Source organism: Pseudomonas sp. MPR-R2A5 (assembly GCF_058793055.1).
Genome location: NZ_JBXAFK010000042.1, coordinates 1 through 56,305, shown reverse-complemented (window position 1 = coordinate 56,305; position 56,305 = coordinate 1). Strand labels below are relative to the sequence as shown.

The 56,305-nt window shown below is 60.8% G+C and carries 48 protein-coding genes and 3 pseudogenes (1 of these 51 cut by a window edge); 27 read left to right on the top strand and 24 right to left on the bottom strand.

Annotated elements, in window-relative coordinates; all coding sequences use genetic code 11:
• The 5 genes in view from AC1Q6I_RS25640 to AC1Q6I_RS25620 are tightly spaced (at most 29 nt apart) and all read right to left on the bottom strand, a layout consistent with a single transcriptional unit that may run on beyond the window.
• Window positions 1-1,415, bottom strand: partial view of a GumC family protein gene (locus AC1Q6I_RS25640; protein WP_102624314.1) — the 5' portion only. Its footprint begins 577 nt before the window's first position; 1,415 of the gene's 1,992 nt are visible here — the first part of the coding sequence; it begins with the start codon at window positions 1,413-1,415; the stop codon falls past the left edge of the window.
• A 14-nt stretch (window positions 1,416-1,429) separates the two neighbouring features.
• Window positions 1,430-2,206 carry a polysaccharide biosynthesis/export family protein gene (locus AC1Q6I_RS25635; RefSeq protein ID WP_102624315.1) on the bottom strand — a complete coding sequence of 259 codons (777 nt, stop codon included), beginning with the start codon at window positions 2,204-2,206 and terminating at the stop codon, window positions 1,430-1,432.
• Between the two features lie 29 nt (window positions 2,207-2,235).
• A complete protein-coding gene (locus AC1Q6I_RS25630) occupies window positions 2,236-3,147 on the bottom strand; it encodes a glycosyltransferase family 2 protein (RefSeq protein WP_102624316.1) in 912 nt (303 codons plus the stop codon).
• Between the two features lies 1 nt (window position 3,148).
• Entirely contained in the window at window positions 3,149-4,609 is a 1,461-nt protein-coding gene (locus AC1Q6I_RS25625; RefSeq protein WP_102624317.1) for a mannose-1-phosphate guanylyltransferase/mannose-6-phosphate isomerase, read from the bottom strand.
• A complete protein-coding gene (locus AC1Q6I_RS25620; RefSeq protein ID WP_102624318.1) occupies window positions 4,609-6,048 on the bottom strand; it encodes an undecaprenyl-phosphate glucose phosphotransferase in 1,440 nt (479 codons plus the stop codon). Before AC1Q6I_RS25620 ends, AC1Q6I_RS25625 begins: the two co-directional genes overlap by 1 nt.
• 663 nt (window positions 6,049-6,711) lie before the next feature.
• Between AC1Q6I_RS25620 and AC1Q6I_RS25615 the strand changes: the two genes are divergently transcribed.
• The gene (locus AC1Q6I_RS25615) at window positions 6,712-7,341 is read left to right on the top strand and encodes a LysE family translocator (protein WP_102624319.1); all 630 of its coding nucleotides are present in this window, start codon (window positions 6,712-6,714) and stop codon (window positions 7,339-7,341) included.
• A 93-nt stretch (window positions 7,342-7,434) separates the two neighbouring features.
• Here AC1Q6I_RS25615 and inhA read toward each other — a convergent pair whose 3' ends face one another.
• Window positions 7,435-8,115 carry an isonitrile hydratase gene (gene inhA, locus AC1Q6I_RS25610; protein ID WP_069075632.1) on the bottom strand — a complete coding sequence of 227 codons (681 nt, stop codon included), beginning with the start codon at window positions 8,113-8,115 and terminating at the stop codon, window positions 7,435-7,437.
• A gap of 90 nt (window positions 8,116-8,205) precedes the next feature.
• Here inhA and AC1Q6I_RS25605 point away from each other — a divergent pair, with 90 nt between their 5' ends.
• Window positions 8,206-9,174: a GlxA family transcriptional regulator gene (locus AC1Q6I_RS25605; RefSeq protein WP_041160887.1), complete on the top strand. Its 969-nt coding sequence runs from the start codon at window positions 8,206-8,208 to the stop codon at window positions 9,172-9,174.
• On the opposite strand, the pseudogene AC1Q6I_RS25600 reads toward AC1Q6I_RS25605, so the two are convergent.
• The 3 genes and pseudogenes from AC1Q6I_RS25600 to AC1Q6I_RS25590 all read right to left on the bottom strand — a co-directional run.
• A pseudogene (locus AC1Q6I_RS25600) lies at window positions 9,171-9,302 on the bottom strand (alpha/beta hydrolase); the annotation flags it as partial. The gene AC1Q6I_RS25605 and the pseudogene AC1Q6I_RS25600 overlap by 4 nt on opposite strands.
• 380 nt (window positions 9,303-9,682) lie before the next feature.
• Window positions 9,683-11,509, bottom strand: coding sequence for a glycoside hydrolase family 15 protein (locus tag AC1Q6I_RS25595; protein WP_102624320.1), 1,827 nt, complete (start codon window positions 11,507-11,509; stop codon window positions 9,683-9,685).
• On the bottom strand, window positions 11,502-12,302 hold the full coding sequence (locus AC1Q6I_RS25590; protein WP_024074439.1) for a glucose 1-dehydrogenase: 801 nt from the start codon (window positions 12,300-12,302) through the stop codon (window positions 11,502-11,504). Before AC1Q6I_RS25590 ends, AC1Q6I_RS25595 begins: the two co-directional genes overlap by 8 nt.
• Before the next feature lie 157 nt (window positions 12,303-12,459).
• On the opposite strand from AC1Q6I_RS25590, the gene AC1Q6I_RS25585 reads away from it, so the two are divergent.
• From AC1Q6I_RS25585 to AC1Q6I_RS25565, 5 genes are all read left to right on the top strand, one after another.
• The gene (locus tag AC1Q6I_RS25585; RefSeq protein WP_024074440.1) at window positions 12,460-13,209 is read left to right on the top strand and encodes an AraC family transcriptional regulator; all 750 of its coding nucleotides are present in this window, start codon (window positions 12,460-12,462) and stop codon (window positions 13,207-13,209) included.
• Window positions 13,210-13,316: 107 nt separating this feature from the next.
• On the top strand, window positions 13,317-14,768 hold the full coding sequence (locus AC1Q6I_RS25580; RefSeq protein ID WP_102624321.1) for an efflux transporter outer membrane subunit: 1,452 nt from the start codon (window positions 13,317-13,319) through the stop codon (window positions 14,766-14,768).
• Window positions 14,765-15,892 (top strand): HlyD family secretion protein, encoded by a 1,128-nt coding sequence (locus AC1Q6I_RS25575; protein WP_102624322.1) that lies wholly within the window; start codon window positions 14,765-14,767, stop codon window positions 15,890-15,892. Before AC1Q6I_RS25580 ends, AC1Q6I_RS25575 begins: the two co-directional genes overlap by 4 nt.
• Complete coding sequence (locus AC1Q6I_RS25570) at window positions 15,882-17,402, top strand: MDR family MFS transporter (RefSeq protein ID WP_024074443.1); 1,521 nt, start codon at window positions 15,882-15,884, stop codon at window positions 17,400-17,402. Before AC1Q6I_RS25575 ends, AC1Q6I_RS25570 begins: the two co-directional genes overlap by 11 nt.
• A gap of 154 nt (window positions 17,403-17,556) precedes the next feature.
• Window positions 17,557-18,591, top strand: a complete 1,035-nt coding sequence (locus AC1Q6I_RS25565; protein ID WP_102624335.1) for an alpha/beta hydrolase family protein — start codon at window positions 17,557-17,559, stop codon at window positions 18,589-18,591.
• A gap of 63 nt (window positions 18,592-18,654) precedes the next feature.
• Here AC1Q6I_RS25565 and AC1Q6I_RS25560 read toward each other — a convergent pair whose 3' ends face one another.
• Window positions 18,655-19,188 (bottom strand): NADPH-dependent FMN reductase, encoded by a 534-nt coding sequence (locus AC1Q6I_RS25560; protein ID WP_024074445.1) that lies wholly within the window; start codon window positions 19,186-19,188, stop codon window positions 18,655-18,657.
• A 250-nt stretch (window positions 19,189-19,438) separates the two neighbouring features.
• Window positions 19,439-20,401, bottom strand: a complete 963-nt coding sequence (locus AC1Q6I_RS25555; RefSeq protein WP_102624323.1) for a GlxA family transcriptional regulator — start codon at window positions 20,399-20,401, stop codon at window positions 19,439-19,441.
• 95 nt (window positions 20,402-20,496) lie between these two features.
• Between AC1Q6I_RS25555 and AC1Q6I_RS25550 the strand changes: the two genes are divergently transcribed.
• The 4 genes from AC1Q6I_RS25550 to AC1Q6I_RS25535 all read left to right on the top strand — a co-directional run bounded on the left by AC1Q6I_RS25550 (window position 20,497) and on the right by AC1Q6I_RS25535 (window position 24,013).
• A complete protein-coding gene (locus AC1Q6I_RS25550) occupies window positions 20,497-20,934 on the top strand; it encodes a tautomerase family protein (protein WP_102624324.1) in 438 nt (145 codons plus the stop codon).
• A gap of 405 nt (window positions 20,935-21,339) precedes the next feature.
• Complete coding sequence (locus AC1Q6I_RS25545) at window positions 21,340-22,497, top strand: hypothetical protein (RefSeq protein WP_146015761.1); 1,158 nt, start codon at window positions 21,340-21,342, stop codon at window positions 22,495-22,497.
• Between the two features lie 603 nt (window positions 22,498-23,100).
• Window positions 23,101-23,463, top strand: a complete 363-nt coding sequence (locus AC1Q6I_RS25540) for a hypothetical protein (RefSeq protein WP_024074450.1) — start codon at window positions 23,101-23,103, stop codon at window positions 23,461-23,463.
• Between the two features lies 1 nt (window position 23,464).
• The gene (locus AC1Q6I_RS25535; protein ID WP_024074451.1) at window positions 23,465-24,013 is read left to right on the top strand and encodes a hypothetical protein; all 549 of its coding nucleotides are present in this window, start codon (window positions 23,465-23,467) and stop codon (window positions 24,011-24,013) included.
• A 32-nt stretch (window positions 24,014-24,045) separates the two neighbouring features.
• Here the strand turns inward: AC1Q6I_RS25535 and AC1Q6I_RS25530 are convergent, their stop codons facing one another.
• Entirely contained in the window at window positions 24,046-25,197 is a 1,152-nt protein-coding gene (locus AC1Q6I_RS25530) for an MFS transporter (protein ID WP_024074452.1), read from the bottom strand.
• A 360-nt stretch (window positions 25,198-25,557) separates the two neighbouring features.
• Here AC1Q6I_RS25530 and AC1Q6I_RS25525 point away from each other — a divergent pair, with 360 nt between their 5' ends.
• The 5 genes from AC1Q6I_RS25525 to AC1Q6I_RS25505 all read left to right on the top strand — a co-directional run bounded on the left by AC1Q6I_RS25525 (window position 25,558) and on the right by AC1Q6I_RS25505 (window position 32,642).
• A complete protein-coding gene (locus tag AC1Q6I_RS25525) occupies window positions 25,558-26,550 on the top strand; it encodes a diaminopimelate epimerase (RefSeq protein ID WP_102624325.1) in 993 nt (330 codons plus the stop codon).
• A gap of 294 nt (window positions 26,551-26,844) precedes the next feature.
• Complete coding sequence (tssI, locus tag AC1Q6I_RS25520) at window positions 26,845-28,863, top strand: type VI secretion system tip protein TssI/VgrG (protein ID WP_102624326.1); 2,019 nt, start codon at window positions 26,845-26,847, stop codon at window positions 28,861-28,863.
• The gene (locus AC1Q6I_RS25515) at window positions 28,863-29,699 is read left to right on the top strand and encodes a DUF4123 domain-containing protein (RefSeq protein ID WP_102624327.1); all 837 of its coding nucleotides are present in this window, start codon (window positions 28,863-28,865) and stop codon (window positions 29,697-29,699) included. Before tssI ends, AC1Q6I_RS25515 begins: the two co-directional genes overlap by 1 nt.
• Window positions 29,692-30,471, top strand: a complete 780-nt coding sequence (locus AC1Q6I_RS25510; RefSeq protein WP_102624328.1) for a hypothetical protein — start codon at window positions 29,692-29,694, stop codon at window positions 30,469-30,471. The genes AC1Q6I_RS25515 and AC1Q6I_RS25510 overlap by 8 nt, the downstream gene beginning before the upstream one ends.
• Window positions 30,472-30,485: 14 nt before the next feature.
• Window positions 30,486-32,642, top strand: coding sequence for a lipase family protein (locus AC1Q6I_RS25505; RefSeq protein ID WP_102624329.1), 2,157 nt, complete (start codon window positions 30,486-30,488; stop codon window positions 32,640-32,642).
• Between the two features lie 8 nt (window positions 32,643-32,650).
• Here the strand turns inward: AC1Q6I_RS25505 and codA are convergent, their stop codons facing one another.
• The 6 genes from codA to AC1Q6I_RS25475 all read right to left on the bottom strand — a co-directional run bounded on the left by codA (window position 32,651) and on the right by AC1Q6I_RS25475 (window position 38,964).
• The gene (gene codA / locus AC1Q6I_RS25500) at window positions 32,651-33,886 is read right to left on the bottom strand and encodes a cytosine deaminase (RefSeq protein ID WP_024074458.1); all 1,236 of its coding nucleotides are present in this window, start codon (window positions 33,884-33,886) and stop codon (window positions 32,651-32,653) included.
• A 26-nt stretch (window positions 33,887-33,912) separates the two neighbouring features.
• Window positions 33,913-35,118 carry a PucR family transcriptional regulator gene (locus AC1Q6I_RS25495; protein ID WP_024074459.1) on the bottom strand — a complete coding sequence of 402 codons (1,206 nt, stop codon included), beginning with the start codon at window positions 35,116-35,118 and terminating at the stop codon, window positions 33,913-33,915.
• Complete coding sequence (gene codB / locus AC1Q6I_RS25490) at window positions 35,115-36,383, bottom strand: cytosine permease (protein WP_024074460.1); 1,269 nt, start codon at window positions 36,381-36,383, stop codon at window positions 35,115-35,117. Before codB ends, AC1Q6I_RS25495 begins: the two co-directional genes overlap by 4 nt.
• A 192-nt stretch (window positions 36,384-36,575) precedes the next feature.
• On the bottom strand, window positions 36,576-37,199 hold the full coding sequence (locus tag AC1Q6I_RS25485) for an NUDIX hydrolase (protein ID WP_024074461.1): 624 nt from the start codon (window positions 37,197-37,199) through the stop codon (window positions 36,576-36,578).
• 206 nt (window positions 37,200-37,405) lie between these two features.
• Complete coding sequence (queD, locus tag AC1Q6I_RS25480; RefSeq protein ID WP_048729689.1) at window positions 37,406-37,762, bottom strand: 6-carboxytetrahydropterin synthase QueD; 357 nt, start codon at window positions 37,760-37,762, stop codon at window positions 37,406-37,408.
• A 122-nt stretch (window positions 37,763-37,884) separates the two neighbouring features.
• Entirely contained in the window at window positions 37,885-38,964 is a 1,080-nt protein-coding gene (locus tag AC1Q6I_RS25475; RefSeq protein ID WP_102624336.1) for a patatin-like phospholipase domain-containing protein, read from the bottom strand.
• Between the two features lie 210 nt (window positions 38,965-39,174).
• Here AC1Q6I_RS25475 and AC1Q6I_RS25470 point away from each other — a divergent pair, with 210 nt between their 5' ends.
• From AC1Q6I_RS25470 to AC1Q6I_RS25455, 4 genes are read left to right on the top strand one after another with little or no spacing between them, the layout of a single operon-like run.
• Window positions 39,175-39,477 (top strand): PepSY domain-containing protein, encoded by a 303-nt coding sequence (locus AC1Q6I_RS25470; RefSeq protein WP_024074464.1) that lies wholly within the window; start codon window positions 39,175-39,177, stop codon window positions 39,475-39,477.
• The gene (locus AC1Q6I_RS25465) at window positions 39,477-39,788 is read left to right on the top strand and encodes a PepSY domain-containing protein (RefSeq protein WP_024074465.1); all 312 of its coding nucleotides are present in this window, start codon (window positions 39,477-39,479) and stop codon (window positions 39,786-39,788) included. The genes AC1Q6I_RS25470 and AC1Q6I_RS25465 overlap by 1 nt, the downstream gene beginning before the upstream one ends.
• Entirely contained in the window at window positions 39,788-40,456 is a 669-nt protein-coding gene (locus AC1Q6I_RS25460; RefSeq protein ID WP_069075642.1) for a response regulator transcription factor, read from the top strand. The genes AC1Q6I_RS25465 and AC1Q6I_RS25460 overlap by 1 nt, the downstream gene beginning before the upstream one ends.
• Complete coding sequence (locus AC1Q6I_RS25455; protein ID WP_024074467.1) at window positions 40,453-41,772, top strand: sensor histidine kinase; 1,320 nt, start codon at window positions 40,453-40,455, stop codon at window positions 41,770-41,772. Before AC1Q6I_RS25460 ends, AC1Q6I_RS25455 begins: the two co-directional genes overlap by 4 nt.
• Window positions 41,773-42,097: 325 nt before the next feature.
• Here AC1Q6I_RS25455 and AC1Q6I_RS25450 read toward each other — a convergent pair.
• Window positions 42,098-42,607: pseudogene (locus AC1Q6I_RS25450) on the bottom strand (methyl-accepting chemotaxis protein); the annotation flags it as partial.
• Window positions 42,608-42,955: 348 nt separating this feature from the next.
• Window positions 42,956-44,026 (bottom strand): annotated as a pseudogene (locus tag AC1Q6I_RS25445) (cache domain-containing protein); the annotation flags it as partial.
• A 459-nt stretch (window positions 44,027-44,485) separates the two neighbouring features.
• Here AC1Q6I_RS25445 and AC1Q6I_RS25440 point away from each other — a divergent pair.
• Window positions 44,486-45,805 (top strand): Na+/H+ antiporter family protein, encoded by a 1,320-nt coding sequence (locus AC1Q6I_RS25440; protein WP_162163605.1) that lies wholly within the window; start codon window positions 44,486-44,488, stop codon window positions 45,803-45,805.
• Window positions 45,806-45,967: 162 nt separating this feature from the next.
• Window positions 45,968-47,647, top strand: coding sequence for a methyl-accepting chemotaxis protein CtpM (ctpM, locus tag AC1Q6I_RS25435; protein WP_024074470.1), 1,680 nt, complete (start codon window positions 45,968-45,970; stop codon window positions 47,645-47,647).
• Between the two features lie 4 nt (window positions 47,648-47,651).
• Here ctpM and trhP read toward each other — a convergent pair whose 3' ends face one another.
• Window positions 47,652-48,974 carry a prephenate-dependent tRNA uridine(34) hydroxylase TrhP gene (gene trhP / locus AC1Q6I_RS25430; protein WP_069075644.1) on the bottom strand — a complete coding sequence of 441 codons (1,323 nt, stop codon included), beginning with the start codon at window positions 48,972-48,974 and terminating at the stop codon, window positions 47,652-47,654.
• A 410-nt stretch (window positions 48,975-49,384) separates the two neighbouring features.
• On the opposite strand from trhP, the gene AC1Q6I_RS25425 reads away from it, so the two are divergent.
• From AC1Q6I_RS25425 to AC1Q6I_RS25410, 4 genes are all read left to right on the top strand, one after another.
• On the top strand, window positions 49,385-50,233 hold the full coding sequence (locus AC1Q6I_RS25425; RefSeq protein WP_146015762.1) for a hypothetical protein: 849 nt from the start codon (window positions 49,385-49,387) through the stop codon (window positions 50,231-50,233).
• A gap of 83 nt (window positions 50,234-50,316) precedes the next feature.
• Window positions 50,317-50,691, top strand: a complete 375-nt coding sequence (locus AC1Q6I_RS25420; protein WP_069075646.1) for a DUF6152 family protein — start codon at window positions 50,317-50,319, stop codon at window positions 50,689-50,691.
• Between the two features lie 546 nt (window positions 50,692-51,237).
• The gene (locus tag AC1Q6I_RS25415) at window positions 51,238-52,575 is read left to right on the top strand and encodes an alginate export family protein (RefSeq protein ID WP_102624331.1); all 1,338 of its coding nucleotides are present in this window, start codon (window positions 51,238-51,240) and stop codon (window positions 52,573-52,575) included.
• Window positions 52,576-53,032: 457 nt separating this feature from the next.
• Window positions 53,033-54,100 (top strand): AI-2E family transporter, encoded by a 1,068-nt coding sequence (locus AC1Q6I_RS25410; protein ID WP_024074472.1) that lies wholly within the window; start codon window positions 53,033-53,035, stop codon window positions 54,098-54,100.
• 3 nt (window positions 54,101-54,103) lie between these two features.
• On the opposite strand, the gene AC1Q6I_RS25405 is transcribed toward AC1Q6I_RS25410, so the two are convergent.
• From AC1Q6I_RS25405 to AC1Q6I_RS25395, 3 genes are all read right to left on the bottom strand, one after another.
• Entirely contained in the window at window positions 54,104-54,286 is a 183-nt protein-coding gene (locus AC1Q6I_RS25405) for a hypothetical protein (protein WP_102624332.1), read from the bottom strand.
• A gap of 91 nt (window positions 54,287-54,377) precedes the next feature.
• Window positions 54,378-54,572 (bottom strand): hypothetical protein, encoded by a 195-nt coding sequence (locus tag AC1Q6I_RS25400; protein ID WP_024074474.1) that lies wholly within the window; start codon window positions 54,570-54,572, stop codon window positions 54,378-54,380.
• A 233-nt stretch (window positions 54,573-54,805) separates the two neighbouring features.
• The gene (locus AC1Q6I_RS25395) at window positions 54,806-55,180 is read right to left on the bottom strand and encodes a hypothetical protein (RefSeq protein ID WP_041160888.1); all 375 of its coding nucleotides are present in this window, start codon (window positions 55,178-55,180) and stop codon (window positions 54,806-54,808) included.
• Window positions 55,181-55,336: 156 nt separating this feature from the next.
• Here AC1Q6I_RS25395 and AC1Q6I_RS25390 point away from each other — a divergent pair, with 156 nt between their 5' ends.
• The gene (locus AC1Q6I_RS25390; protein ID WP_102624333.1) at window positions 55,337-56,155 is read left to right on the top strand and encodes a shikimate 5-dehydrogenase; all 819 of its coding nucleotides are present in this window, start codon (window positions 55,337-55,339) and stop codon (window positions 56,153-56,155) included.
• The last annotated feature ends 150 nt before the right edge of the window (window positions 56,156-56,305 follow it).

Genomic DNA, 56,305 nt, shown 5'->3' with positions numbered 1-56,305 from the left:
ACGACAATGGCGAACGGGATCGCCAACACCAACATCATCAGGGTTTTCGGGAAGATGCGGCCGGGGTTCAAGGTGGCTTCCTCGATCACCGCGATGTTGCTGATCTGGCTGTTGTCCAACTCACGGTCGATGCGCGATTTTTCCAGGTTATCCACGTACAGCGCATAGTTGCGTTCGGTGGCACTCAGCTCGCGGGCCAGGCGGGCCAGTTCCGGTTCGATCTCCAGGGCTTGCTTGCGCTGGCCTTCAAGGTTTGCCAGGTGTTTCTGTTGCTGCACCAGCTGGGTACGCAACGCCAGGTTGTTACTCGACTCATCCAGCAGCACCCGCTGCAGGTGGATTTCCAGGGTGTTGGGCGCACGGTTTTCCGAGCTTTGCACCGTGTTGCTTTCGCCTGCGACCTGGGCCTGCATCGCGCGTATCGAGGCATCCAGGGCTTTGACCGGCGGCGCGTTATCCGTGTAGGTGCGCATCATGTCGGCCCGTTCCAGCAGTTTCTGGTTCAGCAGGCGACGCAAATCCTGCTGCTGCGGGTTCAGTGCGATCTGGCGCACCGTGGTCACTTCCTTGGGCTGGGTCTTGAGCTGAGCGCGGGTGCTGGCGATGGCGCTGTCGGAGGAAGCGATCAGGCGCGTGGTATTGAACACTTCGCCGCGCAGCACGTTGATGCGTTCGGACAAGTCTTCCAGGCGGTCGGTGATGCTCGCCGCGCCGATCTGGTTCAAATGCGTAAGGATCTGTTGCTTGTAGCGCTTGATCTCGGCGGCGCTGGTGGACACCTGGCCCTCATAGAAGGTGTACAGGCTCTTGCGCCCCAGGGCCTGGGTACGCTCGTTGATGTAGGTCTCGACCCAAGCCTTGACCACCGCCTGGGCGATGTGCGGGTCGCCCCAGGTAAAGGTGATGTCCATTACCGTGGAGCCGGCGGCGTGGCTCACCTCAAAGCTCTTTTCCAGGCCGGCGGCCAGGCGTTCCACCGCGGTGGTTTTTTCAATCACACCCACGGTTTCCAGTACCACGCGCAGGCCATCGAACACCGCGCCCACGCCCTCCTTGATGTAATGCTTGGTGCGCTTCCAGAAGCCCTCCGACGGTGGCGCGTTGTTGATCACTTCCAGGTAGTGCTCGGCCACCGCGCGCACGATCGGGCGCCCGGTCAGCAGGCGTTCCTCGTCGACAATCGGGTCGCGCTGGGTGCTGGGCATCACCAACGCCTGGCGGTTGCTGATCTCGATCGGCAGTGTCGAATCACGTCCTGGCTTGACCAGCAGGCGCGCGGTGGATTCGTACTTGGCCGGCAGTAAAAAAGCGCCCAGCAGGATGATCACCAGCGCGGCAATCGCGGCCAGTTTGAACTCACGCCGGAAGATGAAGAACAGGCGCAGCAGGTCACGAAAAGAACGGATCTCGATCATGGGATGTCGCTCCTTCAGTTACTGCCGCTGCTGGTTCGGGTGTAGTTGTAGCCAACCCCAATGGACTTGGTGAACGGGATCAGTTGGTTCATGTAGGTATCCACTCCCTGGATGCGTTCGCCGACGTTGGATTTGGGCACGAACACCACGTCGCCGCGTTGCAGGGCTACGGGTTTGCGCCCGCTGGTGCCGGTCTTGAGGAACTGGCTGAAGTCCAGGAAGTAGGCGTGGTAGGCGCCTTGGGCGTCTTCGCGCAGCAGCGCGACCATGCTCGCGTTGCCGGCCTGGCTGACACCGCCCGCACCGACAATCGCCTGTTCCAGGGTATTGGCCGTGGCGATCTGTACCGCCGTGGGGTTGTTCACCGCGCCGCCGACGATTACCGAGTTGCCCGGCGCCTGGTTGATATTCACTGTCACGCGTGGCTCGCGGTACACCGGCGCCAGGCGTTCAGTCAGTTCCTCTGCCACCTCGGCGGGCGTACGCCGCGCCACCTGGATCGGCCCCAGGAACGGGTAGTTGATCTTGCCGTCGTTCTGCACCGTGTACAGCGTCAGCTCGTAGATCGTGCTGACGTTGAACGCCGACAGGGTCGGCATCTCACCGGCATCACGCACGATGCGCAACTGGTCGCCGACGCGAATGCGTTCCACCGCCGGAGGCAACTGGGCGAGCTGTTCGAGAGCGCGCTTGCCGTCTTCGACGGTCTGGTCGTCCGGTGGCACGATACGCGCGGGAGTGTTGCAGGCGGTCAGGGCCATCAAGGCCAGGACGAGCACGGTGTGTTTCATCAAGGGGGACCTCCTGTAGGTCATGATGCTCACCTCCAATAGCCGGGGAACATGCTGATGCGCCGCTTGAGGGCGACGGGGAGGCGGCGCTCCAGTTGGCCCAGCCGATAGCCGAGCAACTTGAACGCGCTGCGCACCAGGACTTCGGGGACGCGGTGCAAGGCACCGGCCTTGCGCAAGGCCGCCAGCTCGGCCAGTACATAGCGTTTACCTTCACCGCCGGCATCGCCGAAGGCCTCGCGGATCCACGGCTCGCGACCGTAGAACACGCCAATGTCGAAGTAGCGGTGAAACTCATCCATCAGCCGGTAGTCGTGGGAGTGGTACACCCGCGCCGTGGCGGCGTAGCGCACTTTGTAACCGTCGAGCAGCAGGCGTGCTGCCACAAACGCGTCTTCGCTGCCGATCACATCCACAGGGAAGCCGCCGACCGCCTCCAGGGCGCTGCGCCGGTACACGGAAAACGAGTCGGAGCTGAAGCAGGTCTTGATCCCCAGTTCCGGCGCATCGGCCAGGCTCTTGCTGCGGCTCTGGGGCGGGTAGTTGAAGTGCCGCGACTGCGCGCCCAGCACACCGGCGTCGGGGTGTGGTAATTGGCGGCCGTAGGCCACGCCGTTGAGCGGGTCTTCCTGCAACTCGTGCAGCAGATTAGCGAAGGTCTGCGGGTCGGCGGGAATTGCGTCCTGGGTCATCACGATCAATGCGTCGCCGTCCACCTGTTCACTGGCCCAGCGTCGCGTGCCGCCATGGTTGAACGTGCTGGCGTCGATCACCTCGACCCGCGCGCCAAACGCCTGAAAGCGCGCCGCGGTGTCATCGCTGGAGGCACTGTCCACCACCAGCATCTCGTCCGGTTGCAGGGTTTGCATCGTCAGGGCGGGCAACAGGCGCGCCAAATGACTGGAGGCGTTGCGGGTCGGGATGATCAACGCGGTGCGCATATCATTTGTTCACGTCGAGGGGCGCGCGCCCGTAGATGTCATCGAAGCGCACGATATCGTCCTCCCCCAGGTACTCGCCGCTCTGCACCTCGATCATCACCAGGTCGATGATGCCCGGGTTGCTCAAACGGTGTTTGTGCCCGGCCGGGATGTAGGTCGACTCGTTGGCGTTGATCAAGAACTCGCGCTCGCCATTGGTGATCTGTGCCGCGCCGCTGACCACCACCCAGTGCTCGCTGCGGTGGTGGTGCATCTGCAACGACAACGATGCCAGGGGCTTGACCACGATGCGCTTGATCTTGAAGCGGGGGCTTTCCTCCAGAACGGTATAGGTGCCCCACGGCCGCGTCACGGTACGGTGCAAGCTGTACGCCGGGTGGTTCTGGCGCTTGAGTTCGGCGACGATGTAGCGCACATCCTGGCTGCGATGGGCGTCGGCGATCAGCAGCGCGTCGGGGGTGTCGACGATGATCAGGTCGCGCACGCCCACCGCGCCCAATACACGCTTGGGCGAGTCGATGTAGCAGTTGTGCACGTCGTGCAGGATCGCTTCGCCATTGACCTGGTTGCCCTGGGCGTCATTGGGGGTGAGTTGGCGCAGGGCTTCCCAGGAGCCGATGTCGCTCCAGCCGATGTCGCAAGGCACCACGGCCACGTGCTGGGATTTCTCCATCAGTGCCACGTCGATGGAAATGTCCGGTGCGCTGCCGAAGGCATCGGCGTCCAGCTCTCGTTGGCGCGAGGTTTTATTCTGTAGGCTTTGGCTATGCGCCAGCGCAGCGCTGGCCGCTTCCAGGACGTCGGGAGCATAGGTCGTCAGTTCGTTGACCAGGGTGCTGGCCTTGAAGCAGAACATCCCGGCGTTCCACAGGTGCTTGCCACCGTCGAGGTAGGCCTGGGCCGTGGCCAGGTCGGGTTTCTCGACAAAGCGTTTGACGCGATACCCGGCGCTCAAGGCCTCGCCTTGCTCGATGTAGCCAAAGCCCGTCTCGGGGCGATCGGGCTGGATACCGAAGGTCACCAGGTAGCCGGCTTCAGCCAGCTCGCGGGCCTGGCTCACGGTGGCGGCGAACGCGGTTTCATTGAGGATCAAGTGGTCGGCCGGCATGACCAGCAACGGCGCGTCGTCGCCGAAATGCTCCTGTACATGCAGTGCCGCCACGGCAATCGCGGCGGCCGTGTTGCGACCGAACGGCTCCAGCAACAGGTCCAGGGGCAGGTGCGCCTTGTTCACCAGCCGGTAGTCATCGAGGGTGCGAAACAGCAGGTCGCGGTTGGTGACCGTGAGTACGCTCTGCACGCCGGGCAGGCGGCTGGCGCGCTGGAAGGTTTTCTGCAACAGGCTCTGGCCATCGCGCATGCGCATGAAGGGTTTGGGCATGTTCTGCCGCGACACCGGCCACAGCCGCGTGCCCGAACCACCGGAAATGATGCAGGGAATTAATCCGTCGAGGGGATTCATCAATAGACTTCCTTGGTGGAAAGGACGGCCGGGACCGTCATGAAGACGATGTACAAGTCAAACCACACCGACCACTTGGAGATGTACTCCAGGTCGTACTCGACACGTTTCTGGATCTTGAACAGCGTGTCGGTCTCACCGCGGTAGCCGTTGATCTGCGCCCAGCCGGTGATTCCAGGCTTGACCCGGTGCCGCGAGCTGTATTCGCTCACCGCCACTTCGAAGGGAATACCGGCGGCCTTGGTGGCCGTGGCGTGGGGGCGCGGGCCAACGATCGACATGTTGCCCAGCAGTACGTTGAACAACTGCGGCAGCTCGTCGATGCTGGTCTTGCGGATAATGCGTCCGACCCGGGTGATACGTGGGTCGTGACGCGTGGTCTGGCGTTCGGCGGTGAAGTCGCTCTGGTCGGTGTACATCGAGCGGAACTTGAATACGCGGATTTCGTTGTTGTTGTAGCCAAATCGATTCTGGCGAAACAGCACCGGGCCCCTGGAGTCGAGCTTGATCGCAATCGCGGTCGCCAGCATCAACGGTGACAGCACCACCAGGGCCAGGCTTGCCAACAGGCAGTCTTCCAGGCGCTTGATCACCGGCGACCAACCGCGCAGTGGCAACTGCGAGGTGTTGAACATCAGGATGCCACCCACTTCGCTGATGCGGCTGTGGCCATAGCGCAAGGCGGCCATGTCGGGCACCAGCATCACGTTCACCGACATCTGGCGCAGGCGATTGACCAGCCCATGGATACGCTGTTCGGCCGCCCAGGGCAGGCAAATCATGACCTGGTTGACCTGCTCGGCGCGGATCAGCTTTTCCAACTCGCGGGTGTTGCCCAGCAAGGGCAGGTTGCTCAACGATTTGGGAATGCGCTCGGTACGGTCATCGATAAAGCCGATCAGGCCCGAGCGGATATCGCCGTTGCGTTGCAGGTGATCGGCGACGTGCACGGCGGTATCGGTGAAGCCCAGGATCACCGTGCGTTGCAGGTACATGCCGTGGCGCATCAGCTGGCGGTACAGGCGCAGCATGAGCAGGCGCTCAAGGCAGAACAGCCCCAGGCTGGTGATGTACCAATACACCAGGTTGCGCGGGGTCAGTTGCGGGAAAAACTGCAGGATCTGGTACATGAACAGCAGGATGCAAAACGCTGCCGACCAGGCCTTTATCTTGGTGCGCAAGCGCAGTCGATTGCTGAACAGTTCCTCGGAATAAATACCGAGAGCCTGGAACAGAATAATGGTCAGGATCGCGAAAAACAGCAGCAGGCCGAGAAAGTGGGAGCGCAGTTCAGGGGCCATCGGGTCGATGAAAAATACCAGCACCAACGGCGGCAGGATAGCCGTCAGGCCATGGATCGATTTGACGAAAACAACAAAAAATTCAACAAAACCCGCACGTGTTAAAAACAAGCTGTCGACGGACGACGTCTCTGGCATAAAACATCCCTCATTGCACTCCAGACTTCTCTGTTCGGTTCTTTATTTAATAAGGCGGCGGGCCACTTTATTGAGGGAACGTCGAACGACGGCAACTCTGGATAAAACGCAACCGCCCATTCATATGAGTGGAATGTGCGGGGTGGTGACTAAAGGAGTGGTCCCTTTGTGTGCTATGTCAACGAATTGACGATGTTGCGGAAGTCTTGTGATAGACGCTTTAGGCGATATTCTTTTGGCATTTTATTGACGATCCTTGTCCAGGCACTCGGTCATGGCGTGTGTTTTTGAGTGTAGGAACAAATGTGAGATTTTTCCTGTTTAACGCGAGAACCTTTTCCAAAGAGAGGTAGGAAAAGGGGACAAGTATGGGTTGATCAGGAGCACAAAGTGCCCAGCCGCCGGGCTTTCGTTGGTTCGGAAGTTGTCTGCGGAACTTACGCTTAAATGATGCGGTTCATCCAGGAAGTTGTCCTGGGAAGCGGTGCCCACTGTTTGATAATAGTGTTTGGCGAACAGGTGAGTGCCCGGCAGTGTGAGCGTCCAAACGTTATTCATGCTGTAGTCGATGACCCGTACGTGCGGGATTGTATCCAGCACAATTTTTTGTTTGCGTCAGGTTCGCTGCTTAATCTACGGGCTTTCCCGGTGGATGGGCCGAGCATGATAGATCTCGCAACCTTGGCGGTTTTTTCCGGTGCTGTTGTGCTGTTGCTGTTATCGCCGGGGCCGAACATGGCGTTCGTCATCAGCCACGGCATGACCCATGGCTGGCGCGGTGGCGCGGCCTCGGCCCTGGGCATCGGCGTAGCGGACCTGCTGCTGACGGCATTGACGGCCATGGGCGTGACGGCCTTGGTCGCGAGTTGGCCTCCGTCATTCGACTTGATTCGCTATGCCGGCGTGATTTACCTGCTGTGGCTGGTATCCAAGACCTTGCAGGCAAAGCCCGGTGGTGCAGCTACTCAGGTCGAACGCGTGCGGTTGGGCCGTGTATGCGTACGGGCCATGCTCAACAGTTTGCTCAACCCCAAGGCGCTGTTGTTTTTCGTGGTGTTCCTGCCGCAGTTCGTGCGCCCCGAAGCAGGCCCGATCGCGACGCAACTGTGGGTGCTGGGCGGCGTGCTGACCTTCATCGCCGCCGTGTTTCACCTGGTGCTGGGGGTGTTTGGCGGGGCGGCCAGCCGGTTTTTCAGCGGCCGCCCCGGCACCGCCACCCTGCAGAAGTGGGGCCTGGCCACGGTGCTGACGGTGTTGGCCGTGCGCCTGGCGCTGATGGCCCGACCGACGTGATGGCTTGTTGAAAAAAAGCACGCTCCCCCGGCTCATCGCTGCTGCGATAAGCCGGCGCCCCTACACAACCCACGTTGGCCGCGAGCCGCGTTGTCAACCCAATCGCGCTGCCGCCCGCGCCACAATCTCAGCGCGGGTCTTGCGCGATTCGACCGTACGCTTGTTGGCTTCTTCCAGCACAGCGGTGGGCGCCGTGTCTGGGCGGCCGGCATTGAACGGTGGCGCCGGGGCGTATTCGATCTGCAACTGCACCAATTGTGCCGCCGCTTCGCTGTACAACTCCGCTGCCAGGGTCAGGGCGAAGTCGATGCCGGCGGTGATGCCGCCGCCGGTGAACAGGTTGCCATCGCGCACCACGCGCTCCTGTACCGGGATCGCGCCAAGAGGGGCGAGCAGGTCGTGGTAGGCCCAGTGCGTCGTCGCCTTGCGCCCGCGCAACAGGCCCGCCGCGCCGAGCACCAGCGAACCGGTGCACACCGACGTCACGTAGCGCGCGGTCCGGGCCTGGGCCTTGAGGAAGTCCAGGGTTTGCGGATCTTCCATCAACGGGCCCACACCGGAACCGCCGGGCACGCAGAGCACATCCAGGTTCGGGCAGTCGGCGTAGGTCATGGTCGGGGTAAAGACCAGCCCGGTGCTGGACGTGACCGGAGCCAGGTCTTTCCAGACCAGGTGCAACTGTACGTCCGGCAACGAGCCCAATACGTCGTACGGGCCGGTAAGGTCCAGTTGCTGGATGCCGGGGAACAACACAAAGCCGATCTGCAAAGTCATGAATGACGCTCCGATAAAGGGGTGGACGGCTTCACTCTAGAGGCCTAGGCTTTGGCGCATACGCCATTGAGCCCACGAATCACGCCAATCATGCCCAGACTTGTTCACGTACTCGCCTTCGACAATGCACAAGTGCTCGATGTCACCGGGCCGCTGCAAGTGTTCGCCTCGGCCAATGACCTGGCGCGCCAACGCGGTTTGCCGCTGCCCTATGCCGTCACGGTGATCGCCGATCAGGCACAACCGGTGATGACCTCCGCTGGCCTGGCGCTGGTGGCCGAGCCGTTGCCTGCGGTTGACCAGCCTTGCGACACCCTGCTGATCGCCGGCGGCTGGGGCGTGTACGGCGCCGCCGAAGACCCGGCGCTGGTGGATTGGGTGCGGGAAAAATCCCGGCATACCCGGCGCATGGCTTCGGTATGTACCGGTGCGTTTCTGCTGGCCGCCAGCGGTTTGCTCGACGGCTGCCGCGTGGCCACCCACTGGACGCGTTGTGACGAGCTGGCGCGCAAGTTCCCCGCGCTTCAGGTCGAGGCCAACCCGATCTTTATCCAGCAAGGCACGCTGTGGACCTCGGCCGGCGTGACGGCCGGTATCGACCTGTGCCTGGCGCTGGTGGAAGAAGACCTGGGCCGCGCCGTCGCCCTGGAAGTGGCGCGGCATTTGGTGGTGTTTCTCAAGCGCCCCGGCGGCCAATCGCAATTCAGCGTGACCTTGTCGTTGCAAAAGGGCGACAGCCGCTTTGCCGAATTGCACGCCTGGATCGCCGAGAACCTGACCCTCGACCTGACCCTCGCGACCCTGGCCGCCCAAGCCGGCATGAGTGAGCGCAGTTTCGTGCGCCACTACCGTGCCGAAACCGGGCAAACCCCGGCGCGTGCCGTCGAGTTGATCCGTGTTGAGACTGCCCGCCGGCAACTGGCGGACAGTACGGCATCGATCAAGCGCATCGCCGTGCAGTGCGGCTTTGGCTGTGAAGAGACGCTGCGCCGCAGCTTCCTGCGGGCCTTGGCGGTGACGCCACAGGCCTATCGCGAACGTTTTTCGCCAGTGGCCTAGGCAAGCAATTCCAACAGCGCTTCAAGGGTCGCGTGTGGCGCTTCCTGGGGGATATTGTGGCCCACACCGGCCAGCACCTGCCGGCGATAGACACCGCTGAAGTGCGCCACGTCGTCGTCCTCCAGGGGGATCGCCAGCCCATCCATGAGTTCCAGCAGATCCTTGGCCAACGCCGGTATCTACACAACTTTTCAGCCCCTGACACATCTCCCTGTGGCGAGCGGGCTCGTCCCGCGTTGGGCTGCGTAGCAGCCCCAAAACCAGGCACCGCGGTGTGTCAGTTAAAAACACATCGCCTGTAATGGGGCCGCTTCGCGCCCCAACGCGGGACGAGCCCGCTCGCCACAACAGCCTCATCTGCCGGGCATTCAGCGTTGAGCCAGCGTTGTTTAGATCCCTATGGAGTGATAGGGGAAGCCGTGCAGCAGGGGTACCGGCTCACTGTCAGTGGGGCCGTGGGCGACAAGCGCCACTCCTGCGCCAACACCCCCAGCACACACAGGCGACCTCAGGGCTGCCACACCGTCTTCTCTCCACTCAACTTGCGATCCAGGAATGTCGCCGCGCTGATCAACGCCAAGTGGCTCAACGCCTGGGGGGTGTTGCCCAAATGCCGCGCCTGGCTGTCGAACTCTTCGGCGTACAACCCCAGTGGGTTGGCATAACGCAGCAACTGTTCGAACTCCAGGTGGGCCTTTTCCACCTGGCCGGCGCGGGCCAGGCATTCGACGTACCAGAACGAGCAGGCGGCAAATGCGCCTTCGGTGCCTTGCAGGCCGTCGATCTGGCTGTCGTCGTTGCGATAGCGGTACACCATGCCGTCGCGTACCAGGCTGTCCTGGATCGCTTCCAGCGTCGACAGCCAACGCGGATCGGTGGCGGCGACAAAGCGCACCAGCGGCATCAGCAGCATCGAACCGTCCAGCGCGGTGCTGCCGATATGCTGCACAAAATGCCCGCGCTCTTCGTTCCAGAAGTTGCTCCAGATGTCGGCGTAGATCGCCTGGCGTGTCTCGTCCCAGCGCGCGAACGGGGCCGGCAGGGAACGCTTGGAGGCCAGGCGGATCGCGCGGTCCAGGGCTACCCAGCACATCAGCCGCGAATGCAGGAAGTGATGCTGCTCGCCGCGCATTTCCCAAATGCCCACGTCTTTCTGGTTCCAGACTTCACAGACCTGATCGGCCACTTCCACCGTGTGTTTCCAGCCTTCGTGGGAGATGGCTTCGCCGTATTTGTTGACCAGGTACACCGCGTCCATCAACTCGCCGTAGATGTCCAACTGCACCTGGTCGAAGGCTTCATTGCCGATGCGCACCGGGGTCGCGCCGCCATGGCCGCTGAAGTGATCAAGGGTGGCCTCGGGCAGCTCCTGGCGGCCGTCGATGCCGTAGAGGATATTGATTTTGGTCGGTTGGCCACAGCAGTCGCTGACCCGGCCTTTGAGCCAGCGCATGTAGGCGTTCGCTTCATCGATGAAACCCAGGCGCATAAAGGCGTAGACCGTGAACGAGGCGTCGCGGATCCACGTGTAGCGGTAGTCCCAGTTACGCTCGCCGCCGCGGGTTTCCGGCAGGCCGAAGGTGGCGGCGGCGATGATTGCGCCGTGTTTGCGCGAGGTCAGGAGCTTGAGTGCCAGCGCCGAGCGGTTGACCATTTCGCGCCAGCGTCCGCGGTAATTCGATTGGGCGATCCAGCCGCGCCAGAAGCTCAGGGTACGTTGCAGGTACAGGTCGGTGCAGGCGTTGGTGACCCGGGGGTCGTCCTCGCCACCGAGGATGAATTCGGCGCTTTCTTCCTGGCCGAGGGTAAACGTCGCCACGGCGGCCTGGTTATCCAGTTGCAGCGCATGGCTGCCCGCCAGGCGCAGCCCAGGCTGGCCATCAGCGGTGAACAGCACGGCGTTTTCATCGGCGCTGGCGTGAGTTCGCGCCCGCGCATAGTCATGGCGCACAGCGCAGCGCAGATGAATCGTTGCCGTTCCGCTGACCACTCGCACCCGGCGAATCAACAGGGGCAGGTCGTCGACGGCTTCACTGACACACAGCAGGTCGGTCACTTCCACTACCGCCTCGTCGCTGAGCCAGCGGGTTTGCAGCACGTTGGTATCGGGCAGGTAGATCTGCTCGCGGCGGGCCTCGGGCAGGTTCGGGGTGAGTTGAAAAATGCCGGCCTCGGGGGTGTCGAGCAGCGAGCAGAAAATCGATGGGCTGTCGAATTCAGGCCAACAGAAAAAGTCGATGCTGCCCTTGTCGTTCACCAGGGCGGCGCTGCGCATGTCGCCGATAATGCCGTGGGCATCGATGGCGCTTTGGGGCTCTTTGTTCAAATCAACCATTGCCACGAAACTCCGGATAAAGGCTCATCCCGCCATCAATGAAAAGGGTACTGCCCACCACATAGTCCGAGGCGTCACTGGCCAGCCAGACCACCGCATTGGCCACGTCTTCCACGTCGCCCACACGCCCATACGGAATCAACTTGAGCAGCTCTTTTTCAGCCGCGCCCTCAGTGGCCGCCTGGTTGATCGCCGTGCGAATCGCTCCTGGGGCAATGCCGTTGATACGGATGCGTTGCTCGCTGACTTCCTGGGCGAGGGTGCGCATCAGCATCTCCACGCCGCCCTTGGACGCGGCGTAGTTCACATGCCCGGCCCAGGGGATCAACTGGTGCACCGAACTCATGTGGATGATCTTGCCCGCCGCTCGCGACACACCATCACGCACGCCCTGGCGCTGGAAAATTCGCACGGCGGCGCGGGCGCAGAGGAACTGGCCGGTGAGGTTGACGCCGATCACCGTGTTCCAGTCGTCGAGGCTCATGTCGACCAGGTTCGCGTCTTTTTGCAGGCCGGAATTGGCCACCAGGATGTCCAGGTGGCCAAAGGCTTCGAGGCTCTTTGCGAACAGGCGTTCCACGTCGGCCTCCTTGGACACATCGCCACCGATGGCAATCGCCCGGCCGCCGTCGGCATTGATCTGTGCGGCGAGGGCCTCGGCGGGTGCCGCCTGGGCGTTGTAGTTGAGCACCACGGCCGCACCGGCAGCGGCCAGGGCTTTGGCTGCACCGGCACCGATGCCGGAGCTGGCGCCGGTGACCAGGGCCACTTGTTGCTGCAATGAAATCTGCATCGACCATCCACCGTATTGTCAGAGTCCTTTCAGCTGACTGGCGGCGCGGCGCGGAAGTTCACCGGATGTCTTGAGCGCGACGACAGCTGTCTCTTTCAATCGTTTTCGCCAGCGTGCTTTTCGCTAGACTCAGGGCCTGTTGACGCGAGACCCGCCCATGACTGCCCAATCGTCTCCCAGGCCGTGGCTTGAAGCCTATGCCGACAATTACCACAACGATGAGGTGGTGCACGCCCATTGCCATGCCGAAGCCCAACTGATTCATGGCGTCTCCGGGGTCATGCTGGTCAGCACCGCGCAAGGCAGCTGGCTGGTGCCTTCCGGGCACGCGCTGTGGGTGCCCGCGGGGACGGCCCATGAGATTCGCATGGCCGGTGACGTGCATATGCGCACACTGTTCCTGGCGCCGGATGCCGAGCCCGAATTGGGCCGAGTGTGCCAGGTGATTGAAGTGTCGGCGCTGCTGCGCGAACTGATCGTCGCCGCCACCTTGATCGCCGGGCAGAACAGCCCGCGCATGCAGGCGATGATCGAGCTGATCCGCATGGAGCTGCTCACGGCGCCCGTGGTCGCGATGCATGTGCCGGTGCCCGCCGAAGCGCGGTTGGCGCGGTTGTGCACGCACTTTATCCGCAACCCTTCCGATGACAGCAGCCTGCAAGCCTGGGCCGACATCCTGAACATGAGTACACGGACCCTGAGCCGGATTTTCCAGCGCGAACTGGGCATGAGCTTTGGCGAATGGCGCAAGCGCGCGCGGCTGGCCCTGAGCCTGAAATTGCTGGCCCAGGGCGTCTCCATTCTGGAGGTGGCGCTGGAGCATGGCTATCAAAGCCCGAGCGCCTTCAGTGCGATGTTTCGGCGAGCGATGGGCTACCCGCCGAGTCATTTCCGCCCGGGGGCCTGATTCGCTCATCCCGGTGTCTGTCCGGCGACGACACATGGCCTGGGCGCGCGCGAAACCCGTGGGGCGACTGCCTATGCTGCAAGGCCCTTTCTTGAACGAGCCTTGTGATGCCCAGCTCTGTGATTGTCGCCTTACACCGCACACCGCTCGCGGTTGTGTTGAGTGCGTTGGTCGCGTGCGGCCACGTGCCGTCGACCCAGGTCACCGCGCAGCCCGCGCCACGCTTGTCGGTGGAAACCAGTGACGCGCTGCCCGACCATTGGTGGCAGTTGTACCGCGACCCGCAATTGGATGCCCTGGTGGAAAAGGCACTGCGTGAGAACAAAGACCTGGAGGCAGCCGGTGCCCATGTCGATGCATTGCTCGCGCAGTTGCAGCAATTTGAAGGTGAACGCCGTGCCTCGACGACGTTGTCCTATGGCCTGGACTATGGGCGCAGTCGTGATGACCAGACCCTGGCCAAGGCCTCTGGCCAGTCAGCGGATGGGCAGTGGAGCCATACCCCGCAATTTTCCCTGAGCTACACCCTGGACCTGTGGGGCGCGGTGCGCTATCGCATTGCCGCCGCCCGCGCCGATGCCCAGGTGGCACGGGCGATGGAAGATGAGTGGCGCGTGACCGTGGCGGCGCAGACCGCCAGGGCCTATGCCCAGGCGTGTGTCTACACGCAACAGGCGCAGGTGCAGCGCCATTCGGTGCAATTGCTGGAGCAGAGCGTCGACATCACCCAGCGCTTGCGCCACGCCGGTGCCGCCACCGAACTGGACGTCGCGCGCCTCCAGGGCTTGCTGGAGGAGACCCGCGCGCCCTTGCCCATGTTCACTGCCCGGCGCCAGAGCGCGCTGTATGAACTGGCCGCGCTCAGCGGCCAAACCCCGGAAAAGGTGATCGCCTTGCGCTGTGCCCAGGCGCCGCAATTGCAGGCACCGTTGCCAGTGGGCGAGGGCTGGGCGCTGGTGCAACGGCGCGCCGATATCCGTCGCGCCGAAGCGCGGTTGCGTTCAGCCACAGCGTCCACGGGCGTTGCCCGCGCGCAGCTTTATCCGCGTATCACCTTTGGCGCCATGTTGGGCTCTTCGGCTGCCAGCCTGGGTAAGCTGGGCAATGCTGATGCTGTGGTGTACGGCATTGGGCCCTTGCTGTCCTGGCAGTTTCCCGACCGGCAGATCGCCCATGCGCGTATCAGCCAACGCCAGGCCGAGACCCACCAGGCCCTCGCGCAATTCGATGCCACGGTGCTGGGCGCGCTCAAGCAAGTCGAGCAAGCCTTGGCCCTGTACCAGGGCGAACAGCAGCGTCGCCAGGCCGTTGCCGACGCTCTCGATAACAGCCGTCGCGCCTTCGAGCTGGCCCGGCGTGGCTTCCAGGCCGGTGGGCTGGATGCCCTGCAACTGCTCGACAGCGAACGCAACCGGGTCAGCCTCGAGGCGCGCCTGGCCCAGGTCGACCTGCAATTGATCAACCGTCAGATCGACGTGTTCCAGGCCCTGGGTGGCGGCTGGCAGCGTGACGATCCAGCGTCTTCCCTCACTGTTAATACCCTCGGAGCTCGCCCATGAACCAGGCAATTGAAGTCCTTCCTCCTACGTTGATGCAGCGTCATCGCCGGGCACTGGTCAGCGCTGTTTCAGTCGCCGCTTTGCTGGGCGTCGTAGGGGCTGGCGCCTGGTGGTGGAACCTGGGCCAATACTTGGAGGAAACCGATGATGCCTATGTGCGCGCCGACTGGGTGGCAATCAGTCCGCGGGTGGCCGGTTATGTCAGCGAGGTGCTGGTCGACGACAACCAGGCGGTCAAGGCCGGAGATGTGCTGGTGCGTATCGATGCACGGGATTACACCGAGCGCCTGCACAGTGCCGAGGCGCAGTTGCAGCAAGCACATGCGGCGGTCACCGCGCAGCAGGCACGCCTGGACACCTTGGACGCACAATTGAGCGAACAACAGCAACGCATCGTTCAAGCACGTGCAGCCCTCGACAGCGGTGAGGCTGAAGCGCGACGGGCGCATTTGGACTACCAGCGCTATCGCAACTTGGTGGCACAACAGGTGGCCAGCGCGCAGCACCTGGAAACCGTGAGCGCCAGCCAGGCCCAAGCCCTGGCGGCGCTGGCCCAGGCGCGTGCCCAGGTCGCGCGCCAGCAGGCGCAGGCGCAGGTTATCCAGGCGCGTCGACAGCAAGCCCAGGCCCAGTTGCTCGAGCGCCAGGCGCATATTGGCGAAGCCCAGGCCAGCCTGGCCCTGGCCCGCAATGCCTTGGCCGATACCGCCATCCGTGCGCCCTTTGATGGCGTGGTCGGGCAACGCAAGGTGCGGCGCCAGCAATACGCAACGCCGGGTCTGCCGCTGTTGGCCGTGGTACCGGTGACCCAGGCTTATGTGATCGCCAATTTCAAGGAGACCCAGCTGCAGCACATGGCACCGGGGCAGGCGGTGGAGATTGCGGTGGACAGCTTCAGTGGCCAGCACTGGCAGGGTGAAGTCCACAGCATCGCCCCCGGTTCCGGCGCCGTGTTTGCGCTGTTGCCGCCAGACAACGCCACGGGCAATTTCACCAAGATCGTCCAGCGTTTTCCGGTGAAGATCCGCCTGGTGCAGCGGGGCGGCGCGAGCCCGCCGATCCTGCCGGGCATGTCGGTGATCGCCACGGTCGATACCCGTGGGGAGCGTGCCCATGGAGGCTGAGGCGCATTCGTCCCAGGTCTCGCTGCGTGCCTGGGTGGCCGTGATCGGCGGGCTGTTTGGTTGTTTCATGGCCGGCATGAACGTGCATGTCACCAGCGCCGCGCTGCCGGAAATCGAAGGCGCCCTGGGGGCGACGTTCGAGGAAGGCTCGTGGATTTCCACCGCGTACCTGGTGGCGGAAATCATCATGATCCCCCTCACGGCCTGGCTGGTGCAGGTGTTCTCGCTGCGCCGCGTGATGCTGGTGGGCTCGGGCCTGTTCCTGGTGGCGTCGGTCGCCTGTTCGCTGGCGCCAAACCTGCAAACCATGATCGTGATCCGCGTGGTGCAGGGCGCGGCCGGGGCGGTGCTGATTCCGTTGTCGTTCCAACTGATCATCACCGAGTTGCCGGCCAGCAAGGTGCCGCTGGGCATGGCGCTGTTCAGCTTGGCCAATAGCGTGGCCCAGGCGGCCGGCCCTTCCATGGGCGGGTGGCTGACGGACATGTATTCCTGGCGCTGGATTTTCTACCTTCAACTCTTCCCCGGTATCGCGTTGCTGGCGGCGGTGGCCTGGTCCATCGATCGTCAGCCCATGCAACTGAAGCTGTTGCGCCAGGGCGATTGGTGGGGAATCGCCTGCATGGTGCTGGGCCTCGGTGCGCTGCAAATCGTGCTGGAGGAGGGGGGGCGCAAAGATTGGTTCGGCTCGCCGTTCATCGTGTGGATGACGTTGTTGGCGGTGGTGGGGTTGATCGGCTTTGTTGCCCGTCAGTTAGGAGGGCGGCACGGGTTTATCAACTTGCGGTTGCTGGGGCATTACAACTTCGGGGTGGCCAGTGTGGCGATGTTCATTTTCGGCGCCAGCACCTTCGGCCTGGTGTTCCTGGTGCCCAATTACCTGTCGCAACTGCAGGGCTACAACGCGCGGGAAATCGGGGTAAGCCTGATTCTCTACGGGCTGGTGCAACTGGTGATGGCGCCGTTCTTGCCACGGCTGATGAAGTGGCTGAGCGCCAAGCTGCTGGTCGCTTCGGGCTTCGCCATCATGGCGTTGGGCTGCTGGATGGGCGCTCATCTATCGACCGACAGTGCCAGCAATGTGATCGTGCCGTCGATCGTCGTGCGCGGCATCGGCCAGCCGCTGATCATGGTGGCCTTGTCAGTACTCGCCGTGCAGGGGTTGGCGAAGGCGGAGGCGGGCTCGGCGTCGGCGGTGTTTTCGATGCTGCGCAACCTGGGTGGTGCCGTCGGCACGGCGCTGCTGGCGCAACTGGTGGTGGTGCGTGAGCGGGTGCATGCGGCACGTATCAATGAGTCAGTCACGGTGTTCGACCCGGCCTTGCAGCAACGCTTGCCCGGTGAGGGTGTGTTGCAGGCGCAATTACCGGACCAGCAATGGGCCTTGCAGATATTGGATCAGGGCATTCATCACCAGGCGTTCCTGATGGCCTACAGCGATGCGTTCTACCTGGCATGTGTGGCCTTGACGCTGTGTGCCGTGGCGGCGTTAATGTTGCGGCGCGGTTGAATCTCGACCCCAGTGAAGGCCCTCAAGAAAATGATGCTTTTCGATCTTACAAATCAATAGGTTGCGTATTATTGAATGCATGCGCTGCTTAAGGGATTGGCACTGAGATTCGAGCCGATTAGTCGGAACGCTTGAAAGGAAAAAAGTAGTGACTATGCACAACGTAGTCTGGATGAAGCGTTACCGCGCAAGGTTGATTTCCGTGGTCTGTCTCATCGTGGCTATCGCTTTGGTGGTTCTCGCGCGGCTTGACACTTATGGTCTGGATCGCAGGGCCAGCGAACCTTTTGCATTCGACGCAAATGGACTGCGCCTGGCCGGCACGCTCTGGCTTCCTGACCACGCAGCGACAGCGGCAGTCGTTCTGGTTCACGGAGATGGCCCCCAGGATCGCACGTCGCAGCAAGGTTACGATCCCCTCATCAATGCGCTTCTCGATGCAGGTATCGCGGTTGCTTCGTGGGATAAACCAGGCATTGGGGCGTCGCAGGGGAATTGGCTCAGCCAGTCCATGGCTGATCGCTACGTGAACGCGCGCAGCGCGTTGTCCGCCTTGCGCAGTAAGCTGCAAGGAATCCCTGTCGGTGCGCTTGGGTTTTCTCAAGCCGGCTGGGTACTGCCCCGCTTTGCGTCGGGTGAGGCCGACTTTCTGGTGCTTGTCGGCGGTGCGGTATCCTGGCAACGGCAAGGTGACTATTACACTCGGACGCGGTTGCAACGCACTGGGATGTCCGAGCGTGACATTGACACAACGATGGCTGAGATGGCCGCCGCCGATGATCGCTTGTTTGCCTCTTCGCAGGTGCCGTCGGCTGCTCTTCTGGACGGTATAAGCCCAGAACGATGGGCTTTTGTACGGCGAAATGTGCACGAAGATGCGACCAGCGCCTTGAAAAAACTCGATATACCACTCCTTGCGTTGTGGGGGGCGGACGATCTGAATGTCGATCCCGAAGCCAACCCAGCCCTCTATCGAAAGACAGTTGGGGGCAACCATCCAGCCAACCGGATTGAAGTCATACCGGATGCAACTCATGGGCTACTGAGGGCGGCGTCTTACAACACCCAACTCACCAGCGAATGGTCCTGGTTCACCACGATGAGGTTCCTGATGGAAAGTCGTCATGCCTACGCACCAGGCGCCCTTGAAACGATAAACGAGTGGGTTCATGCAAGATCCGGCCAGTAGATGCGCTGGCTGCTAGCAGTTCGACTGCATGCGGCCAACCACTCGGCAAGCGATGCAGGAGCATCAAGGGTTTTGATTGTCGAGGTGCCGTTTAAACGCGTCGAGCGCAGTAACAATCAGAGGGCCTATCACCGGGTCGGTGGTGATGCCCTCGGCGCTCAACTCGCTGGACAGGAGGTTAACCGACATCGACGCCTCCTCGATGACGCGGGCGGACATCGTATCCAGGACCAGCCGCAATGCGGCTTGCGCATGACTGGCTCTGGGTGAAGCGTTGAAAAGCGCGACAGGCTTGCCTGGGAACTCTTCACTGCTCACGAGCCAATCGAGCATGTTTTTGAATGCGCCGGGAATACCTCGAGCGTACTCGGGGCATGAAAACAACAGCCCATCCGCTTGCCCGATAATTGAGCGTAACTCAATGATTGTCTCGGGGGGATCCTCGAGCAGATCCGGGTTGAAGTGAGGCAATTTACCGATACCGTCGTACTGTGCGACCGATACCCCTTCGGGGCATAGACGCTCCGCTGCTTGTAGCAAAATTGAGTTGGAGGAGGCCTGACGCAGACTTCCCGAGACAGCAAGCAAACGCACCATTTCAGCACCGTTCGTGGTTCATCAAGCGGTGAAGTTTCGCACGAGCCGAACCGCATGCACCATTGCGGCATAGCCATGCGGCAATGGACATGTTCTTCCCGCTTGCGGCTACGAACGAATGTGTTTACAGGATGAAAATCTATTCATTGGATTCAGGGAGAGGGTTGGTCGGATATATAGGCGAACCCGTCATCGCACCGAGCGCATAAGCAGCGCCCGCTTGGCTGACGCTGGCGTGCAAGTCTGCGGACTACTGGCGCAGTTGTTTTGGGGAGGCGTTCAACAGGCGGCGCACAAGTCGCCGTAGGGCCGTGGCATCCTGGTATCCCACCTGTTCGGCGATAGATTCAACGGAATATCTGCTGGTTTCCAGCAGCACACGGGCCCGGTTGAGTTGCACACGCTGGATCAAATATTGGGTTGAAAGGCCGGTAGCTTTTCGAAGGTGTCGGGACAGCGTTCGCTCAGACATGCCGGCGTACGCTGCAAGGCTCGGGACACTGGGCGGATGGGGCAGGCATGTTTCGATGTAGGCGGTGAGGTTAGCGACCAGTGTATTGCCCTGGGCCATGATTGCTGGGTTGATGAAGGGGGTCTGTAGCTGTCGGCCGTCGAGCAGAAGCGCTTTGCCCACATAGTCGGCGAGCTCCGGCGACAGGCGTCTGCGCAGCAGGTGCAGCATCAGGTCAGTTTGCGCGAAGGCCGCGCCTGCGGTCGTCAAGGGTGGGTCGCAGAGCACCATGACGTTGGGGTCGACAATGCAGTCAGACGCGATGCTCGACAGCCAAGGGGCGAGCCACCAGGAGGTCGTTACCTGTCGACCATCGAGTAATCCTGCGGCATTCAGGAGAAAGACCGCCGAGCACGACGCTGCAATCTCCCTGCCTTTATCCGCATGAGCCTTCAGCGCCGGCAGTATCTGACGTACCCAGTCTTCCTCAAGACGCTGCAGCAGCGTGTCGAAGTCGCTGATGCCAAGGCCTGGAATGACCCAGCAGGAGTTGTCCTCGACGTCTGTTGTCAGTTCGTCAACCAACAGGTGCATGCCGTGCCCTAGCACAACCAGCCCCGACTGCGGCCCACAAACTCGCCAGCGTGGCACGGCAAGGCCGTGCCGTTGCGCAAGTGTTGCGGCGGTGCCGAGGATGTCCAGGGTCGCTGCGACGCTTGAAGCGAACGCCCCAGGAAAGATGAGGATAGTGAAATCGTACATTGTCCGATTGTGCCCGAAAACAGACGAATCGGTCACTTATGCGCTGAAGAGATAACTGGCCCAATGGCGTTTCCAGTTAACAATGAGGTTTCGCCATGCCAAACATTCTGATCAAAGTACCTACCGGAGCTTTCAATCAGCCACAGCGCCAACAGCTGCTTCGACGCGTGAGCGATGTGGCAATGGTTAACGAGCATATGGGCGATGCCCCTCAACAGCGTGCGTTGTGCTGGGTGCTCATCGAGGAAGTTCAGGCTGATGAATGGCTGTGTGGGGGCGTTGCTCCTCATGCCCGGTTTGTCCCATGCATGGTCGTCGTCAAGGTACCTGCCGGCGTTCTGGATGCGCCGATGCGCCAGCGCTACGTGCGTGAACTGCATGGCGCAATACAATCGAGCCAGGCAGTGGGGGATCAGCGCCAGTTGCTGAGCTCTATACAGATCCAGGAGGTTGTTGACGGAACCTGGGGGGCGAATGGTGATATTTGGCATTTGGCCGACTTCGCCCGTGCAGCCGGATACGGGCATCTATAGGCCCTCCAGACAGCTTACATCTGAACCTCCATGTCTTCTTACGTGCCCCTGTCTTCAGTTGAAATGTCGTCACCGTCACCTGGGCGGCGTCAGCCCCGAGGCATTCGAAAGTGCCTCACTTCGAGGCTGGAAAACATCTACGGAGGCGGGGGCGATTCACTGGGCGAGCCACGTACTTTCTTCGTACGGGCCAGTGTCGGGTTCTGACTCTGGGAGGAAGGAGAAAAGTCGCAGCACCACGCTGTGTTTTTTTTCGCGTATCGATCCGATCTCCTACCGATCAGTCGGCGATTTGATGCCGACTGGAGGAACTGAATCAGACATGTCCGCCACACAGAGGTTGCCTGCATTCCCTTATTGGAAGCCGGTGAACCCTGTAATACAGCCGGACTGGAGATTCAAAAAATGGCGGTATCAGCCCTCGATAAATCCGTGTCTCATTCGCCCCCTAATTCGTCGTCCTCCAAAGCCGAGACCAAGGTCAAGGACACTGTCACCTCCCAGGGTGATGGGCAAAAAGGCGCACGTATCGCATTCAACCCGGGCGGCGACAAACCTGGCAAATTGTTTGCCAACAAAGAGCTTGCCCAGCACCGAGAAGGTGGGAGCGGGGCGCAGGGTGAAAGTCGACAGACACCGGCGTCTGGGACCCTCAGCCAAATCACGCAAAAAATGAAGGGCTGGTGCGGTGGGCAGCGACCGCCCAAGCCGGTCCCGTGCAAGCCCGACCCTTGCTACAGCAAGCCGCCGGAGCGACCTACGCCGTGCAAGCCTGACCCTTGCTACGGCAAACCACCGAAGCCGCCCAAGCCGGTCCCCTGCAAGCCCGATCCTTGCTACAGCAAGCCACCAGAGCGACCTACGCCCTGCAAGCCTGACCCTTGCTACAGCAAGCCACCAGAGCGGCCTACGCCGTGCAAGCCCGATCCTTGCTACAGCAAGCCGCCGGTGCGCCCCACGCCCTGCAAGCCTGATCCTTGCTACGGCCACAAGCCCGACCCTGTGTATTCACAGAAGAGCAACGACGATCTGGCGCGCCAGCTGTTGAACAACTTCGATGCCTTCAAGGATCCGAAAACGCCGTGGTTCGTCACCACGCAGGGTCTTTCGGACATGGCCAACAAGCCGTTGACCGGTAACCCCGCCCAGGATCAGAACATCCGCCTGGCGCGTGAGCTGTTAAGGCGCCCGGAAGTGGTGAACGCATTGGATCGACACAGCTCCACCGGCGCGCTGGATGGCCTGATCGACCGGCAAAAAATTCAGATGACCCTCAGCAGCCAAAGTCCTTTGAAATACCAGGATGACTCGCGGTTGGCGCAAGAGATGCTCGAGCATTTCGAGGGATTGAAGGACCCGGCCAACCCGGGCTTCATCAGCATCGACAAGTTGCACGGGCTCGCCTCGTGGCCGACGAGCGATCCGGTTCATGGACGCCTGGCCTGGATTGCGCAGGAAGTCCTCAAGCGCTCCGAGGTGAAGGAAAACATGGACGGTGGGGATTACTGGGGCAAGGACGGCTGGATTCACTGGGACACATTGCGCCAGATGTCCCGCGGATAAACGTGCACCGCAGAGTAATTCATTGAGCGGGAGAATCGCCACGAACCCCTCGTGGCGCATTCCCTTGGGGGGCCCTATGACTTCGACTTCGTTCAACGCTGGTCAGTCTGGATACCGACAGTCTGCCAGCGATCAAACCCATGCGGAGGCTCAAGAGCCCACTTGCGACAAAGCCCCCGCGCAAATACTCCATGCTTATGAGACCCAGCGCATGAAGGACTTTGCCGGTCAGCGCAGGTTCCAGGCGCCAGTGGCTGACGATTTTGCCCGAGGCATGCTTGCGCCCGGCCAGGAACTTGGAAGGGACGCTCAACCCCTGGCGTCGCTTCGTGGTGTCATGGTCTCGGTGATGATTGGGCTGAGGTCCATGTGCAGTGGGCAAAAGGCCGAAAACAACCGCGCGGCGCCTCCTCACGACCGCGACTGATCGGCCATCGTGGTGCGTGCGTTTACATGCTGTCATCGCTATTCGCTCGTCCCCCGGAACTATTGCGATCGCCCAGCCACACATCGGTGGCTTGACTGGTATCCATCCGCGGATCTCGGTCACCTTGGCAGTGGGCGCCAGACAAGCTCGGATCTGGAAAAAGTTGGAGATAATGCATGAAAATTGATGGTGCAATACCTCTCGGGCGGCCAGCGGCCATGGGAGGGGCAGAGGTGCAACCGGTTTTGCCGGCGCCCGTTGTTCACACGCCGTGCGAGGAACCCAGTCTCGCACCGGATGCGCGGCCACGGCGTCCGGTGCTGTTGCGTGGGGCCTTGTCGGCGTTGCGCTACCAGGCATTACAAAATCCACCGGCTGCGCGCGCGAATACGGTCCCACCCGGTCCTCACTCCACCGATAGCCAGTTGGCGGGCGAGCTGGAGAAAAACTTTGGTGAATTGCACTCGTTTTTCAAGGAAGGGCGCCTGACGCAGTCGTCCTTGCATCGCATCGCTGCTGAAGCGTTGAGGGGAGAGTAATGTGCGGGACCGCATGATCCTGATGGTCAGGGAAATTCTCAAGCGTCCGCCTCTTAACGACGCAATCATCGATTGCGAGGGGTACATCACTCGCGACAGCTTGAGGGTGGCCGCTGCGACGCTGCTGGGCAACAGTACGCCAGGGGCCTTCAGCCAGGATCCTTTCCAGGGGCAGGGCAATGCCCTGGTTGTCGAGGCCCTGCAAGGTCATTTCACGCAATTGAAAGACCCGACCAAGGATCGCAAGTTTTTTTTTGAAGCGCTTGAGTACGTGGAAATTGCGCTGCTCAAAACCGTGATGAATGACCCCGATGCCATTGATTCACTGGGCCTGCCCATACTGGAGCCTTGCACTGGCCTGCCCAGGAAGAAGTACAGCGAACATTGCGTGTACATGGCGAAAAATATTATCGAGCGCCCGGGTTTACTGCGTTCGCTGGAGCGTGCCAACCACACGCGCCTGTTTGGTTGGCCCCGGTATGAGGGTTGGCTCAGCAATAAGAGTCTTGAACGCTGGCTTGAACAGTACAAGGCGCATAAGGCCAGGTAGCCCTCGATCCGGGCTTATTGCCTTGAGTGGCCTTATACCTTGAGGATCTTGCCACTGATGGCCACACCCGCCAGCAGCAGCGCGATCAACACAAAGGCGGTGCTCAGGCTACTGCCGTGGGCGATAAAGCCGATCATCGCCGGGCCTGCGAGTATGCCGGCATAGCCGAGGGTGGTGATGGCTGGCACGGCGATATGTTCAGGCATGACGGTCTGCTTGCCGACCGCGGTATACAGCACCGGCACGATATTCGAGCAGCCGGCGCCCACCAGGGCGTACCCCAGCAGGGCGGTTTCCCACGCAGGGAGCAGGGTGGCCAGTAACATGCCCGTGGTGGCCAGCGCACCACCGATCATGATGACGCGGGTGGCGCCCAGACGCCGCACGATCGCATCACCGGTCAGGCGTCCGGCCGTCATGGTCAAGGCAAAGGCCGCATAACCCAGGCCGGCATAGGCTTCGTCCAGCCCGCGTTCGGCGCTGAGGAACACCGCGCTCCAGTCGAGCACGGCCCCTTCGGCCAGAAACACGATAAAGCACAGGCAGCCGATAAACAGCACGACGCCGTGCGGCACCGCAAAGGCCGGCCCCGAGCTTTCACTGCCATAGGGCAAGAAGTGTGGCCCAGCCTTGAGCAGTGCTGCCGCCATGATGACGATCACTACCAGGGTCGCCTGCAAGGGCGACAAGCCCAGCCCCAGCATCCCGGCAACGCCCGCAGCGCCGACGATGCCTCCCAGGCTGAACAAACCATGGAAGCCCGACATCATGGTTTTGCCGCTGGCGCGCTCAACGATCACCGCTTGCAGGTTGACCGTGGAATCCACCGTGCCCAGGCCTGCGCCAAACAGGAACAACCCGGCGATCAACAAGGGGATCGAACTGACGGTGGCCAGCATCGGCAGGGCCAGGCAGATCAGGATCGTCCCGGCGGTCAGTACGCGTCGGCAACCGTAGCGCGAGGCCAGCGCGCCCGCCACGGGCATGGCAATGATCGAACCCACCCCCAGGCACAGCAGCAACAGGCCAAGCGTGCCTTCATTCAACTGCGCGCGCGCCTTGGCATACGGTACCAACGGCGCCCAGGCGGCGATGCCGAAGCCAGCGATAAAAAAAGCGATACGGGTCGACATTTGTTCCAGCCGACCGGGAACCACGGGCGCTGGGGTGGGGATGGCAGTCATGAAAAATCCTTGGTCTTGCGTTCAATGAACGATGTCCGGCGCGACATCCTTGCATATCAAGCCGTATCGAGCGAGTCAGGGTTCCCCTGGTTTCAGGTTTGCTGCCCAGGCGGTGAATTCTTTTTTTACAAACACGGAACGCTGTGGACCTGATCTGCCACACAGAGCCTGTCGAGTTTGTAGGAGGTGGCCTGGAAGATGTGTAATTCCTGTGAGAATGGATGAACCCCAGCTTTCTTGTGGTGGATGACCACCTTCCAGCCCACCTCCCACAGCTCGACCATTCTGTAATACGCTGCTGCCCCGGTGAGTAGGCAACTGGATGGACGAGCTGATGAAAGTTCTCAGGCAGGCGGCAGCATGACCCTGTTCTACGATGCACGCGGCAATATCTATGGGGTAGTCAACCCCGCCTTTTTGCGCAGCCGGGGTGTGGGTGTGCCCGATAGCGCCGCCCTCGCGGCGAGTAACCGGGAGGCATGGGCGGCATCGGCCATCGCTTCCGAATGCGGTTGGGGTTCATTGCCGCGTCCGGCCGACGCCAAGGCCCATCGCTGTGATGGGCTGCTGGTCGGGCCGTTTCAGGCTGAGCCGCCGTTCGATCTGTTGATCGTCAATACCGATGGCTCCCTCGCCGAGCGCAGTGGCAACGGCTTGACCATCTTTGCGCAGGCGTTGACCGACCAGGGGTTGATGACCCAGGGCTGTGAACTGCGGGTGCATCACGACAAATCGGATGCCGCGTCGCCGGTGGCTACGTCGGTCGAGCCCGCACGGTATGGGCAGGTTGATGGGTTCTGGCTGGCCTTGGGGCAGCCTGAGTTCGGGCCCTTGGCCGTGGGGGCGGTGGGCGTCGAGCCCGTGCGGGTGGAGGCGCATGGGTTCAGCCGGGTGGACGCGTTGGTGGCAATCAATCCGCAATGGGCCTGCAGTCAGTTTGTGCGGGTCGGCAACCCTCATTGCGTCACACTGGTCGACCAGGTTTCGGCATTGCCGGACAACCCGTCGATGCACCAGCCCGCATTGTTCCTCGCCCTGCAAGCCGTTGCCTTCGCACCACCTGTCGGTAGCGGCCAACCCTGTGCCGCCGGCATTAACCTGCAATGGGCGGCGCGTGATCACGGCAACCGCGTATTGGCGCGAGTCTTCGAACGGGGCGAGGGACCTACGGCGTCGTCGGGCACCAGCGCCAGCGCTGTGGCATGCGTGGCGTGGCGGGCCGGTTGGGTTGAGGGCGGTGAAGTGGCCGTGGTCATGCCGGGCGGCACGGCGCCAGTGCGTTTGCAAACGCAGGCCGAACGCTTGCTCGGCGTCAGCCTGTTTGGGACGGCGCGACCACTCCCCGCAGCGTAGGCGAACCGTTGTCGGCTTTAATTGATGTGGGCTAGTTCTTTAGCGGTTAGTTATTTAGATGTAAGCCTGTGTCGTACTTTTCTTATTGTTGACCACTGGTTGAGTGGCTGTATTTAATATTTAGCAAAAGACACTTCCATCCTCATCGTACGAATATTCTGTTTTATTTCCGACCGGCCGAATTTCCGCCGGAGACGCTAAGCTTTCGGGCGTTCAGGCGCTTTTTCTCTGCAACTCGATCGATGTTGCGAGAGAGGGTATTTCAGTCAGAAAGTGGATGGCGGGTAACAACGGATGGTTAATGCGTTTGTTTCGTCACGTTTCAAATTAATAGTTCCAGGCATAAATACAGACTTTCAAGTACTGGCTTTCAACGGCAGCGAGGCCGTCGATCAGCCGTACTTCATTGAGGTGCAACTCGTCAGCGAAAACCCTTCCCTTGACCTGGAGCGTTTGCTTCACCAACTTGCCTATCTGGACTTCGGCGAGGCCGATCAAGGCCTGCATGGGCAGGTCTACGCCATTGGCCGGGCTGATCCGGGTGTTCGGCTCACCCGCTACCACCTCACCCTGGCACCGCGCCTGGCCAGCCTGGCCTACCGGCGCGACCAACGCATCTTCCAGCAGCGCAGTGTGCCGCAGATCATCATGGCCGTCCTCGAGCACCATGGCATCCTGGCCGACGCCTATGCCTTTGAGCTCGGCCCGGTGGTCTATCCGCCGCGCACATTCTGCGTGCAATACGCGGAAACCGACCTGCACTTCATCCAGCGCCTATGTGAAGAAGAGGGGATTCACTACCATTTCCGCCACAGCGTGAACAACCACCTGCTGGTATTCGGGGATGACCAGACGGTGTTTCGACGCTTGCCACAGCAGCGTTACTGCGCCTCGTCTGATCCGACGACCGAGGCGCGGGGCGTCCAGCGTTTCGACAGGCGCCTGGAAACCCGCAGCCGGCAAACGGTGCGCCGCGATCATGACTTCGAACACCCAGCGTTGCGCCTGCAGGAACAGGCCGGCACGGTGTCTGCGCAACCGCTGGAAGACTATGACTACCCCGCTGGTTTCACTGGCCATGCGCGGGGTGTGCAATTGGCGCGTCGAGGCCTGGAGCGCCATCAGAGCGACCGTCATCGGGCATCGGGCCAGAGCGATCAACCCGTATTGCGCAGCGGTCATTTCCTCGACCTGCGTGACCATCCGGACCCGGCCTGCAATGACTTGTGGTTGCTCACCTCGGTGCGTCACGAAGGTTATCAACCGCAAGTACTTGAAGAGGCGGTATTTGAGCCAGGGGCCCTCCAGGGCTATCGCAACCGCTTCACCGCGACGCCCTGGCGCGCGGTGTATCGTCCGCCCCTCAAACATGCCAAGCCAACCATCAAGGGCAGCCAGACCGCTACGGTGACCGGGCCTGCGGGGGAGGAGGTGCATTGCGATGCCTATGGCCGGGTCAAGGTGCGCTTTCATTGGGATCGCCTGGACCCGACGGATGATAAAAGCAGCGCCTGGGTGCGCGTGGCCACCGGTTGGGCCGGTGCCGGGTTTGGCGCCATGATGATTCCCCGGGTCGGCATGGAGGTGCTGGTGACCTTTCTTGAAGGCGACCCCGACCAGCCGCTGATCAACGGCTGCCTGCCCAATGCGCTACGCCTGCCGGCCTATTCGTTACCGCAGCATAAGACCCGTAGTGTGCTGCGTACCTGCAGTTCCCCGGGAGGCGCAGGCGGCAACGAGCTGCATCTGGAAGACCGGTGCGGCGAGGAGCTTATTTACCTGCGCGCCCAACGTGACCTGGAACAACAGGTCGGCCATGACAGCCGGCTGGAGGTGGCCGGGGAGCGACACGAGATCATCCACGGGTTAAGTACGGTCCGCCTGGATAACGAGGAGCATCGTCACATCACCGGTGATCGCAAGGTGGTGTTGCAGGCAAACGACCACCTTGACGTACAGGGCGAGAGCCGGACCTATGTGAAGCAGACCCTGGTGGTCGAAGCCGGACAACAGGTGCATATCAAGGCCGGTGCCAACCTGGTGATCGATGCGGGCGCACAACTGAGCCTCAAGGCTGGCGGAGAGCACCTGGTGCTGCAGGCAGGGGGGATTTTCAGCAGTCGGCCCATCAGCCTTGGCGGCTCACCGTCCGAAACCCGTGCTGCGAATGCCTCGCCTGTTACCGGCAGCCTGAAAGTCGCCGCCGTGCAAGGCGTCATCATGGACCTGGCGCGGCAACTGGGCGCGGACTTCTGCCCCCTGTGCGAACGCTGCCGTGAAGGCCAATGCGACATGACCGGGAGGGCGGCTTGATGCCGATGCTTCCCAACCGCTGGATGGCCCGACAACAACAGGCAGGACGCCGGATATGCCTGATGCTCGATGGTTACAGCGCGGCCCGCCAGCCCATGTTGGCGGCCCGCGACCTGTCGCACTATCGCTGTCTCTACAGCGAGACCGTCGCGGCAGAACTGGCGAACACGGGCCCCGTACTCCTGCTGCTGGGGCCGATGAGCGAGCCCGCATTGGTCGACCTGTTGCAACACCCCGAAGCCAACTGGGGGTGGCTGGGCAGCCTGCCTGACGACGACTTGACCGGTGTGACAGCGCATTGGCGCGAGCGGCTGATGGTCGGGCCCGAAGGGGAGCAGGCGCTCTACCGTCTTCACGATAATCGCACCCTGGCCCGTGCCCTGGCCTACCTGCCCACAGCGCTGTGGCCGGAATTCCTCGGGCCACTGATCAGCGTGTGCTACTGGCACGAAGGAGGTTGGCGCCATGGCGAAAACCCTGCCCCCGGCCACTACCCGGTGCCTGTGCCGGCGCCATGGCTGAACACCCCGAACCCTCAGGCCGACGCCATCCTGCACGCCAATATCCTGCGATACCTGCTGGCCGAACACAGTGAAGACCTTGCCGCACTGGTCGAGTTTCAAGACCCCAGGGCGTGGCTGAGCCAAGTGCTGGAGCAGGCTCGCGCCTGGCAATGGTACGCGCCGGAGCAGCTGGAATTCCTGGTGGTTCGACGGCTGAAGGAGGCGACTCGCAACCGTGTGATCTGTTGGCAGCCGCGAGCGGGTGAGGCGCCAGGGGAGCATTTTGAACGGCTGGTGGAGCAATGGCGTGGGGAGGAGCGCAATCATGAGTAGATGGATAGGCGGTGCGTTGTTAGTTGTTGCCCTGGTGTGGCTCCCTGGGTGTACGGGGAAGAGAGGTGAGCATTTTACGCTGGAGGTGGATATGCCGGCGGAGTTCAAAGTCAAAACGGCGGCCAACTACCATCCCGCCCCTGGTGAGACTTGCACGTTGCCGCAGCGCCGGGGCAGGCGTCCTGAGCGCAAGGTGTTTTTTACTGAATACAAACCCGTGGCCAGTCGGGTGAGTTATGAGTTGCCGCTGACTGAAACAGTAGACGGCTGCCCGCTGGTCGTGAGTAGTGTGGTGTTTGATTTTTATGCGAAGTGGGGCAAGCGGGATACGGATGTTGGGGGGGATATTGCAGGTATCTCCATTCGAGATCGCCGGGAAGTTGACGTGCCTATGAAGCTTGACGCGGATGTTCTGGAGTTGTCGAGGCAATGCCAGTGGCACTTCCGGACGGTGGGGCCTCACCACGCGATCAGGAAAATTCTGTTATGCAATGCTCTGGATGCGGTGGGCCGGCCACAAAAAAAATCAGCAGGTGCTGTTGCGCAACGAGATCAGTTATCAGGCAAGACACTTAGGCTCGTATTGACTGTTACTGAAGAAGAGTTACCTGCTTTTGATGATAGATGGATAAGTGTTCCTGGAGGGTGGAGGCGTTGCAAAGGCAAGAGTGTCGAAGATTTGTCTGCCTATTGCAGCGGCAATACAACGGACTTTAAACCTATAAAAATGCCGGATGGGCGCATCTGTGACGTCTATCCAACGTGCATGTAACAAGGAGAGTATTGATGAAGCTGGACGCATGGAAGCAACCTTTTTTCAATGACAAGATGCTGGCTTGCTCAATGCGAGGACATTGGGTGAGTTTTTGTCTGGTAGATGAAGCGGGTAGTGGGAAGGCATACGGCGGCCTTTCATTCACGGCCTACGACAGTACAGGGTGCCAATACGAAGGCAGATTGGACGGTGAGGGATTCGCAAAACTGCAGGACTTCTACTGTGGTCCGGTGATTCTCCTGTTAGATGAACGATATTCTGGAACAGAAGAACCCTACGCTCGGCTGAGCAAGCGCCTGACCTACAAGCTGCCTATCACTGAACTTCAAACTCGGGCCGAGCAATCACACTTTTCCAACGCTGATGGTCGGCGCATTGATGGCAATCCAGCGCGGCAACAAGCGGATAGGTTTTATCAGGTTGAAGTGAGTGACTTGGTTCGTCATATCGCTCATTTACCGGCGGTGGTATCTACGGCCTGCCGCCCACAGCCCCACGCGCTGAAAATGATGGCTGATCTGGGATTTGGTCCGCCTCAGCCGACGCTGTCGGGTATCGTACTGTTCCCCAATCAACATAGTGTATTGGAGGTTCGGCCATTGCGGGCCTTGCGTCCGCTGCTTTCCATCGATGACCGGTTTTGTGCCTTGAACCTTTACCAGTTGGCGCTGATGTCTGCGCTGAGTTATTGCGATTTTGGTCAACACCCTGCTGAACGGCCAGTTGATCAAGTCAAGTTCCCGTTCGATCCCTCTGTTGGAAATCTATTTGCCGACAAGTTGTCTGGGTACCGAGAAGCCTGGCGAATTGATCCCGAACAGGCACAGCGTTTTTATCCTGTTTATGAGGATGTGCCTTACTCCAAGCGCTTCGAGATCTTGCCCTTTGATCCTGAGTTGTATCCACAAAACCGTCCGGAACTGAAGGACGATCAGGAACACCCGGCACGCATGCACTTTTTTGATGATGAGGCGTTTGGTACTGACACCCAGGCTTTTATCACGCATCACGATGAGGTGATCTTGATCGCTGTGCGAGGTACCTACAGTCATACCGATGTACTACGTGACGCCAACGCCCATCAGGTTGTTTTCGCCGACGGTGTAGGCAAGGTGCACGAGGGGTTTTATCTGGCTTACCGGGCAATGCGTGATTTTGTATTGCGCTATCTCGACCAGTTTTACGAAGGACAACGAATCGTTATATGTGGTCACAGCCTGGGCGGCGCTATCGCGTTGCTGCTTTCGGAAGGACTGCGCCGTGTGCCGGAGGTCAACTACGATGTCCTCCTCTACACCTACGGCGCCCCCCGCGCCGCCGATTCCAAATTCACCGACGGTGCCTCAGCCCTGGTCCACCACCGCATCGTCAACCATAACGATCCCGTCCCCAGTGTTCCCGCGCCCTGGATGAACACTACCGCCAAACTCTGGATCCCCGGCGCCGTGACGTTATTCAGTGCCCCTACGCCCGGGGGCCTGTTGTTCGCCGCTGGCCTGGTGCGGGTTGGTGGCAATCCCTACCAACATCATGGCGAACAGCAGCACTTCATGCCGATCACATTGGAGGATGGCACGCAGGCGTCGGTGTTGTGGAAACCCGGTTGTGAGTCCATCCAGGAGGCCGCCTGCAATCGTGCGTTGCAACTGCACGGCGATATGCCCGACCGCGACAACTTGCTCAAACAGCTGTTCCAGGCCGACCAGCATTTCATGACCGCCAGCTACATCCCCGCCGCCTGGGCCACGCTGCGCCGCTGGCAGCACACCCTGGAGAGCCAGGGGCCTTTGGTCACACCGAGGGAATACGCGTTGCTCGACCATGCGCTGGAGACCATGCGCCAACAATTGCGCGACAAGAACCGCGAGCTTGAGCAGCGGCGTCCGCCGAACCAGCGTGGCCAGGCCCATGAGCACAATCAGGCTCTCAATGCCGAAATCGACCGCTTGAACACCAGCCGCGAGCGGCTGCACAGCCTGCGCTGGCGCCGTCTCGAGGTCCGTGACGTGTATGGCAGTCATAGTCACTCCGCCAGCCTGCAACCGAGTCTCAAGCGTTGGTTCAGCCACCGAGAAAACCGTGAGCGTTCGCCGGTAGCGAGTGTCCCGTCCCCCGTTCATGGTGACCGGGGGAGGGTGCACTCGCTGGATATCGACTCGATCGTTTAGCCCACTCTTTACAGGAACTCGACCTGCGCCGGCCGCCGCTTCATCAACACCTTGCCATGGCGGATCGAATACAGCGGCAGGCCCTGGCTGCGAATCACCTCATAATCGCTGTCGGCCGACAGGATCAACAGGTTGGCCGGCCGCCCAGGCTCCAGGCCGTAGCGCTCGCCCAGGGCCATGGCTTTGGCGCTGTTGTCGGTGACCAGGTCCAGGGCACTTTGCAGGTTACGGTAGCCGAGCATATGGCAAATGTGCAGGCCGGCTTCCAGCACGCGCAGGATGTTGCCGTTGCCCAACGGGTACCAGGGATCGACGATGGAGTCCTGGCCGAAGCACACGTTCATGCCGGCTTCGAGCAGTTCGTTGACGCGGGTGACGCCACGGCGTTTCGGGAAACTGTCGAAGCGGCCTTGCAGGTGAATGCTTTCGGTGGGGCAGGAGACGAAGCTGATCCCGGAATGCCCCAGCAGGCGAAACAGTTTGGCGCAGTAGGCGTTGTCATAGGATCCCATGGCCGTGGTGTGGCTGGCAGTGACGCGGGCACCCATGTCACGGCTGCGGGCTTCCTCGGCGAGGACTTCAAGGAAGCGCGAGTGTGGGTCGTCGGTTTCGTCGCAGTGCACGTCCACCAGGCAGCCGGTACGTTCGGCCAGGTCCATGAGGAACTTCACCGAACTCACCCCTTGGTCACGGGTGTATTCGAAGTGCGGGATGCCACCGATCACGTCGGCGCCCAGGCGAATGGCTTCTTCCATCAGTTCGCGACCATTGCGGTAGGACTCGATGCCCTCCTGGGGAAAGGCGACGATTTGCAGGTCGATCAGGTGCGTGCTTTCTTCACGCACTTGCAGCATGGCCTTGAGCGCCGTGAGGTCCGGGTCGGTGACGTCGACATGGGTGCGAACATGCTGGATGCCATGGGCGGCGAGGGCCTGGATGGTTTTCTTGGCGCGCGTGCGGGTGTCTTCCTCGGTGATGGTGGCCTTGCGCTCGCCCCAGCACTCGATGCCTTCGAACAGGGTGCCGCTCATGTTCCAGCGCGGCTCTCCGGCAGTCAGGGTGGCGTCGAGGTGAATATGCGGTTCGACGAACGGTGGCGTCACCAGGTTACCGGCAGCGTCCAGGTCGTCGGGCCCTGCAGTTGGCGACCCCGTTTGCGCAGTGATACTGGCGATCCGGCCATGTTCCAGGTGCAGATCATGCAGGCCTTCACGGTGGCGCAGGCGGGCGTTGATGATGTGCATGGGCAAGTTCCTCTTGGCTAAAACAATCAGGCAGACAGCCGCCAGATCATCAGGGCGATACCGATGTCCAGGCGGTCGTATGAATTATCCAGCGTCAGCCCGCACAGGGCTTCGATGCGCTGGACACGGTGCGTCAGGGTATTACGGTGAACGGCCAGGCGCTGGGCGGCGGCCACAAGGTTACCATTCTCATGAAACCAGGCTTCCAGGGTCGGCATCAGGCTTGGGCCATGATGCCGGTCATGGCGCAGTAACGGGCCCAGGCGCTCATTGAGAAACTGATCGAGCAGCGCGCGATCACGAACACCGCTGAGCAGTTTCAGCACGCCCAGTTCGTCGTACACGCACAGCCCGGCGCGCTCGCTGAAGCGTCGCGCGGCGGTCAACGCCTGGCGTGCTTCCTCCTGTGCCAGGGCCAGGCGCGCAGGCGGGTGGGCGGCGGCGCTCAGGCCGATAAACACTTTCAGGGGCGCCAGGCGCAGGTTCAATGGCTTCAACCAACTGGCCAACTGCTCGCGGTTGGCCAAGGCGGCAACGGCATCCGCGGCCGGCAGCAACAACGTCCATTGCCCGGCCCTCCCGAGGACGGGTATCGACGCCGAATACTGACGCAGGCGCCGAGTAATGCTTTCGTGTTGCCGAGCCAACTGCGCTTCCATGTGCCCGGCATCGCCCTGGGTAAACAATGCGTCGCTGCCCTCCAGCTGTAATTGCACCACTTGCCAATGCCCTGCCAGCGACAGGCCCAGTTGGGCGGCGCGGTGCAGCAGGAGGTCCAGGGATTGAAAGTCGCCGGCCAGCAAGCGTTCCAGCACATCGTGCCGCGAACGCCCCAGTTGTTCGGACTGGATCAGCGCCGAGCCGATCGCCTGGGTCACCAACACCATTTTCAACGAGTAGGGCTGCTCGATCAGGGGCAGGCCAGCGGCTTCGGCGGCGTCCAGCAAGCGCTGGGGGATCACCTGGATATAGGCGGGGCCGGTCAGGATCACCAACCCGGCCACTTGGCGCTGACAGGCTTCGTCCAGCAGTTGCAGGAGGTTGGCCTCATCCCGGGGGTGGTTGATACCGGTGACGAACACCAGTTCACCGCCGAGCACCCATTCGGCGATCCCAGTGTTTTCGGCCACATACGGCCAGCGCACCACGTTATCCAGGCCGGCCGAGCCGGCGCGCAGGCGCATGGACTCCAGGCCCGGTAGGGCCAGCACATCGGCAAGGGTCAGGCTCATGCCTGGGCGTCAGCCAATGGCGTGCGCACACGCAGGACGGCGGTGAGCACCACGTAGGTCAGCGACGCCGCCACAATCCCCACCAGCGGCGCGACCCAGGGTGAGTTGAATGCCAGCAACGTACCCACGGCGTACGCCACCAGGCCCGGCCAGTTGAACGCGGGCAGGCGCGCCTCTGCCAGGCGCGGGTACTGGCCGCGATAGCGATAGAAGAAGTCCGCCATGATCACGCCGCCGATGGGCGGGATCACCGTGCCGAGCAGGATCAGGTAAGGCACCAGCAGGTCGTACATGCCCAGCAGGGCGAGCAGGGTGCCGATCACCGCACCGGCGAGGGTCACGGTCTTGCGGCGTCGGGTGCGCAGCAGGTTGCAACCGGCGACGGCGAAGTTATAGATGGTGTTGTCCTGGGTGCTCCAGATGTTGAGCAACAGCATGGCCATCGCCGCCATGGCAAAACCTTGCAGCAGCAAGACTTCCACCACATCCGGTTGCTGATAGACGATGGCCCCATAGGCGCCGATCAATACCATCAGGCCATTGCCGACAAAGAAGCCGATCAGGCTGGCCAGTACCGCGACCTTGGCCGAGCGGGAAAACCGTGTCCAGTTGGTGGCCTGGGTCGCGCCGCTGACAAAGGTGCCGAACACCAGGGTGATCGCCGTGGACAAGTCCAGCGTACCGCTCGGCACCACCGCCAGCAGGCCGTCCAGCCCGCCGACCTTGACGGTCGCCACCCACATCGACAGAAACAGCAGAATGCCCATGGCCGGCACCGCGATGTACGACAGAATCTCCAACCCTCGATAGCCCACATAGGCCGTGGCGCAGAACACCAGGCCAAACAGCACCATCAGCGCCAGCACACTGCCCTGGCTCAGCTCGAAGTATTTGCCCAGCACCACGGCGGCCGTGGCGGTGCCCCAGGCATACCAGCCGATCTGGGTGAAACCGAGGATCAAGTCACTGAGCTTGCTGCCCACTTCGCCAAAACAGAAGCGTCCCATCAGCACTGAATTCAGCCCACTCTTGAAGGCGATGTAACCCAGGCCGGCGGCGTAGATGCCCAACAGCAGGTTACCCAAGGCCACGACGCCGAGCATGTCGATGAAACTGAAGGCCACCCCCAGCTTGCCGCCGGCAAACATGGTTGCGGTAAAAAACGTGAAACCCAGCAGCACCATGGCGGTCGACGCCAGCCCCTTGCGCGCATGCATGGGGACTTCGCTGAGGGGGTAATCGTTGCCTGGATCTTGCTGCGTCATGTGCCTTGCTCCCTGAATGAGTGACGCAGGCCTATTGCACCGCGCGTGCCACATTCGCCGCAGTGAAGGACGCATGGCGGGCGTTGTGCAGTGTGCACAGTATTTATAGCCAATCAGGGGGGCGCGCGCGGGCAGGAGTGTTCTGTGTGCCCAATCGGGCACGAAAGCGGTGCAGCGGTGATACAAATTGGATCAGTCGAACAGGGTCTGGGTGGTCTCGCCGCGATGAAAGGCAAACGCCGCTTCCAGATCACTTTCAATGGTGCGGCCACGGGACAGTGGCGGCAGGTTGTCCAGGGCGAAAAAACCCACCTCGGTGGTTTCAAAACCCGCCGCGGGTGCCAGTTGGTCGACCCGCTCACAGAGGAAATACAGCTTGTAGAAGTCCCGCACATCCGGCCGGTACAACCCCTTGGCCTTGTGCGTCACGCTGTACAGCGCGCGTGCGGTCACGGTCAGCCCGGCTTCCTCGCGAATTTCCTTGATGATGTTTTCTGCCGCCGACAAGCCGATATCGGCGTAGCCCCCTGGCAGGGCCCAGCAACCATCGGTCAACTCGCGCACCAGCAGGATCTTGTCACCCTCGATCACCGCGCCGCGCACATCGATCATCGGCGTGGAATAGCGCTGGGCAAAATCGCTCACCAACCCGGTGATGCGCTCCAGCGGCACATTGCCCAGTTGTGCGAGCATGCTATGGGCAATTTCGGCAATTTCTTCCAGACGCTCGCGCTCGAAATCGTCGGTGCAAAAATGCAGCCCGGTGGAAGCCAGTGCCTGCAAGCGTTTGGCCTGGGCCAGCCAGATGTTTTCCATACGAACCTCGTGGGTGACTGAACAGGGGCAGGTCCAAGCCTGTAATACCGGGCATAAAAAAACACCGCAAGGGTGATGCGGGTCAAGCAAGGGATAGAGCGGATCACCGCTAACCTGTGGCGAAGGGGCAAACGCCCTCGCCACAGTGACCGTGTTCTTCCTTGGCTGACTGGCATTACCGCCAGGGTGTTTTGTACCGCATGGGTTTATTCACCGCGATAGATGCAGCCGCTGGTGCAGGTCTCATGGATGCGAATGGCGCTGAGCTCCGGCAGCAGGGGTTTGAGTTCGGCCCAGATCCACTTGGCCAGTACTTCGCTGGTCGGGTTTTCGAGGCCCGGGATGTCGTTCAGGTAGTTGTGGTCGAGGCGTTCGTAGAGCGGCTTGAAAATCGCCTTGATCTCCGAGAAGTCGCGAATCCAGCCTGTATGAGGGTCCAGGTCGCCGCTCAGGTGGATCGCCACCTTGAACGAATGCCCATGCAGGCGCCCGCACTTGTGGCCTTCCGGTACATGGGGCAGGCGGTGGGCGGACTCGAATGTAAATTCCTTGAAGATTTCCACAGTATTTTTCGGCTCGGTCAGGTTTCTGGCAGGCGGCGAGTTTAACAGCTACATCACACGTCGCGCATACCGTCCCTCTGCAGGCGCGAACAGGCTCGCTCCTCCAGGAGAAAGGCGTTGGGTCAAAGGGCTTGCAAGCGCTCGCCTAATCCACCGTTATCGGCCAATGCCAGAAACTCATCGCCCAATCGCTGACTCTCGCTCATCGCGGTCTGCCAGTACCGGTTACGACTCGGGTCATCCCCCATGAAGCGCTTGAAATCGCTGCGATCCGGCAGTTTGCCGTGGGGCAAGCGGGCCAGGTAGTCCTTGGACGGCGCCAGCAGCAACACATCCTGCAAGCCTTGTGGGTTGCTGCGCCGCCACGGCAGGCCCTTGTCGAACCAGCCGGGGATGACCCGGTCGGTGAAGTGCGGGTACAGCACGATGTCGTCGCCGTGGTAGGGCAGGTCCAGGTGATAGTCCAGCAGGCCGCCGTCGCGGTAGGTGCCGGCACCCGCTCCGGGCAGGTCGCGCACGCCTTGCATCACCATGGGGATCGAGCCGGAGGCCAGCAGCGCCTGGCGCAGGTTGCCCAGGTCCAGGGTGAGGAAGCGCGACGGAAAATCCTTCAACGGATGCACTGGCGGCGCCTGGCGGGGGTCGTGGACGATCAGTCGTTCGAAATGCCGCGACAGCCGCGCGCGGCTACGCAGGTTGTCGGCAATCACCGACGACAGGCCGAGGCCAAGACGCCCGCGATGGTCATCGGCGAGCAGGCCGTGGCTCTTGACGACCATGATGTTCAATCGATAGTTGGGGGTGTCCAGCACCTGGGCATCACGTCCGGCCAGCAGGTCATCGAGCATACGCTGGCAGCTCTGGCTGACGTCGGCCATGGTGACGCCCTTGGCAAAGCGTTGTTCGTTGTACAGTCGGCCGAGGTCGAGCAAGCCTTGCACCGGGTCGGGCAGGCAGGCACTGGCAAAGCGCCAGGAGCCGATCGACGCGCCGATCAGCGCGCGTTCCCGGGGCGCGCGGGGCAGCCAGTCGCCGAACAGGGCCAGGTCCAGGCCCTGGATGCCCAAGGCTTTAGGGCCGCCGGCCGCGCCGGGGAGGGTGCCGACGTCGGCCGGCTGCAGGCCCTGTTCGCGAATGCGGGTGAACGCACGTTTACCGGCCTTGAGCGTCAGGGCGGGAAACTTGATATGGATGGCTGTCATACCGGTCTCTGTTGAGGCAAGTTCAGGGGCGAGGTTGCTCGCGAAAACGTCAACGATAACGCGTGAATCCTGGATACACACGATGCTGGCGAAATCTTTGTGACCGCGTTTGCGCATACTCGTAATTGCCATGGTGGCAATTCAGTTTCAGTTAAGTTGCAGCCGTTACCGTGACTTGCGTAGGAAAACATCGTGTAACGGAGACTTATCATGAAGCGCCTCACAGCTCTGGTCGCCGCCGCTATCATCACGTCCACGGCGACCCAGGCTGGAGCCGTGGACCCTGACAAGCCACTGACCGTGCCCGCCACTGTTACAATTGTCGCCTTTGATCAACTGGACGCCACCGCCCTGGCCCTGCATCCCGGCTCAACGCTGTTGGACACCGATCTGGATGAGGCCTATGGCAAGTACATCTATGAAGTCGAACTGGAAGATGCCCACGGTATCGAATGGGACGTTGAATTGGACGCGCTCACCGGGCAAGTTCTCAAGAATCATCAGGATACGTAATGAAGGTATATCGACGTGCCACGGGTTTGGCGGTGCTGGTGCTCCTGGCATTCTGCTCAAGCCTGTCGGCCCGTGACCTCAACCAGGATGAAGCCTTGGCGCTACGCCAGCAGGGCGTGATCCTGCCGCTGGAGCAACTGTTGCAGCAGGCCATGGCGCGGCACCCCGGCTCGCGGTTGCTGGAGGCGGAACTTGAGAAAAAACATGGCCAGTACGCGTATGAAGTGGAACTGGTGACCACCGAAGGCGTGGTGCGCGAGATTAAACTCGACGCCACGACCGGTGCGCTGATCAAAGACGAGGAAGACTGATGCGCCTGCTGCTGGTGGAAGACAACGTACCCCTGGCCGATGAACTGCTGGCTGGGCTGCAACGCCAGGGCTATGCGGTCGATTGGCTGGCGGATGGGCGCGACGCGGTGTATCAGGGCCGCAGCGAGCCCTATGACCTGATCATCCTCGACCTCGGCCTGCCTGGCTTGCCGGGGCTGGAAGTGCTGGCGCAATGGCGCGCAGCCGCGCTGGCCACCCCGGTGCTGGTGCTCACCGCCCGGGATTCCTGGGCCGAGCGCATCGAGGGGCTCAAGGCCGGCGCCGACGATTACCTGAGCAAACCCTTTCACCCTGAAGAACTGCACCTGCGCATCCAGGCGTTGTTGCGCCGTTCCCATGGCCAGGCCAACCAGCCCACCCTGCAAGCTGCCGGCCTGCATCTGGACGAGGGCCGTCAGTGTGTGTTGCGCGACGGCGAGGAAATCCAGCTGACCGCCGCTGAATTCCGCCTGTTGCGTTATTTCATGCTGCACCCGGAACAGATCCTGTCGAAAAGCCATCTGGCCGAGCATCTTTATGACGGCGAGACCGAGCGCGACTCCAATGTGCTGGAAGTCCACGTCAACCATCTGCGCCGCAAGCTGGGGCGCAGCGTGATCGAAACCCGGCGCGGCCAGGGCTACCGGTTTGGCGCCAGCCCTGCATGAAGTCGATCCAGCGACGCCTGAGCCTGGGGCTGATCAGCGTGATGGTGATCGTCGGCGTGGTACTCGCGCAAACCAGCCTGTGGTTGTTCGAGGCCGGTTTGCAGCGTTACCTGGAAGCTGGCTTGCGTAACGACAGCGAGAACCTGCTGGTGGCGCTGGTGCGCGGGCCCAACGGCGTGCAGTTGGATGAGCACCGCCTGTCGCCGGCGTATCAACGGCCGTTCTCCGGGCATTATTTTCGTATCGATTTTGCCGACATTCACTGGCGCTCCCGCTCACTGTGGGACCAGGAACTGCCCCGACTCCCCGAGACCGGGCTCAAGGGCAACCTGCAACTGGGGCCGGAGGGCCAGCAGCTGCTGGTACTACGCTCGGACTACAAGCGCTTTGGCCAAGCGATTTCGATCAGCGTGGCCCAGGACTACACACCGGTGCGCGAAAGCTTCCGACTGATGCGCCAAATCGGCCTGGTGCTGGGGCTGGCGGCGCTGCTGCTGGTGCTGATCCTGCAACGAGTCACCGTGCGCCGGGCGTTGCGCCCCCTGGAAACCGCGCGCAACCAGATCGCCCAATTGCAACAGGGCCAGCGTTCCCAGCTCGACACCCAGGTGCCGCTGGAACTGGAGCCGCTGGTGGCGCAGATCAACCACCTGCTGGCTCACACTGAAGACAGCCTCAAGCGCTCGCGCAACGCCCTGGGCAACCTGGGGCATGCACTGAAAACCCCGTTGGCGGTGCTGCTGAGTGCGGCCTCCAGCGAGGCGCTCAAGGACCACCCCGAGTTGCGCAAATTGCTGCGTGACCAGTTGGAGCAGGTGCAGCAACGCCTCAATCGTGAACTCAACCGTGCGCGCCTGGCCGGCGAAACCCTGCCGGGCGCCTTGTTTGATTGTGAAAAAGAACTGCCCGGCCTGCTGGCCACGTTGAACATGATCCACGGCGACCACCTGGACCTGAGCCACCACGTCGCCCCGGGCCTGCAACTGCCGTGGGATCGCGAAGACCTGCTGGAGCTGCTCGGCAACCTGCTGGACAACGCGTGCAAATGGGCGGATGCCGAAGTGCGCGTCAGCGTCAGCGAGACGCCACACAGCTACCTGCTGACGGTGGAGGATGACGGCCCTGGCATTCCCGAGACCCAGCGCGACGAAGTGTTCAGCCGTGGTACACGTCTCGATGAGCAGACGGACGGCCATGGCCTGGGCCTCGGGATCGTGCGGGATATCGTCGAGGTGTGGGGCGGGGTGTTGCAGTTGCAGGAGAGCGAGTTGGGCGGCTTGAAGGCGTTGATCGAATTACCCAAGCGCCATGGCTGACATACCTTAGATAAAAATGTGGGAGCGGGCTTGTTGTGGTGAGCAGGCTTGTTGTGGCGAGCGGGCTTGTCCCGCGTTGGGCTGCGCAGCGGCCCCAAAACCTGGCGATTTAATATGCCTGGATAAACGCGGTGGCTTTATTGGGGCTGCTGCGCAGCCCAACGCGGGACAAGCCCGCTCGCCACAACAAGCCCGCTCGCCACAAGGCCACTCACCACAACAAGCTCACTTACCAGCCCACTCACCCTAGAGGTCACAGTCGGCTGTGAGACAGCGCCACGTCGACGAGGGTGTGGGGCCTCTCACATTGGACTGCCTTCGACCCTCAGACGCGGAACTGGTCCATCAACCCCTGCTGCTGGTTGGCCAGGCTGTTCAGCGCCTGGCTGACCCGCGCCGATTCATTGGCTTGCTCCGACAGCGACTCGGTGACATCGCGGATCGTTGCCACATTGCTATTGATCTCTTCGGCCACCGCACTTTGCTCTTCGGCGGCGCTGGCGATTTGCAGGTTCATGTCGCTGATCACCGTCACCGCGTCGCCGATCTGGCGCAGTGCGGTGACCGCTTCGCCCACTTGTTCGACGCTGCCCTGGGCCTGGCGATAGCTGTTGCCCATGGCGCCGACCACGTCGGTGGTGCCGCTTTGCAGCTGTTCGATCACCAGGCGGGTTTCTTCCACTGACTCCTGGGTCCGTCGCGCCAGGTTGCGCACTTCGTCAGCCACTACGGCAAAGCCACGGCCTGCCTCACCGGCGCGGGCAGCTTCGATGGCAGCGTTAAGGGCCAGCAGGTTGGTTTGCTCGGCAATGCCGCGAATCACTTCCAGCACCGAACCAATCTGCTCGCTGTTGGCCGCCAGGCCTTCGACCTGGGTCATGGCCGTGCTCATGTCCGCGGCCAGGAGCCCGATGTTGGTGGTGGTGCGGTCGATTACCGTCAGACCGTCGCGGGTTGCCTGGTCGGCATCCCGCGCCGCTTGGGCCGCCTGGGCCGCGCTGCGGGCGACGTCCTGGGCGGTGGCGCTCATTTCATGGGAGGCGGTGGCCACCTGGTCGACCTGGCGGTATTGCTGTTCCATGCCGGCGCTGGTTTGGCTGGCAATCGCGGCGGATTGGTCGGCGGTGCCACGGGCGTCCTGTACCGAGCGTTTGACCTCGGCAATGATCGGTTGCAGCTTGTCGAGGAAGCGGTTGAACCAGCCGGCCAGTTGGCCCAGTTCGTCTGGCTTGTCATAAGCCAGGCGACGGGTCAGGTCGCCTTCGCCGCTGGCGATGTCTTCCAGCATGTGCGCCACACCGAGGATCGGTCGGGTCACGCTGCGCGCCATCAGCCACACTAGGATCAGGCCGATCACGGCGGCCAGCAGGCCCAGGCCCAGTTCCAGCAGGGTGCCGCGGGTGTTATCGGCATCCATCTGCGCCTTCAGTGCTTCTGCCGGCCCCACCAGGACTTTTTCCGGCACATCCAGTAACACTCCCCACGACTTGCCACCGGGAATCGGCGCGAACGGCGCCAGGACCTTCAGTCGATGGTCGGTGCGCAGGCTGCTGATTTGCGTACTGCCGGCCAGGGCGCTGGTCAGTTGTGCGCCGTTGGCGCTGTCGACCTGCTCAAGGCGCTGGCTGAGCTTGCTGGCGTCCGGGCTATAGCCGGCAAGCAGGCCGGTGGGGCTGAGGATGCTGACCTGGGTCTGCCCGTCATACAGCTTCTCGCTGGCCCGTTGGCTGATGCTCTGCAGGCTGTTGAGGTTGATGTCCACCGACAACGAGGCGATGACTTTGCCGTTGACCATCAGCGGGAAGACGATGCTGGTCATCAGCACGTTCTGCCCGTCGATCCGATAAAAATAGGGTTCGATCACGCACGGCTTGAGGGTGGTGCGTGGGCAGGTGAACCAGGCGTTGGCTTTTTCACCGCTTGGGCCGACGGATGTGTCGGTCATGTCGCTTTCGGGCAGCGGCATCGACGTCAGTTTGCCCGGCGTCGGTTGCGACCAGTACAGGGCGAACCGGCCCTTGTCGTTGCTGCCCAGCTCTGCCTGGTTGGCGAACAGTTCGTCCTTGCCGTCCAGCGCATTGGCTTCGAACACCAGGGACAGGCCCAACAGGTCCGGGTTGGCCTGCAGTGCAGCCTTGACCTGGCGGGTCAGGTCTTCGCGGGTGTCGAAGGCGTCGAGGAAGCGTTTCTCGGCCTGTTCGCGCAGGAACAGCACCTGGCGGGAAAAACCGTGGCCGTACTGGTAGGCGTCCATGAACTGCTGGCGAATACCCAGCGCCTGCACGTCCCCTTGCGCCTCGATACGCGCCTGGGCGGCTTCATCGAGCATCTGCATGCTCGAAACCTTGACCTGTTCGGAGCTGTGCTCCATGCGATACAGCGACAGACCTACCAGCAGGGTCACGATCCCCAACAGGCAAAGGCCGGCGAGCAGGGTGATTTTCCATTGAATGGAGAGCTGTCTGAGGGACATCGCGGAGCATCCTTAACCTGAAAACACAAAGAACCCCTGTATCGACCGCTGCAAGTTTTTCTTTATTCAAACGTTCAATTTAAATCTCGCAGCGGCGTCGTTTTTTGACATGCGGCCCCGCCTGCTGCAAAGTGCGCGCCCTCTAATAAGACCTCCTTGAAGCCTGCATGCTGGCCGCCATTACCGTGGCCGCACGCGTGGGCATGCCTGTTTTTATGTTTCTGTCTTGAGGTAACCATGATTAACGCAGTCATCGCCGCGGTCGGCACCATGCTGGTGCTCAGCCTGTCCCGCGTGCATGTGGTCATTGCCATCATTGTCGGCGCCCTGGTGGGTGGCCTGACTGGCGGCCTGGGCATCGAGGCCACTCTCCAGGCCTTCAATGGTGGGCTGGGCGGTGGCGCGACCGTGGCGTTGTCCTACGCATTGCTCGGCGCTTTTGCGGTGGCCATTGCCAAGTCCGGCCTGGCCCATGCCCTGGCGGACAAGGCGTTGATGTTGGTGGACCGCCAGGAAGCCACGGGCGGCAGTCATGTCAAATGGGTGTTGATCGGCCTGTTGTGGGGGGTAGCAATTGCTTCGCAGAACATCTTGCCCATCCATATCGCTTTTATCCCACTGCTGGTGCCACCGCTGCTCTACGTGTTGACCAAGCTGCAACTGGATCGCCGCCTGATCGCCTGTGTGATGACCTTCGGCCTGATCACGCCGTACATGTTCCTGCCGGTAGGGTTCGGCAATATCTTCCTCAACCAGATCCTGCTGGCCAACGTGGCCAAGAGCGGCGTGGACATCAGCCAGGTCAATGTCACCCATGCCATGGGGCTGCCGGCGTTAGGCATGGTGGTTGGCCTGCTGGTGGCGGTGTTTATCAGCTATCGCAAGAAACGCGTGTATGACCTGGAGAAAATCGAGCGGGTCGAGCAAGTGGCGGTGCAGTACAACCCGCTGACCCTGCTGGTGGCGGGTGTGGCGATTGCCTCGGCGTTCATTATTCAGCTGTGGCTGGATTCGATGATCATCGGCGCCCTGGCGGGGTTCCTGATTTTCTCGGTGTCGGGCATCGTGCGCTGGCGCGAGACCGACGATTTGTTCACCGAAGGCATGAAGATGATGGCCATGATCGGCTTCATCATGATTGCCTCGTCGGGTTTTGCCGAAGTGCTCAAGGCCACCGGCGACGTGCGCTCCCTGGTGGAAGCCTCGGCGGCGTTTATCGGGCATAGCCGTGGGGTTGGGGCGTTGTTGATGTTGCTGGTGGGCCTTCTGGTGACCATGGGGATCGGTTCGTCGTTCTCCACCGTGCCGATCCTGGCGGCGATTTTCGTGCCGCTGTGCGTGCAATTGGGCTTCAGCCCGCTGGCCATAGTATGCATCGTCGGCACGGCCGGCGCCCTCGGCGATGCCGGCTCGCCTGCTTCGGACTCCACCCTGGGCCCGACTTCCGGCCTGAATATCGACGGCCAGCACCACCATATCTGGGACACCGTGGTGCCGACATTTCTGCATTACAACATCCCGCTGCTGGCGTTTGGCTGGCTGGCCGCCATGATCCTCTGACCGGCATGTTGCACCGCCCTGGCTCGCGAAGAACGTCAACGATAACGCGGCAAACCTGACACCCTGCGGTGCTCAGGTTTTTCGTGAGCACGCTCGCTCCTACAGATATTTCTCAATTGGCCGCTAACCTCTTTAAGTCGCCACTAATAAGAGAGAAAAGCCATGCGTCTGAGTTTGAAGGCCAAAGTCCTGTCCCTCGCCGTCGTGCCGGTGCTCTTGTTTGCCCTGGTGATCAGCCTTACCACCGTGTCGATCCTCCAGGGGCAAGCGCGTAACGAGGTGGATGAAACCCGCCAGCGCCTGCTCAACGACGCCAAGGCCACCCTGAAAAGTTATGTAGAAGTGGCCATGACCACCATCAAGCCGCTCTACGACGCGGCGGCCCCCGGCGATACGGCGGCGCGCGCCGAGGTGGTCAAGCTGCTGTCCAGCACCAGCTACGGCAAGGACGGTTACTTCTTTGGCTACGACTCCGAGACCATCCGCCTGTTCAAGGGCAACAGCCCGGACGGCGTGGGCAAGAGCTTCAAGGACAACCGTGACCCCAACGGCGTCTACGTCAACCGCGACCTGGTCAAGGTCGGCAAGGATGGCACCCACTACCTGCAATACAGTTCGACCCAACCGGGCCAGACCGAACTGGTACCCAAGATGGGCTACACCGAATACCTGCCCAAATGGGACATGGTGATCGGCACGTCGGTCAACCTGGACGGCATTGAAGCCCAGGTGGCGGTGGTCGAGGCCAAGGTGGAAAAACGCATGGAAGGCGTATTGCTGAGCATCCTCGGCGTGGCCGTGGTGGTGTTGCTGGTGATCGCCGCCGTGGGCGTGGTGCTGGCCAATACCATCCTGCGTCCACTGCACCTGATGAAAGCCAACCTCGACGACATCGCCGCCGGCGAAGGCGACCTGACCCGCCGCCTGGCCATCACCAGCCAGGATGAACTGGGCGACCTGGCTGGGGCGTTCAATCGGTTTGTCGACAAGATCCACGGCCTGGTGCGCCAGATCACCGAAATGACCGCGCAACTCACCGGCCTGGTCAGCCAGGTGTCCGAGCAGGCCCAGCGTTCAGAACAGGCCATGGAGCGCCAGCGCCACGAGACCGACCAGGTGGCCACGGCGATCAACCAGATGTCTTCCGCTGCGCAAGAAGTGGCGCGCAGTGCCCAAGGTGCCTCCGTGGCCGCGCAACAGACCGACGCCGAAGGCCAGGCCGCCAAGCGCGTGGTGGACGGCAGCATCGCGCAAATCCATGCGCTGGTGAACGATATCCGCAGCAGCGGCGTGTCCCTCGACAGCTTGAAGCAGGATGTATCGTCGATTGTCAGCGTACTGAGTGTCATCCGCTCGATTGCCGAGCAGACCAACCTGTTGGCCCTCAATGCCGCCATTGAAGCCGCCCGGGCCGGGGAGGCCGGGCGGGGTTTCGCCGTAGTCGCCGACGAGGTGCGCGCGCTGGCCAGCCGTACCCAGACCAGCACCCAGGAAATCCAGGGCATGATCGACCGCCTGCAAAAAGGCACCGAGGCCGCTGTCGATGCCATGCGCCGCTCCAGCGATGCCGGTGACGGCACTTCGGCCCAGGCCAACGAAGCCGGGGCGTCACTCGACACCATGGCGCAGTTGATCGGCACCATCAATTCGATGAACGCGCAGATCGCCAGCGCCGCTGAAGAGCAAACGGCAGTGGCCGAAGAGATCAATCGCAGCGTGCATCAGATTGCCGTGGCTGTGGACAGCGTGGCCGATGAAACCCAATTGGGCGCCCAGACGTCGCGCAGCCTGGCTGATCTGGGCCAGCGCCTGGGGCAATTGGTCGGTCAGTTCAGGATCTGAGCGGCTACACGATGTCGCGCATCAACAGGCCGTAGCGCAAATCCATCTCGGCTGGCAGGGGGACATACACTGTGTGTCCATCCCCCGGTGCCACCTCAATAGCCTCGCCCTTGGCGTTATGCAACGTGGCCAGGTCGAAGTGAAAGTTGCCGGCGGGGGTCATCAGTTCCAGGTGATTGCCCACCGCAAAGCGGTTTTTCACCTTGACCTCGGCCAACTCGCCACGGCGCTCGCCGGTCAACTCCCCGACAAACTGCTGGCGTTCGGAAACCGAGCTGCCGTTCTGGTAGTTCTGGTATTCGTCATGGACATGACGGCGCAGGAAACCTTCGGTGTAGCCGCGCTGGGCCAGGGACTCCAGGTTGGTCATCAGGCTACGGTCGAATTCACGCCCGGCCACCGCATCGTCGATGGCCTGGCGGTACACCTGGGTGGTGCGCGCGCAGTAGAAGTGGGACTTGGTGCGGCCTTCGATCTTCAGTGAGTGCACGCCCATATGGGTCAGGCGCTCCACGTGCTGTACGGCGCGCAGGTCCTTGGCGTTCATGATGTAGGTGCCGTGTTCGTCCTCGAAGGCGGGCATGTGTTCGTCGGGGCGATTGGCTTCTTGCAACAGGAACACCTGGTCGGTCGGTGCGCCGATACCCAGGGTTGGCTCGGGCTGATATTCCTGGACGATATCGCCGGTGGCATTTTCCACTGCGGGCGTGGCCTGGTATTTCCAGCGGCACGCGTTGGTGCAGGTGCCCTGGTTGGCGTCGCGCTTGTTCATATAACCCGAGAGCAGGCAACGCCCGGAATAGGCCATGCACAACGCACCGTGCACAAACACCTCCAGCTCCATGGCCGGCACTTGCTGGCGGATTTCGCCGATTTCTTCCAGGGACAACTCCCGCGACAGGATCACGCGGCAGATGCCCTGCTGTTGCCAGAACTCCACGCTGGCCCAGTTCACGGTGTTGGCCTGCACCGACAGGTGGATCGGCATCATCGGGAAATGCCGGCGCACCAGCATGATCAGCCCCGGGTCGGACATGATCAGCGCATCCGGGCCCATGGCGATCACCGGGGCGAGGTCCTTGAGGAAGGTCTTGAGCTTGGCGTTGTGCGGCGCGATGTTCACCACCACGTAGAAACGCTTGCCCAGCGCGTGGGCTTCCTGGATGCCCAGGGCCAGGTTGGCGTGGTCGAATTCATTGTTGCGCACTCGCAGGCTGTAGCGCGGCTGGCCGGCATAGACCGCATCGGCGCCGTAGGCGAAGGCGTAGCGCATGTTTTTCAGGGTGCCAGCGGGGGCGAGCAGTTCGGGAGCGAGGATAGGTGGCATGGTCGGCACTTGGGGCAAAAGTGCGGCAGGGTAGTGCAAGCCGGCGAAGGCTTTATTGATCTGGGTCTACGCTCGTAACCTTTGATCGTTTTTGACCACGCCTTGCATAGTTGCGCGGCAGGCTCGCGCATTCAGGTGCAGCGCAGCATCGGCAAAGGTCATCTGCTCGGGCATAAGCGGCTGTATTCCACCAGGAAGGGTGGGCCTGCTTCAGGTTTCCCTATGGCGTCGGAGACCGCTTATTGCAACAGCATCCGAAATGCCGATTTGGGTTAATCATGTTCCTTGGCCCTCATTATCATTGGTTAAAGCTTGATCACTCCGTATGCAGAGGATTGGTACAAAGAGGGATGGGGGCCATTTCGCGAACTATCTACTTTTATAAACCATTGAAGGCACAGATAAAGCCTATGAACTTCAGGAAAATCCAGTTTTCGCATGTTGCAGTAGCACTCGCAACGTTGCTGACAGCAAGCACTTTTGCGTTATCGGCCACCGCTGCTGAAAAGAGCGCGCCTCCTGATCTCAGCGGCCTTTGGGTGGCTCCTGGCGCCGGACTCGATCCATCGAGTCGCGCTACTGGAGCAGAGGGTGACGACTCACTTGGCGAGGCACCGCCACCGCTCTTCGGTACCCTCCCTGAATATAAGGGCGTTTATCTCGAGAGCTTCAAGAAGCGCAATGGGGCATTGTCCAAACTGGGTGTCGGGTTCAAAACAACATGCAAGCCACTCGGCATGCCGACCATGATGTCCAGTTTGTACGCCGTAGAGATCTTGCAAACACCCAAGCAGATTAACTGGTCTCAGGAGCTCTACAAGGAGACCCGCAGAATCTACTTGGATGGACGCTCTCACCCCAATCCCGAAGAAGTCCCTCCAACGTTCAGCGGGAGTTCGCTTGGCCACTGGGAGGGCAAGGTACTGGTTGTAGAAACTACACAGGTTCGCCAGGAAACCACGCTAGGGGAGTTTGCCCAAGCTGAAGATGCGAAGGGCCATAGTCCACTCATGACCATCAAGGAGCGCATCTTCATCAATGGGGATGGGATGCTTCAGGTCGATACCGTGGTTGAAGATCCAGAGGCACTGGCCAAACCATGGAAGTTGGATCCGATCATCTTGATGCGCGCACCGAAGGGAACGGAGTTTCTTGAGTACATCTGTGACGACAACAACACTGAAACAATCGATCCGGCAACCGGTCGCGAAGTCACTAATATCCCTGAACGAAGCAGCCCGCCCTCGACTAATAAGTAAACAATCGATGGATGGCAAGTGAGTTCGCCTCCACGATACGGGGACTTTGGTCTGAGTGCGAATAATAATAAAGGAATCGTCAGTTGAATATTAAATCTACACTTCTTGGTTTGGCCCTGATTAGCGTGCCCGCGACTTTTGCGTTTGCTCATCATTCCTTCTCGGATTTTGACATGAGTAAAATGGTGGAAATCAGCGGCATCGTAGCGGAGGTTCAATATCGAAACCCGCATGTCTGGGTATTCGTTGATGTGGATAATCAGGGGCAGCCCCAAAGCTGGGCTGTTGAGGCCGGCGGCCCCAACATCCTGATGCGCCAAGGGTGGAAGGCGAACACGCTGAAGGCCGGCGATAAGGTAGATATACAGTTGGCCCCGATGAAAGATGAAACTAAAAGGGGGGGCGCGCTCCAAGCGATGCGCTTTCCTGACGGTAAAATCATCGGAGTGTGGAAATAGTCTCTGTGCTGCGGGCTGTTGAAATCTTCTTCGGTATGAAGGCCATATCATATCGGCGCCGATGTTGAGTCGGTTCCGATGCATCACGTCAGGGTTCTCGACGCATCATAAACAGCAAGGCATACACAGCCAGCCACCACTAAGCGACCGGACTCTCTAACGCGAGTCATCATGCCGGTGCATATCCTTATCATGAACGCCCATCCCTGATCGATATAGGGCACTCCCCACACGGGGTATTCCATATCGGTAATCTGAACGGTATTTCCAACGCTAACTTACTGCCCATTATCGGGCATTCGCCTTGATGCGCGCACTAATCTTGTGTGCCTTTATTATGGGGGGCTAAAAACTTTATCTGTGCCGCTATAAGTGCCGATTTGGGATATCAAATTAGCCTGATATCACATTAGCTTGATTGGCTGAAATATTTCCAGTTGAAAAATGCCCATCCATCACTTGTTGGCGGAAATAATCCGCCTCGGGTGGATTGAAGCAATGTGCACATGGCTGAACCACAGAAAAACATAATAAGAGGCAGGCACTATGCGCGCAGCAAGAAGTATACCTTTCGCTTCAGCCATGCTGATCTATTCGCTTTGCCAACAGGCGCAAGCTTACAAGTTATATAGTGAGAATGATGGTACAACCGTTCTGAATGCTGATCTGACGGGCGCGGTAGGTTTTTATAGCCTCAATAGAAACTATCTGGCCGATCCGGAAAAAAACCCAAGTCGAATGAACTGGCAAGAGGGTTTTATCAAGTATGGCTTTAGCGGTGCTACCGATAAAATACCTACAGGCTCGGTATACGGTGGTTTCAGCCTTATCAGTACAGGCTCTTTTGGGGATGGCGACCCCGGTGGCACGACTGCTGGCGACGAGCGTGCAACCACGGTCGAAGAGGCCTACGTCGGCTGGCGCTCAGGTGATATGTTTCCTGTGTTAGGTCAAGACGGCGTGGATTTATCCGTTGGCCGTCAGTTGGCCCCAACTCACAGTTTTATGATCGTGGAGGACGGCTTCTCACCCGGCAGTGCTTATAATCCAGACCCAAATCTGCCATACGGTTCGTTCAATCGCGGCGGCGCTTATAGTCTGGGAATGCGACTGGCATTTGGTAACACCGTCGTACTGCGTTTAGGTGGCGATGAAGGCCTGCATGGTAATCTGATGTGGATCAAATCGAATAACCGTGTCGAGGGTGAAGCTGAATTTGCAGTTGCCAACCTTGACTACACCACCGACTTCGGCACCATCGGCACCACCTATGTTCAAGGTCTCGATGTGAACAAGAAGTGGACCCAGGGCATTACTGCGGAGCGCGACAGCCTTAAGGCCTACAGCATTCGTGGCGAAAGTAGATTAGGCATTGAAAATGCTGATTTTGCTTTTGAAGTTGCCCGTCAGAATAACAAAGGTCGCATCGAAAGTGGGATGTTCTTTGATGTGGGCTATACCTTTGCTGACGCCTTCTGGAAACCCATGCTGAGCTTTCGGCAGTCGCGTTTCAGTAAAAACTGGGATCCGATCTTCCCGGGTGGCTACCGTAAGCGTGCCCCAGGTGAGGTCGCGTCAGGCTTTGCCGGCCCTACTACCAATAATTACAAAATCAACGACGTGTTCCTATCGATTAACCCCACTGATAATCTGTCCTTCAATGCTCAGTACTTCGTATACACTCAACTGACTGATCGCAATAGTGCGGACCGGGGAGGCAAGGAACTTGATCTTTCCGTGAATTGGATGGCTACCGAGAACATCATAGTTTCCCCACTGATTGGCTTCTTTAAACCTAATCGCTGGCTGGAGAATGGCGGCCTGCAAAATGGTGATGACTCCATCGCCACGTTACTGCAACTAACAGTGTGGTTCACTTATTAATTAGGTTGTGGACTGCGAGCACCCAGTGATGGCGCCGTTGCAGTCTTGAACGTGTAATGATCTTCGAGTCCCGCCTCGGTTTCCACGGCAGAAAAGTACGCACTTTAGATTGAAATCTGTAAAAGGTTCAGGACTCGGATTTCACGTAGCAATGTGCAAAAAAGGTATTTTCCTCCATCAGTATTCGAGCATTCTGGACAAACCGACTTTTTCAACACAATCGACCCCTAGCGCGTGGCGCATGTTTTTCAGGGTACCGACGGGGGCGAGCAGTTCGGGAACGAGGGTAGGCTGCATGGTCGGCACTTGGGACAAAAGTGCGGCGGGGTAGTGCAAGCTGGCGAAGGCTCTATTGGTCTGGGTCTACGCTTGTAACAAAGATGGCACTCGCAGGGTTCGCAGTGGACTAAGCATCAGGGCGCACACACGCGCCCTGCTTTTTTGACATGGATCGGACATGAACGCGACCAACCTGCAATTCAAAACCCTGTTGCTCTTACTGGTCCTGGTGACCATGGCCTTTATCTGGATTCTGTTGCCGTTCTACGGCGCGGTGTTCTGGGCGGTCATCCTCGGTATCATCTTTGCGCCCTTGCAGCGCCGGCTGCAGTTCAAATTTGGCTGGAATCGCAACCTCACGTCCCTGACGACTCTCACGGCCTGCCTGATCATCGCGATCCTGCCGGTGATCATCACCAGCGCGTTGTTGGTGCAGGAAGGGGCGACGCTGTACAAGAACATCGAGAGCGGCAAGTTGGACGTGGCCGGTTACATCGAACAGTTCAAGAACGTCCTGCCACCGTACTTCCAGCACCTGCTGGATCGCTTCGGCATGGGCAACCTGGAGGGCTTGCGCGAGAAAATCGTCAAGAGCGCGATGCAGGGCAGCCAATTCTTTGCCACCCAGGCGTTCAGCTTTGGCCAGGGCACGTTTGATTTCCTGGTGAGCTTTTTCATCATGCTGTACCTGCTGTTCTTCCTGCTGCGCGACGGCCCGGAGTTGGTGCGCAAGGTGCGTACCGCAGTGCCCTTGGCCGAACCGCAAAAGCGTCGCCTGCAACTCAAGTTCAACCGCGTGGTGCGTGCCACGGTCAAGGGCAACGTCCTGGTGGCCGTGACCCAAGGAGCGCTGGGCGGTTTGATTTTCTGGTTCCTGGATATCCCCAGTGCGTTGCTCTGGGCGGTATTGATGGCATTTCTATCGCTGCTGCCGGCCGTGGGCGCGGGGATCGTATGGGCGCCGGTTGCCGTGTATTTCCTGCTCAGCGGGGCGATCTGGCAGGGTGTGGTGCTGGGCTTGTTCGGCGTCTTTGTGATCGGCCTGGTGGATAACGTGCTGCGCCCGATCCTGGTGGGCAAGGACACCAAGATGCCCGATTACCTGATTCTGATCTCGACCCTGGGCGGCTTGTCAGTATTTGGCCTCAACGGGTTTGTGATCGGGCCGCTGGTAGCGGCATTGTTCATGTCCAGTTGGGCGCTATTTGTCGAAAGCAAGCCACGGGTCAAGCTGCCACTGCCCTGATTCTCAGGCGTGGAGCCGGACATGGGTCTCGTGTTGCAGTTGTTTTTCTGCGGCCGACAACGAGGTGAGCGGGCCGCTGATGGGCTCGCCATCACGGACCACATACCAGCAGGCAAGCAAGCCGGCCTTGCGAAGGGGCGCGGGGACGGCGCTACCGATAACGGACATGATCTGAACAGTGGGCATAAATACCTCCAATCGCTATGGAGGTCACCTTACGGGGTGCAGGCGTGCAGGAAAAATCACCTGGCTCGATAGTCGACATCAACGCCAGGCGTCAATCCACCACTTGATCGAGCATGCTCACGACTTCCTGCTCGCTGAGCAGGCCCTTGCGTACCAGGTTTTCCGTAAGCAATGCCAGGAACTTCGCGCTGCGGTGGCCTTCGAGGTGCTTGAGTTCAGTCAGGGCGCTATAGACCCTGCTGGACGTACAGAGGCCGGCGGTGCGGTGTGGGTTTTGTGTGGGCATGGTCAGTCGTCCTTGTTGTTTTGGGGTGGACTGGTTTAAGAGTGAGGGGGTGTCGTGACGTAAACATGACAGCGCGAGCCCCGGTCGGGCAAGTAGACTTTCGATCTGAATGATGTGGGATTGCTGCTTGGCCGTTGTCTTCAAAGCGACATTGGCCTCCCGAATCCAGCCTTTTTCGCCCGAAAAAAAGCCCCGCGTGTGGGCGAGGCCTGTTCAGGTGTGTCAATTCAAGCTTACCAGCCGCGGCCATAGTAGCCATGGGGCGGGCCGTAGTAACCGCGGGGAGGGCCGTAGTAGCCGCGTGGTGGGCCGTAATAGACGGGCGCCGGACGGTAGTAAACCTGTTGCTGCACATACACCGGTGGCGGCGGGGCGTAGTAGACCGGCGGCGGAGCGGCATACACCGGCTGCGGCTGGACGTACACCGGCTGCTGCACATAGACCTCACGCGGCTGGCTGGCAACGACGGAGCCGACGACGGCGGCACCGACAAGAGCACCCAAAACGGCCGGGCCACCCCAACCACCACCGTGGGCTGAGGCTTGGCCTGCCATAGCGAGTGCGCCGATAAGCAGGGCGATCTTGGGGAGTTTACGCATCATGGTCATTCCTCGGTTAGCCCCTGCGCTTGTGGTCTGCAATCAATAGACTCAAGGATTGTCGCGGGGATACTTTTAAGACAACGTATTTCTGAAAAACAGCACAGCCACTAGGTAAAGGTTGTGTAAGGTCTGTACCCATTTGCTTACTTAAAGGAGCTTGCGATGCAGATGCACCCCAACAAGGACACCCAATTGTGCATGTCACTGTCGGCGCGCCCTGGGAATTTTGGCCTGCGTTTTCATAACCATCTGTACGAGCAGTTGGGTTTGAACTTCTACTATAAAGCCTTCAGCAGCCAGGATTTGCCCGGTGCGATCGGCGGTATTCGCGCCCTGGGCATTCGCGGTTGCGGGGTGTCCATGCCGTTCAAGGAAGCCGCCATTGCCTTAGTGGACGAACTGGATGATTCGGTTCAAGCCATTGACTCCCTGAACACTATCGTCAACACCGACGGCCACCTCAAGGCCTACAACACCGACTACATCGCTATCGAACAACTGCTGAAAAAACACGGGGTGCCGCAGGATTCGACCTTTGCCCTGCGTGGCAGCGGCGGCATGGCCAAGGCCGTGGCCAGTGCCTTGCGTGACGGTGGCTATGCCCATGGTGTGATCGTGGCGCGCAATGAGGCGGCGGGGCGCAAATTGGCGCAGAACTTGGGGTATGAGTGGCGAGCCGACCTTGGCGAGTTGCGCCCGCAGATGCTGATTAACGTAACGCCGATCGGCATGACCGGCGGGGCCGAGGCGGACGCGTTGGCGTTTGAGGCGGATGCCGTTGATAAAGCCGAGACAGTGTTCGATGTGGTGGCGATCCCCGCCGAAACGCCGTTGATTGTGCGAGGGCGGGCCAAGGGCAAGCGGGTGATTACTGGCCTGGAAGTGATTGCGATCCAGGCGCTGGAGCAGTTCGTCCTGTACACCGGCATTCGACCGACTCAGGAACAGTTCGAAAAGGCCGTGGTGTTTGCCCGAAGCTGAAGAACGCTGGTGATCAAATGTGGGAGGGGGCTTGCCCCCGATGACGGTGTATCAGGCAATGAATGTATTGACCGAACCACTGAAGTGCGCCCCAAAAGCTGGACAGCTGTTGGTTAGGCTACAGCGGACCGGGTCCTGTACGCTACAGGG

What these genes read in the sequence shown, in the direction of transcription:
- AC1Q6I_RS25635 (WP_102624315.1), bottom strand. Translation starts at nt 2,206, where the DNA reads ATGAAACACACCGTGCTCGTCCTGGCCTTGATGGCCCTGACCGCCTGC.
- AC1Q6I_RS25630 (WP_102624316.1), bottom strand. Translation starts at nt 3,147, where the DNA reads ATGCGCACCGCGTTGATCATCCCGACCCGCAACGCCTCCAGTCATTTG.
- AC1Q6I_RS25625 (WP_102624317.1), bottom strand. Translation starts at nt 4,609, where the DNA reads ATGAATCCCCTCGACGGATTAATTCCCTGCATCATTTCCGGTGGTTCG.
- AC1Q6I_RS25620 (WP_102624318.1), bottom strand. Translation starts at nt 6,048, where the DNA reads ATGCCAGAGACGTCGTCCGTCGACAGCTTGTTTTTAACACGTGCGGGT.
- AC1Q6I_RS25615 (WP_102624319.1), top strand. Translation starts at nt 6,712, where the DNA reads ATGATAGATCTCGCAACCTTGGCGGTTTTTTCCGGTGCTGTTGTGCTG.
- inhA (WP_069075632.1), bottom strand. Translation starts at nt 8,115, where the DNA reads ATGACTTTGCAGATCGGCTTTGTGTTGTTCCCCGGCATCCAGCAACTG.
- AC1Q6I_RS25605 (WP_041160887.1), top strand. Translation starts at nt 8,206, where the DNA reads ATGCCCAGACTTGTTCACGTACTCGCCTTCGACAATGCACAAGTGCTC.
- AC1Q6I_RS25595 (WP_102624320.1), bottom strand. Translation starts at nt 11,509, where the DNA reads ATGGTTGATTTGAACAAAGAGCCCCAAAGCGCCATCGATGCCCACGGC.
- AC1Q6I_RS25590 (WP_024074439.1), bottom strand. Translation starts at nt 12,302, where the DNA reads ATGCAGATTTCATTGCAGCAACAAGTGGCCCTGGTCACCGGCGCCAGC.
- AC1Q6I_RS25585 (WP_024074440.1), top strand. Translation starts at nt 12,460, where the DNA reads ATGACTGCCCAATCGTCTCCCAGGCCGTGGCTTGAAGCCTATGCCGAC.
- AC1Q6I_RS25580 (WP_102624321.1), top strand. Translation starts at nt 13,317, where the DNA reads ATGCCCAGCTCTGTGATTGTCGCCTTACACCGCACACCGCTCGCGGTT.
- AC1Q6I_RS25575 (WP_102624322.1), top strand. Translation starts at nt 14,765, where the DNA reads ATGAACCAGGCAATTGAAGTCCTTCCTCCTACGTTGATGCAGCGTCAT.
- AC1Q6I_RS25570 (WP_024074443.1), top strand. Translation starts at nt 15,882, where the DNA reads ATGGAGGCTGAGGCGCATTCGTCCCAGGTCTCGCTGCGTGCCTGGGTG.
- AC1Q6I_RS25565 (WP_102624335.1), top strand. Translation starts at nt 17,557, where the DNA reads ATGCACAACGTAGTCTGGATGAAGCGTTACCGCGCAAGGTTGATTTCC.
- AC1Q6I_RS25560 (WP_024074445.1), bottom strand. Translation starts at nt 19,188, where the DNA reads ATGGTGCGTTTGCTTGCTGTCTCGGGAAGTCTGCGTCAGGCCTCCTCC.
- AC1Q6I_RS25555 (WP_102624323.1), bottom strand. Translation starts at nt 20,401, where the DNA reads ATGTACGATTTCACTATCCTCATCTTTCCTGGGGCGTTCGCTTCAAGC.
- AC1Q6I_RS25550 (WP_102624324.1), top strand. Translation starts at nt 20,497, where the DNA reads ATGCCAAACATTCTGATCAAAGTACCTACCGGAGCTTTCAATCAGCCA.
- AC1Q6I_RS25545 (WP_146015761.1), top strand. Translation starts at nt 21,340, where the DNA reads ATGGCGGTATCAGCCCTCGATAAATCCGTGTCTCATTCGCCCCCTAAT.
- AC1Q6I_RS25540 (WP_024074450.1), top strand. Translation starts at nt 23,101, where the DNA reads ATGAAAATTGATGGTGCAATACCTCTCGGGCGGCCAGCGGCCATGGGA.
- AC1Q6I_RS25530 (WP_024074452.1), bottom strand. Translation starts at nt 25,197, where the DNA reads ATGACTGCCATCCCCACCCCAGCGCCCGTGGTTCCCGGTCGGCTGGAA.
- AC1Q6I_RS25525 (WP_102624325.1), top strand. Translation starts at nt 25,558, where the DNA reads ATGACCCTGTTCTACGATGCACGCGGCAATATCTATGGGGTAGTCAAC.
- tssI (WP_102624326.1), top strand. Translation starts at nt 26,845, where the DNA reads ATGGTTAATGCGTTTGTTTCGTCACGTTTCAAATTAATAGTTCCAGGC.
- AC1Q6I_RS25515 (WP_102624327.1), top strand. Translation starts at nt 28,863, where the DNA reads ATGCCGATGCTTCCCAACCGCTGGATGGCCCGACAACAACAGGCAGGA.
- AC1Q6I_RS25510 (WP_102624328.1), top strand. Translation starts at nt 29,692, where the DNA reads ATGAGTAGATGGATAGGCGGTGCGTTGTTAGTTGTTGCCCTGGTGTGG.
- AC1Q6I_RS25505 (WP_102624329.1), top strand. Translation starts at nt 30,486, where the DNA reads ATGAAGCTGGACGCATGGAAGCAACCTTTTTTCAATGACAAGATGCTG.
- codA (WP_024074458.1), bottom strand. Translation starts at nt 33,886, where the DNA reads ATGCACATCATCAACGCCCGCCTGCGCCACCGTGAAGGCCTGCATGAT.
- AC1Q6I_RS25495 (WP_024074459.1), bottom strand. Translation starts at nt 35,118, where the DNA reads ATGAGCCTGACCCTTGCCGATGTGCTGGCCCTACCGGGCCTGGAGTCC.
- codB (WP_024074460.1), bottom strand. Translation starts at nt 36,383, where the DNA reads ATGACGCAGCAAGATCCAGGCAACGATTACCCCCTCAGCGAAGTCCCC.
- AC1Q6I_RS25485 (WP_024074461.1), bottom strand. Translation starts at nt 37,199, where the DNA reads ATGGAAAACATCTGGCTGGCCCAGGCCAAACGCTTGCAGGCACTGGCT.
- AC1Q6I_RS25475 (WP_102624336.1), bottom strand. Translation starts at nt 38,964, where the DNA reads ATGACAGCCATCCATATCAAGTTTCCCGCCCTGACGCTCAAGGCCGGT.
- AC1Q6I_RS25470 (WP_024074464.1), top strand. Translation starts at nt 39,175, where the DNA reads ATGAAGCGCCTCACAGCTCTGGTCGCCGCCGCTATCATCACGTCCACG.
- AC1Q6I_RS25465 (WP_024074465.1), top strand. Translation starts at nt 39,477, where the DNA reads ATGAAGGTATATCGACGTGCCACGGGTTTGGCGGTGCTGGTGCTCCTG.
- AC1Q6I_RS25460 (WP_069075642.1), top strand. Translation starts at nt 39,788, where the DNA reads ATGCGCCTGCTGCTGGTGGAAGACAACGTACCCCTGGCCGATGAACTG.
- AC1Q6I_RS25455 (WP_024074467.1), top strand. Translation starts at nt 40,453, where the DNA reads ATGAAGTCGATCCAGCGACGCCTGAGCCTGGGGCTGATCAGCGTGATG.
- ctpM (WP_024074470.1), top strand. Translation starts at nt 45,968, where the DNA reads ATGCGTCTGAGTTTGAAGGCCAAAGTCCTGTCCCTCGCCGTCGTGCCG.
- trhP (WP_069075644.1), bottom strand. Translation starts at nt 48,974, where the DNA reads ATGCCACCTATCCTCGCTCCCGAACTGCTCGCCCCCGCTGGCACCCTG.
- AC1Q6I_RS25425 (WP_146015762.1), top strand. Translation starts at nt 49,385, where the DNA reads ATGAACTTCAGGAAAATCCAGTTTTCGCATGTTGCAGTAGCACTCGCA.
- AC1Q6I_RS25415 (WP_102624331.1), top strand. Translation starts at nt 51,238, where the DNA reads ATGCGCGCAGCAAGAAGTATACCTTTCGCTTCAGCCATGCTGATCTAT.
- AC1Q6I_RS25410 (WP_024074472.1), top strand. Translation starts at nt 53,033, where the DNA reads ATGAACGCGACCAACCTGCAATTCAAAACCCTGTTGCTCTTACTGGTC.
- AC1Q6I_RS25405 (WP_102624332.1), bottom strand. Translation starts at nt 54,286, where the DNA reads ATGCCCACTGTTCAGATCATGTCCGTTATCGGTAGCGCCGTCCCCGCG.
- AC1Q6I_RS25400 (WP_024074474.1), bottom strand. Translation starts at nt 54,572, where the DNA reads ATGCCCACACAAAACCCACACCGCACCGCCGGCCTCTGTACGTCCAGC.
- AC1Q6I_RS25395 (WP_041160888.1), bottom strand. Translation starts at nt 55,180, where the DNA reads ATGACCATGATGCGTAAACTCCCCAAGATCGCCCTGCTTATCGGCGCA.
- AC1Q6I_RS25390 (WP_102624333.1), top strand. Translation starts at nt 55,337, where the DNA reads ATGCAGATGCACCCCAACAAGGACACCCAATTGTGCATGTCACTGTCG.